57 protein-coding genes and 1 tRNA gene (1 of these 58 cut by a window edge) are annotated in these 54,586 nt (G+C 62.0%); 29 read left to right on the forward strand and 29 right to left on the reverse strand.

The window, feature by feature from the left end:
• Positions 1–134 precede the first annotated feature (134 nt).
• The 3 genes from J2045_RS19940 to J2045_RS19950 form a co-directional block, all read right to left on the reverse strand.
• On the reverse strand, positions 135–1,160 hold the full coding sequence (locus tag J2045_RS19940) for a GlxA family transcriptional regulator (protein WP_307376258.1): 1,026 nt from the start codon (positions 1,158–1,160) through the stop codon (positions 135–137).
• Positions 1,161–1,481: 321 nt separating this feature from the next.
• Entirely contained in the window at positions 1,482–1,709 is a 228-nt protein-coding gene (locus J2045_RS19945) for a hypothetical protein (RefSeq protein WP_307376262.1), read from the reverse strand.
• Between the two features lie 80 nt (positions 1,710–1,789).
• Positions 1,790–2,002 (reverse strand): hypothetical protein, encoded by a 213-nt coding sequence (locus tag J2045_RS19950; RefSeq protein WP_307376265.1) that lies wholly within the window; start codon positions 2,000–2,002, stop codon positions 1,790–1,792.
• A gap of 110 nt (positions 2,003–2,112) precedes the next feature.
• Here J2045_RS19950 and J2045_RS19955 point away from each other — a divergent pair, with 110 nt between their 5' ends.
• Together J2045_RS19955 and J2045_RS19960 are read left to right on the forward strand one after the other, a co-directional pair.
• Positions 2,113–3,009 carry a LysR family transcriptional regulator gene (locus J2045_RS19955; protein ID WP_307376267.1) on the forward strand — a complete coding sequence of 299 codons (897 nt, stop codon included), beginning with the start codon at positions 2,113–2,115 and terminating at the stop codon, positions 3,007–3,009.
• Positions 3,010–3,107: 98 nt separating this feature from the next.
• Positions 3,108–3,542, forward strand: coding sequence for an acyl-CoA thioesterase (locus tag J2045_RS19960; RefSeq protein WP_307376269.1), 435 nt, complete (start codon positions 3,108–3,110; stop codon positions 3,540–3,542).
• Between the two features lie 3 nt (positions 3,543–3,545).
• On the opposite strand, the gene J2045_RS19965 is transcribed toward J2045_RS19960, so the two are convergent.
• Positions 3,546–4,175, reverse strand: coding sequence for a histidine phosphatase family protein (locus J2045_RS19965; protein ID WP_307376272.1), 630 nt, complete (start codon positions 4,173–4,175; stop codon positions 3,546–3,548).
• A gap of 45 nt (positions 4,176–4,220) precedes the next feature.
• Positions 4,221–4,946 (reverse strand): pyridoxamine 5'-phosphate oxidase family protein, encoded by a 726-nt coding sequence (locus J2045_RS19970; protein WP_307376275.1) that lies wholly within the window; start codon positions 4,944–4,946, stop codon positions 4,221–4,223.
• Positions 4,947–5,010: 64 nt separating this feature from the next.
• On the opposite strand from J2045_RS19970, the gene pdxR reads away from it, so the two are divergent.
• Positions 5,011–6,414 carry a MocR-like pyridoxine biosynthesis transcription factor PdxR gene (gene pdxR, locus J2045_RS19975; protein WP_307376277.1) on the forward strand — a complete coding sequence of 468 codons (1,404 nt, stop codon included), beginning with the start codon at positions 5,011–5,013 and terminating at the stop codon, positions 6,412–6,414.
• 278 nt (positions 6,415–6,692) lie between these two features.
• Here the strand turns inward: pdxR and J2045_RS19980 are convergent, their stop codons facing one another.
• Entirely contained in the window at positions 6,693–7,301 is a 609-nt protein-coding gene (locus J2045_RS19980) for a TetR/AcrR family transcriptional regulator (protein WP_307376280.1), read from the reverse strand.
• 99 nt (positions 7,302–7,400) lie between these two features.
• On the opposite strand from J2045_RS19980, the gene J2045_RS19985 reads away from it, so the two are divergent.
• The 3 genes from J2045_RS19985 to J2045_RS19995 all read left to right on the forward strand — a co-directional run bounded on the left by J2045_RS19985 (position 7,401) and on the right by J2045_RS19995 (position 10,428).
• A complete protein-coding gene (locus J2045_RS19985) occupies positions 7,401–7,997 on the forward strand; it encodes an NAD(P)H-dependent oxidoreductase (protein ID WP_307376283.1) in 597 nt (198 codons plus the stop codon).
• A gap of 126 nt (positions 7,998–8,123) precedes the next feature.
• Positions 8,124–8,915, forward strand: a complete 792-nt coding sequence (locus J2045_RS19990) for a helix-turn-helix domain-containing protein (RefSeq protein ID WP_307376285.1) — start codon at positions 8,124–8,126, stop codon at positions 8,913–8,915.
• The gene (locus tag J2045_RS19995) at positions 8,890–10,428 is read left to right on the forward strand and encodes a GNAT family N-acetyltransferase (RefSeq protein WP_307376287.1); all 1,539 of its coding nucleotides are present in this window, start codon (positions 8,890–8,892) and stop codon (positions 10,426–10,428) included. Before J2045_RS19990 ends, J2045_RS19995 begins: the two co-directional genes overlap by 26 nt.
• Positions 10,429–10,484: 56 nt before the next feature.
• Here the strand turns inward: J2045_RS19995 and J2045_RS20000 are convergent, their stop codons facing one another.
• The 9 genes from J2045_RS20000 to J2045_RS20040 all read right to left on the reverse strand — a co-directional run bounded on the left by J2045_RS20000 (position 10,485) and on the right by J2045_RS20040 (position 17,761).
• Positions 10,485–12,518 carry an ASKHA domain-containing protein gene (locus J2045_RS20000; RefSeq protein WP_307376290.1) on the reverse strand — a complete coding sequence of 678 codons (2,034 nt, stop codon included), beginning with the start codon at positions 12,516–12,518 and terminating at the stop codon, positions 10,485–10,487.
• Between the two features lie 60 nt (positions 12,519–12,578).
• On the reverse strand, positions 12,579–12,839 hold the full coding sequence (locus tag J2045_RS20005; RefSeq protein ID WP_307376292.1) for a BrnA antitoxin family protein: 261 nt from the start codon (positions 12,837–12,839) through the stop codon (positions 12,579–12,581).
• Positions 12,826–13,113 (reverse strand): BrnT family toxin, encoded by a 288-nt coding sequence (locus tag J2045_RS20010; RefSeq protein ID WP_307376294.1) that lies wholly within the window; start codon positions 13,111–13,113, stop codon positions 12,826–12,828. The genes J2045_RS20005 and J2045_RS20010 overlap by 14 nt, the downstream gene beginning before the upstream one ends.
• 54 nt (positions 13,114–13,167) lie before the next feature.
• The gene (locus J2045_RS20015) at positions 13,168–14,142 is read right to left on the reverse strand and encodes a methyltetrahydrofolate cobalamin methyltransferase (RefSeq protein WP_307376297.1); all 975 of its coding nucleotides are present in this window, start codon (positions 14,140–14,142) and stop codon (positions 13,168–13,170) included.
• A gap of 78 nt (positions 14,143–14,220) precedes the next feature.
• A complete protein-coding gene (locus J2045_RS20020) occupies positions 14,221–15,318 on the reverse strand; it encodes a methylenetetrahydrofolate reductase (protein WP_307376299.1) in 1,098 nt (365 codons plus the stop codon).
• 4 nt (positions 15,319–15,322) lie between these two features.
• Complete coding sequence (locus J2045_RS20025) at positions 15,323–15,922, reverse strand: methylenetetrahydrofolate reductase C-terminal domain-containing protein (protein WP_307376302.1); 600 nt, start codon at positions 15,920–15,922, stop codon at positions 15,323–15,325.
• Positions 15,915–16,217: a virulence factor gene (locus J2045_RS20030; RefSeq protein ID WP_307376304.1), complete on the reverse strand. Its 303-nt coding sequence runs from the start codon at positions 16,215–16,217 to the stop codon at positions 15,915–15,917. The genes J2045_RS20025 and J2045_RS20030 overlap by 8 nt, the downstream gene beginning before the upstream one ends.
• 108 nt (positions 16,218–16,325) lie before the next feature.
• Positions 16,326–17,069 (reverse strand): formyl transferase, encoded by a 744-nt coding sequence (locus J2045_RS20035; protein WP_307376306.1) that lies wholly within the window; start codon positions 17,067–17,069, stop codon positions 16,326–16,328.
• Positions 17,070–17,113: 44 nt separating this feature from the next.
• Positions 17,114–17,761, reverse strand: coding sequence for an exopolysaccharide biosynthesis protein (locus J2045_RS20040; protein ID WP_307376308.1), 648 nt, complete (start codon positions 17,759–17,761; stop codon positions 17,114–17,116).
• 170 nt (positions 17,762–17,931) lie between these two features.
• On the opposite strand from J2045_RS20040, the gene J2045_RS20045 reads away from it, so the two are divergent.
• From J2045_RS20045 to J2045_RS20055, 3 genes are all read left to right on the forward strand, one after another.
• Positions 17,932–18,252 carry a type II toxin-antitoxin system RelE/ParE family toxin gene (locus J2045_RS20045; RefSeq protein ID WP_307376311.1) on the forward strand — a complete coding sequence of 107 codons (321 nt, stop codon included), beginning with the start codon at positions 17,932–17,934 and terminating at the stop codon, positions 18,250–18,252.
• The gene (locus J2045_RS20050; protein WP_307376312.1) at positions 18,249–18,548 is read left to right on the forward strand and encodes a helix-turn-helix domain-containing protein; all 300 of its coding nucleotides are present in this window, start codon (positions 18,249–18,251) and stop codon (positions 18,546–18,548) included. The genes J2045_RS20045 and J2045_RS20050 overlap by 4 nt, the downstream gene beginning before the upstream one ends.
• Before the next feature lie 71 nt (positions 18,549–18,619).
• Positions 18,620–18,787: an entericidin domain-containing protein gene (locus J2045_RS20055; RefSeq protein ID WP_370873180.1), complete on the forward strand. Its 168-nt coding sequence runs from the start codon at positions 18,620–18,622 to the stop codon at positions 18,785–18,787.
• 28 nt (positions 18,788–18,815) lie between these two features.
• Here J2045_RS20055 and J2045_RS20060 read toward each other — a convergent pair whose 3' ends face one another.
• Positions 18,816–19,442, reverse strand: coding sequence for a DUF1638 domain-containing protein (locus J2045_RS20060; protein ID WP_307376314.1), 627 nt, complete (start codon positions 19,440–19,442; stop codon positions 18,816–18,818).
• Positions 19,443–19,480: 38 nt separating this feature from the next.
• Here J2045_RS20060 and J2045_RS20065 point away from each other — a divergent pair, with 38 nt between their 5' ends.
• Together J2045_RS20065 and J2045_RS20070 are read left to right on the forward strand one after the other, a co-directional pair.
• Positions 19,481–19,642: an entericidin domain-containing protein gene (locus J2045_RS20065; protein ID WP_307376316.1), complete on the forward strand. Its 162-nt coding sequence runs from the start codon at positions 19,481–19,483 to the stop codon at positions 19,640–19,642.
• A gap of 49 nt (positions 19,643–19,691) precedes the next feature.
• Positions 19,692–19,826 (forward strand): hypothetical protein, encoded by a 135-nt coding sequence (locus tag J2045_RS20070; protein WP_307376319.1) that lies wholly within the window; start codon positions 19,692–19,694, stop codon positions 19,824–19,826.
• A 25-nt stretch (positions 19,827–19,851) separates the two neighbouring features.
• Here the strand turns inward: J2045_RS20070 and J2045_RS20075 are convergent, their stop codons facing one another.
• Positions 19,852–20,553, reverse strand: a complete 702-nt coding sequence (locus J2045_RS20075; protein WP_166604008.1) for a cobalamin B12-binding domain-containing protein — start codon at positions 20,551–20,553, stop codon at positions 19,852–19,854.
• Between the two features lie 270 nt (positions 20,554–20,823).
• On the opposite strand from J2045_RS20075, the gene J2045_RS20080 reads away from it, so the two are divergent.
• The 3 genes from J2045_RS20080 to J2045_RS20090 all read left to right on the forward strand — a co-directional run bounded on the left by J2045_RS20080 (position 20,824) and on the right by J2045_RS20090 (position 24,033).
• On the forward strand, positions 20,824–22,389 hold the full coding sequence (locus J2045_RS20080) for a trimethylamine methyltransferase family protein (protein ID WP_307376324.1): 1,566 nt from the start codon (positions 20,824–20,826) through the stop codon (positions 22,387–22,389).
• Between the two features lie 98 nt (positions 22,390–22,487).
• Entirely contained in the window at positions 22,488–23,189 is a 702-nt protein-coding gene (locus J2045_RS20085; protein WP_166604006.1) for a 4Fe-4S dicluster domain-containing protein, read from the forward strand.
• 100 nt (positions 23,190–23,289) lie between these two features.
• On the forward strand, positions 23,290–24,033 hold the full coding sequence (locus J2045_RS20090; protein WP_307376328.1) for a phosphodiester glycosidase family protein: 744 nt from the start codon (positions 23,290–23,292) through the stop codon (positions 24,031–24,033).
• Positions 24,034–24,041: 8 nt separating this feature from the next.
• On the opposite strand, the gene J2045_RS20095 is transcribed toward J2045_RS20090, so the two are convergent.
• From J2045_RS20095 to J2045_RS20115, 5 genes are all read right to left on the reverse strand, one after another.
• A complete protein-coding gene (locus J2045_RS20095; RefSeq protein ID WP_307376331.1) occupies positions 24,042–24,383 on the reverse strand; it encodes a hypothetical protein in 342 nt (113 codons plus the stop codon).
• Between the two features lie 118 nt (positions 24,384–24,501).
• A complete protein-coding gene (locus J2045_RS20100) occupies positions 24,502–25,707 on the reverse strand; it encodes an ABC transporter permease (protein WP_307376334.1) in 1,206 nt (401 codons plus the stop codon).
• On the reverse strand, positions 25,697–26,413 hold the full coding sequence (locus J2045_RS20105; protein WP_307376336.1) for an ABC transporter ATP-binding protein: 717 nt from the start codon (positions 26,411–26,413) through the stop codon (positions 25,697–25,699). Before J2045_RS20105 ends, J2045_RS20100 begins: the two co-directional genes overlap by 11 nt.
• An 8-nt stretch (positions 26,414–26,421) precedes the next feature.
• Positions 26,422–27,648 (reverse strand): efflux RND transporter periplasmic adaptor subunit, encoded by a 1,227-nt coding sequence (locus J2045_RS20110; RefSeq protein WP_307376472.1) that lies wholly within the window; start codon positions 27,646–27,648, stop codon positions 26,422–26,424.
• A 429-nt stretch (positions 27,649–28,077) separates the two neighbouring features.
• Positions 28,078–28,153, reverse strand: a tRNA-Lys gene (locus J2045_RS20115).
• Positions 28,154–28,338: 185 nt separating this feature from the next.
• On the opposite strand from J2045_RS20115, the gene J2045_RS20120 reads away from it, so the two are divergent.
• Positions 28,339–29,085 (forward strand): cytochrome c biogenesis CcdA family protein, encoded by a 747-nt coding sequence (locus J2045_RS20120; protein WP_307376338.1) that lies wholly within the window; start codon positions 28,339–28,341, stop codon positions 29,083–29,085.
• Positions 29,086–29,127: 42 nt separating this feature from the next.
• Entirely contained in the window at positions 29,128–30,090 is a 963-nt protein-coding gene (locus tag J2045_RS20125; protein WP_307376340.1) for an AEC family transporter, read from the forward strand.
• Here the strand turns inward: J2045_RS20125 and J2045_RS20130 are convergent.
• On the reverse strand, positions 30,067–31,269 hold the full coding sequence (locus J2045_RS20130; RefSeq protein ID WP_307376343.1) for a UbiH/UbiF family hydroxylase: 1,203 nt from the start codon (positions 31,267–31,269) through the stop codon (positions 30,067–30,069). The genes J2045_RS20125 and J2045_RS20130 overlap by 24 nt on opposite strands.
• 190 nt (positions 31,270–31,459) lie before the next feature.
• On the opposite strand from J2045_RS20130, the gene pcsA reads away from it, so the two are divergent.
• The 9 genes from pcsA (at position 31,460) to J2045_RS20175 (ending at position 42,149) form a co-directional block, all read left to right on the forward strand.
• On the forward strand, positions 31,460–32,188 hold the full coding sequence (pcsA, locus tag J2045_RS20135; RefSeq protein WP_307376346.1) for a phosphatidylcholine synthase: 729 nt from the start codon (positions 31,460–31,462) through the stop codon (positions 32,186–32,188).
• Between the two features lie 123 nt (positions 32,189–32,311).
• Entirely contained in the window at positions 32,312–33,901 is a 1,590-nt protein-coding gene (locus tag J2045_RS20140; protein ID WP_307376349.1) for an ABC transporter ATP-binding protein, read from the forward strand.
• Positions 33,891–34,982 carry an ABC transporter permease gene (locus J2045_RS20145; RefSeq protein WP_307376352.1) on the forward strand — a complete coding sequence of 364 codons (1,092 nt, stop codon included), beginning with the start codon at positions 33,891–33,893 and terminating at the stop codon, positions 34,980–34,982. Before J2045_RS20140 ends, J2045_RS20145 begins: the two co-directional genes overlap by 11 nt.
• Complete coding sequence (locus J2045_RS20150) at positions 34,979–35,899, forward strand: ABC transporter permease (RefSeq protein WP_307376354.1); 921 nt, start codon at positions 34,979–34,981, stop codon at positions 35,897–35,899. The genes J2045_RS20145 and J2045_RS20150 overlap by 4 nt, the downstream gene beginning before the upstream one ends.
• A gap of 40 nt (positions 35,900–35,939) precedes the next feature.
• Positions 35,940–37,013 (forward strand): BMP family ABC transporter substrate-binding protein, encoded by a 1,074-nt coding sequence (locus J2045_RS20155; RefSeq protein ID WP_166599241.1) that lies wholly within the window; start codon positions 35,940–35,942, stop codon positions 37,011–37,013.
• 149 nt (positions 37,014–37,162) lie between these two features.
• On the forward strand, positions 37,163–37,918 hold the full coding sequence (locus tag J2045_RS20160) for a FadR/GntR family transcriptional regulator (protein ID WP_307376357.1): 756 nt from the start codon (positions 37,163–37,165) through the stop codon (positions 37,916–37,918).
• 74 nt (positions 37,919–37,992) lie between these two features.
• The gene (gene glmU / locus J2045_RS20165) at positions 37,993–39,363 is read left to right on the forward strand and encodes a bifunctional UDP-N-acetylglucosamine diphosphorylase/glucosamine-1-phosphate N-acetyltransferase GlmU (RefSeq protein ID WP_307376361.1); all 1,371 of its coding nucleotides are present in this window, start codon (positions 37,993–37,995) and stop codon (positions 39,361–39,363) included.
• A 128-nt stretch (positions 39,364–39,491) separates the two neighbouring features.
• On the forward strand, positions 39,492–41,318 hold the full coding sequence (gene glmS, locus J2045_RS20170; RefSeq protein WP_307376363.1) for a glutamine--fructose-6-phosphate transaminase (isomerizing): 1,827 nt from the start codon (positions 39,492–39,494) through the stop codon (positions 41,316–41,318).
• A 102-nt stretch (positions 41,319–41,420) separates the two neighbouring features.
• Positions 41,421–42,149 carry a DUF502 domain-containing protein gene (locus tag J2045_RS20175; RefSeq protein WP_307376365.1) on the forward strand — a complete coding sequence of 243 codons (729 nt, stop codon included), beginning with the start codon at positions 41,421–41,423 and terminating at the stop codon, positions 42,147–42,149.
• A gap of 12 nt (positions 42,150–42,161) precedes the next feature.
• On the opposite strand, the gene recG is transcribed toward J2045_RS20175, so the two are convergent.
• Positions 42,162–44,267, reverse strand: a complete 2,106-nt coding sequence (gene recG, locus J2045_RS20180) for an ATP-dependent DNA helicase RecG (protein ID WP_307376367.1) — start codon at positions 44,265–44,267, stop codon at positions 42,162–42,164.
• Positions 44,268–44,363: 96 nt separating this feature from the next.
• Here recG and J2045_RS20185 point away from each other — a divergent pair, with 96 nt between their 5' ends.
• The 3 genes from J2045_RS20185 to J2045_RS20195 all read left to right on the forward strand — a co-directional run bounded on the left by J2045_RS20185 (position 44,364) and on the right by J2045_RS20195 (position 49,082).
• Positions 44,364–44,678: an FAD assembly factor SdhE gene (locus J2045_RS20185; RefSeq protein WP_166599247.1), complete on the forward strand. Its 315-nt coding sequence runs from the start codon at positions 44,364–44,366 to the stop codon at positions 44,676–44,678.
• Between the two features lie 5 nt (positions 44,679–44,683).
• Complete coding sequence (mfd, locus tag J2045_RS20190) at positions 44,684–48,187, forward strand: transcription-repair coupling factor (RefSeq protein ID WP_307376369.1); 3,504 nt, start codon at positions 44,684–44,686, stop codon at positions 48,185–48,187.
• 181 nt (positions 48,188–48,368) lie between these two features.
• Positions 48,369–49,082 (forward strand): DNA helicase, encoded by a 714-nt coding sequence (locus J2045_RS20195; protein WP_307376371.1) that lies wholly within the window; start codon positions 48,369–48,371, stop codon positions 49,080–49,082.
• A gap of 10 nt (positions 49,083–49,092) precedes the next feature.
• Here the strand turns inward: J2045_RS20195 and J2045_RS20200 are convergent, their stop codons facing one another.
• The 3 genes from J2045_RS20200 to J2045_RS20210 form a co-directional block, all read right to left on the reverse strand.
• Positions 49,093–50,043 carry a DMT family transporter gene (locus J2045_RS20200; RefSeq protein ID WP_307376373.1) on the reverse strand — a complete coding sequence of 317 codons (951 nt, stop codon included), beginning with the start codon at positions 50,041–50,043 and terminating at the stop codon, positions 49,093–49,095.
• Positions 50,044–50,100: 57 nt separating this feature from the next.
• Entirely contained in the window at positions 50,101–50,772 is a 672-nt protein-coding gene (locus J2045_RS20205; RefSeq protein WP_307376375.1) for a DsbA family oxidoreductase, read from the reverse strand.
• 97 nt (positions 50,773–50,869) lie between these two features.
• On the reverse strand, positions 50,870–52,684 hold the full coding sequence (locus tag J2045_RS20210; protein WP_370873181.1) for an extracellular solute-binding protein: 1,815 nt from the start codon (positions 52,682–52,684) through the stop codon (positions 50,870–50,872).
• A gap of 263 nt (positions 52,685–52,947) precedes the next feature.
• Here J2045_RS20210 and J2045_RS20215 point away from each other — a divergent pair, with 263 nt between their 5' ends.
• Positions 52,948–53,571, forward strand: coding sequence for an invasion associated locus B family protein (locus J2045_RS20215; protein WP_307376379.1), 624 nt, complete (start codon positions 52,948–52,950; stop codon positions 53,569–53,571).
• 78 nt (positions 53,572–53,649) lie between these two features.
• On the opposite strand, the gene hspQ is transcribed toward J2045_RS20215, so the two are convergent.
• On the reverse strand, positions 53,650–53,979 hold the full coding sequence (gene hspQ / locus J2045_RS20220; RefSeq protein WP_307376381.1) for a heat shock protein HspQ: 330 nt from the start codon (positions 53,977–53,979) through the stop codon (positions 53,650–53,652).
• A gap of 87 nt (positions 53,980–54,066) precedes the next feature.
• On the reverse strand, positions 54,067–54,586 hold the 3' portion of the coding sequence (locus J2045_RS20225; RefSeq protein ID WP_307376383.1) for a DMT family transporter. The gene runs 401 nt beyond the window's last position; 520 of the gene's 921 nt are visible here — the last part of the coding sequence; its start codon lies beyond the right edge, outside the window — the gene reads right to left on this strand; it ends in the stop codon at positions 54,067–54,069.

Below are 54,586 nucleotides of genomic sequence, written 5' to 3' on the forward strand. Positions count from 1 at the left end.
GGGCTTAGTGTCCCAAAGAGGCTTCGGTCTCCCATCCGCCACCGCAAAAGGCATTACAGCCTCCAATGCGGATTTTGGGAAGTTACAAAGAGGGAGATCGGACCCCGCTATTGGCTCCGGGTATAGCCGATGGCTTAGACCACAACCCCAGTCCGATTGCTCGACATAGTGAGCTTCCGTTCTGCGCGCTCCTGTTGGGGGGAGCGGTTGTAGAGTTCGCGGTAACACTTGGAGAAGTGCGAGGCGGAGACGAAGCCGCAGGCGACGGCGACTTCGACGACGGGCATGGAGGACTGGACCAGCAGGTGGCGGGCGCGGTCGAGGCGGATTTCGAGATAGTAGCGGGCAGGCGAGCGGCCCATTTCCTGTCTGAACAGCCGCTCGATCTGGCGGCGAGAGAGGCCGGCGTCGTCGGCGATTTCCAAGAGCGACAGCGGCTCTGCGAGATTGGCTTCCATCAGCTCGATGATCTGCAGCACCTTGGAATTCTGCACGCCGAGGCGGGCCCTGAGCGGCAGGCGCTGACGGTCGTTGGCGGAGCGGACGCGGTCGGTCAGGTGCTGTTCGCAGACGCGGTTGACGAGGCCCTCGCCAAAATCCTGGCCGATCAGGTTCAGCATCATGTCGAGCGAGGCTGTGCCGCCGGCGCAGGTGTAGAGATTGCCGTCGACTTCGTAGAGGTCGGCATAGACTTCCGCCTGGGGGAAGGTTTCGGAAAAGCCGGGCAGGTTTTCCCAGTGGATGGCGCAGCGCTTGCCATTCAACAGGCCGGCCTGGGCCAGCACATGGGCGCCCGTACAGAGCGAGCCGACCGCGACATTCCGGTTATAGGCTTCGCGCAGCCAGGCATTGACCGACTTGTTGTTGAACTCCTCGACATAGATGCCGGAACAGACGATCGCCATGTTCGGGCGATTTTCGCCGCCGAGATAACGGCGCTCGTCGGCGAGCGAACCGTTGACCTCGATGCCGATGCCGGAGGAGGAATAGACCTTCTGGCCATCGACGGAGGCCAGGCGCCATTCGTAAGCCGAATAACCCAGCATGCGGTTGGCAATGCGCAGCGTCTCGATGGCGCCGGCAAAGGGCAGAAGGGTGAAATGCGGGACGAGGAAGAAGACGATGGTTCGCTTCTTGGTCTGCGGCTGTATCTTGCTCATGATGGTGCCCTGATGTCCTTGCTGCCGTTCCCTTGTTTTGCCAGCATGCTCCGCCTGAATTGAGCGGCGCGATGGTCGTTTTACGACATTGTCATCAAATCGCGCGCCGCGAAAGCATTCGCGATCGCTAAAGCGCGACATTTTTCGGCATTTTTCAGGCTGCGACGCCGTGAAACGGGCAGGGACGGGCGGCGGGCTTACAGGTGGTTGAAATGTTTCGGCTTCGGGCAATGGGAGCGACGGGCGAGGGCAGGGCGGCTTTCGCCCGTTTGCGACGCGGCGGGGCGGCCGCGTCGCAGGAAGGCCGGTCGGCCAGCGGGCTTAGCGGCTGATGTCGCCGGCAGGCCAGCCGAGATCCTTGCGCAGATCGAAGGGCAGGGCATCGAGGGCGGCCTGATCGAGCCGGCGGCGGCGGCGGGCGGCGATGGCGCAGGCAAAACCCTCAAGGCTGTTTGCGAGGCGGCCGACCGCAGCCTTCACCATCACGCCCGGCGTCGGGGCGGCGGTGGCTGTGCGGGAAAGCGGGGAAACGCTGCAAACCATGGTCATGGTCGTTATCCTTTTGGTTTCGATGGCCCTGTCTTCATCCGTTGGTTGGGGCCTGCTGTGTTGTCTCGCATTCGTTCTCATCAATCAAACGAATGTTTCTGATGCTTATCATTCTGAAAAATGATCGATTGGTGGTGGCGGGTGAGGCCGAGATCATCGCGCAGTGCCGAGGGTAGCGGCGCGAGCAGCTGGCGTGTCACTTCGCGGGTGGCATGGCGGCGGGATCTTGCCAGCAGCATTGCAAGACTGTGGCGCAGGGTATGGCCCAGCGTGTGGAAGGGCTTGGCTGGCATGGGGCATTCCTCCTTTCGCGGTGTGTGAGGAGAAGGATGCGCCTGGATTGACATTCAATCAAACGCAATAGTATCGTCTTCAAGTTCAATTTTGTTGAAGGTCAATCGCCATGACACTCATGCTGCGCCAGCCGCTTCCGCTTCTCGACAATGATGTTCTCAGGACCTTCGTGGCGATTGCCGAAACCGGCAGCTTCACCACCGCCGCCGACCGGGTGTATCGCACGCCGTCTGCGGTCTCGATGCAGATCAAGAAGCTCGAGGAGCAGCTGAATGTGACGCTGTTTCTCCGCGATGCGCGCTCGGTGACGCTGACGGAAAGCGGCGAGGTGTTGTTGCCCTATGCAAGGCGGATGCTGGCGCTCTCGAACGAGGCGGTGGGGCGCTTCCGCATGCCTGAGATGAAGGGGGTCGTCAGGCTCGGCGCGCCCGACGATATCGGCGAGCGTTTCATGCCGACGATCCTGCGCCGCTTTGCCGAGCTCTATCCGCTGATCATGGTGGACCTGACGGTCGACACATCGGGCGCGCTTCGGCGGCGGCTGGCCGAGCAGCGGCTGGATCTGACGCTGGTCAATTGCGCGCCGGGCCAGGTGGTGCATGAGGGCGAGGTGATCCACCAGGAGCAGCTGGTCTGGGCGGGTGCCAAATGCGGCACGGCGCATCTGCGCGATCCCTTGCCCGTGTCGATCTGGGAGGATGGCTGCTGCTGGCGGGCGGATGCGCTGGCGCGGCTCGACAAGGAGAAACGGCCCTACCGGATCGCCTATCTCTCGGCGCATACGATGGCGCAGCGGGCGGCGGTGATTGCGGATCTCGCGGTGGCGCCGCTTCCGCGCAGCTACCTGACCGACGACATGACGGCGCTGGGCTCCAAGCACGGACTGCCGGAGCTCGGGTCCTTCGAGGTCAGGCTTTTGACCGGCAAGGAGACGAGTGAGACGATCCAGGCGGTGGCGGACAGCGTGCGTTATGCGTTTTCGGAGATGATCGGGATGGCGGCGTAAGCGGGTACCCTTGGTAAGTGATTGGCGATTTCTCAAATTAGGGAAATGCCGAATTGAGCGTTGGCCAATCGGTCGTCGGCAGTGGGATTTGAGTGCGGATGAATGATGAGACGAAGGGGCTGCGGCTCGAGGATTTTGCAGGCCAGGCTTACGATAAGCTGCGCTATGGCGATACGGACCGGCAGGGGCATGTCAACAATGCGGTCTTTGCGACCTTCATGGAAACCGGGCGTGTGGAGCTGATCTACAATCCGCAAGATCCGCTGCTGGACGAGGGCTTCTCCTTCGTGCTCGCCAAGCTCGACATCGACTATATCGCGGAGGTGCTCTGGCCTGGCACGGTCGAGATCGGCACGCGGGTGGTGCGTGTCGGGCGGTCGTCGGTGACCATGCAACAGGCAGTGTTCCAGAAGGGCAAGCTGTGTGCGTCGGCGGAGACGGTTGTGGTGCATTTCGACGAGGCCACGCGCAAGTCGCAGGCGTTTTCGGAGGCCCAGCGGGCAAAGCTCGAGGGGTGGATTTCGGCGGGGTGACCGTTAGCGCAGGTCCGCGAGGTGGCTCGTGCCCCCAAGCGTGACCACGGTGCGGCTTTTCCAGAAAGCGTGTTCGGCCAGATGGGTGATGCTGCCGGAGGTGACGGGAAAATTGACCCGCCCGAGGCTTTCGATGGGCATGCCGATCCACCAGGCGAGGACGAAGGTGAGCGAGAAGCCGTGGGTGATGACGATGTGGCAGTCGGCCCGTTCGGCAATGATCTCATCCATGGCGCGGTAGATGCGGGTTGCGGTCTGGCGTCGCGTTTCGGCGCCCTCGATGCCGCCGGTATCATCAAGGCCGCCCTCGTCGGGTACGGGCAGGCGACGGGCGGTGAGCCACGCTTGTGGCTGGCCTTCGGCGACACCGCAGCTCATTTCACGCAGGTCGGAGGTCAGGCGGGGCGCAAGCGAGAGATGCCGGCCGATGATCTCGGCGGTCTCATGGCAGCGCAGCAGGTCGGACGATGTGAGGCTCGGGGTCGTGTCGGCGCAAAGGGCGGCGAGGCGGACGGCGATCGCTTGGGCCTGGCGGCGGCCGCGATCGGTGAGCGGTGTATCGTACCAACCGCCAACGCGGCCTTCGAGATGATGGACCGATTGCGGATGGGTGACGACGTAGAGGGTCTGCATGCGGGGCCTCGCTGCTCTCGGCGGCCCCGCAATCGGAGGCCTTGATCAGCCTTGCTTTTCATAGAGCGCCTGGCTTTCCGTCAAGACCTCGTCCAACTGGCGGCCTTCGGCAAAATGGGCGAGGTGATCGGGATAGGCCACACCTTCCGGCACCTTGGGGCAGATTTCGGGGGCGCGAAGCCTTGTCTCGACCGGGATGACGCCGGCCCAGACACGGGCGTCCACGTCGGCGGGATCGTCGGAGACGCCGCCTGAGCGGATCTTGGCCGAGGCCTCCTCGATGCGCATGCCGATGACCATGGTGCCCTTGGCTTCCTGGGGGTCGTTTTCGCGCAACATGTCGGTGCGGCCGGGATAGAAGCGGTCGACGACGGCCTTGAGGGCCTCCGCCTTCTCCTCCGGGTCGTCGATGATGTGGGCGGTGCCGAAGCACATGGCGGAGCGGTAATTGGCGGAGTGGTGGAAGCCGGAGCGGGCGAGCACCAGGCCGTCGAGATGGGCGACGGTGAGGCAGACGGGGATACCGGCCTTCTGACTCTTCAGCATGCGGCTGGCCGACGAGCCGTGCCAGAACAGCCAGTCGCCGTCGCGCCAGTGGATGGTCGGCGTGCAATAGGGCTGGCCGTCGATGACATAGGCGACGTGACAGAGGAGGGCCGCATCGAGCACGGCATAGACGGCGTCGCGGTCGTAAGCCGCGCGCTCATGCAGGCGCTTTGCCCGGTTGCGCGGGGTGACGGGGAAGGATTGCGGGTCGGGTCTGTCGTTCATGCTTGCCTCCTGACGGCTGATGCGGCAGGGATAATCGGATCAATTGGTCCAAAGAAGATCCACCATGATGCAAAAACTGCGAACCAATTCCGACTGGTCTGCCAGTACGCCCATGCTGCCGGCCAAGGGCCCAAGGCGGCTGGCGCTCTATCGGGCGCTGCGCGGGCTGATCGAGAGCGGCCAGATGAAACCTGGCGACAAGCTGCCGACGACGCGCGACATTGCCGGACGCTTCGGCATTTCGCGCGGGGCGGCGGTTGCGGCCTATGAGATGCTGGTGGCGGACGGGTTTGCCGAGGCGCGGGTGGGAGCGGGGACCTATGTGGCCGAGGCCGTGCCGCTGTTGCCGCTACTAGTGCCCGAGCCGCAGGTGATCGAGGCCGAGGAGGCAAAGCCGCCGCTTCCCGGGGCTCTCGGCTGCTCGACGGCGGACGAGACGACGCTCCGGATTTTTCGCATGCTGATGAACCGGCATCTGACGCAGCCATCGGCGCGGCATTTTCATTACAACGACCCGGCGGGCAGTCTGGCGCTCAGGGTCGAGGTTGCCGCGTACCTTAAGGCGGCGCGCGGGGTGACTTGCGAGCCGGATCAGGTGATCATGACGGCGGGCACGCAGCAGGGGCTGGATCTGGCGGTCAGGGCGCTTCTGAAACCCGGCGACCCCGTCTGGATCGAGGACCCGTGTTATGCCGCCGCCCGCGAACTGTTCGAGGGCACGGGGCTTTGCGTGACGCCGGTGCCCGTCGATGGCGAAGGGATCGATGTGGCCGCGGGGATTGCCGCGCGGCCGGATGCGAAGGCGGTCTATGTGACGCCGTCGCATCAATATCCGCTGGGGGTGACGCTTTCGATGGCCAGGCGGCTGGCGCTCATCGACTGGGCGCGGGCTACGGGCGCCTATATCATCGAGGATGATTACGACAGCGAGTTCCGCTTTGCCGGGCCGCCCTTGAGCGCGCTGCAGGGCATCGATGGCTCGGGCCATGTGATCTATGTCGGCACGTTTTCCAAGACGCTGCTGCCGGGCTTTCGCTTCGGCTATCTCGTGGTGCCCCGGGCCTTGCGTGAGCGGGTGCTGACCATTCGCCGGCTAACGGATCGCTTTCCCTCGACGCTTGCCGAGGATGCGCTGACCGAATTCCTGCGCGACGGGCATTTTTCGGCGCATATCAAGCGGGCGCGCAAGCGGGTGAAGGCGGCGCGGGATGCGCTGGTGGAGGCGCTGCGCTCAGACCGGCTGACGGTGAGCGTGCCGGAGCAGGGCCTGCATCTGGTGGCGGAGCTTGACGGCGCGGAAGACGATGGGGCGCTGGCGCGTGAAGCGCGGGCCGTCGGCTTCGGCGTGAAAGCGCTGTCGCCGCTCTATCACGGAAAGACGAGGCGGCGCGGGCTGGTGGTGGGATTCTCGGGGTTCGAGCCGGATGTGCTGGCGGCGGCGGCGCGGCGGTTTGTGGCGGGGCTTTGAGGCGGTGTCGGCCAGGGTCGCTCTTCTCCCCAGCGGGGAGAAGGTGGCCCGCAGGGCCGGATGAGGGGGGCGCGAAGCGCTGAAGCTGTGCCGTGTAGCCCCCTCATCGCCTCGCATACGCTCGGCACTTCTCCCCGCTGGGGAGAAGAGGGAGCCCGGAACCGCCACCGGTGCCCCCCACACCCAATCGCTCCCTTGTGGGAGAGAAGCCCGTCCTTCGACCGACTGCTGCTGCCGGGTTTTGCTTTTCAATGCATCGGGGGAAAGGCGCTGTCCCTTTAGGCTCCGGCTTTGTGTCGGGCACCGGCGACCCATGTGGCGAGAAAGGCGTTCAGCATGGCATGGGCAGAGTGTTGATCCGGCAGCCAGCCGGACATGCGGAAGACCACGGCTTCATGAAAGAGTGCCTGCGCGCCACGACTGAGCATCAGGGCCTCCTCGGTTGAGATGTCCGGTAGCCGGCTGAGGAAAAGGTCGGCGACCTGGGCCTCCAGATCGCGACAGATGACCAGGAAAGCCTCGGTATAGGTGCCGGCCGTCAGCCCCGACTGGCTCAGATAGAGGCGCGCGAAATCCGGCTCGCGACCGAAATAGGCAAGCCAGGGATCGAACAGGCGCTTGAGTTTCTCTTCAAGCGTCAGATCGTCATCCTGGGTCAGGCTTTCGCGCCCCCGCCTTGCCAGCGCCTCGATTTCGGCAAGGCCAAGGGCTGCCAGCAAATTCGCTTTGTCGCCGAAATGGGCAAAGACGCTAGACTTCGCCACTTTGGCAGCTACGGCGATCTGGTCGATGCTGGTCGGCTCAAAGCCCTGGCGGGCGAAGAGGTCTCGCGCGGCGGCGAGGATCTGATCGCGGGTCTGGCGGCTGCGTTGCTGGCTGAGCTTCATCGACGATTCCTTTTCCAGCAGCCTAGCGCGGCAAATTACTTGACCGTGGTCATTTTATAAAGCATATCCTGACCACGGTCACAAAATAAGGAGCCTGCGATGTCCTTCCTGTCCAAGACGGCCCAACCGTCGCGCCTGCTTGTGCTGAACGGCAATCCGGCCCGCGACACGCTGTGCGGAGCGATGGCCGAAAGGATCGCTGATGTGGCGCGCAAGCGGGGCCAGACCGTGCGGCTGGTGCATCTCGAAGATCTCGATTTCGACGCCAATCTGCGCCAGGGCTATCGCGCCCGGATGGACTGGGAGCCGGATCTGGCCGCACTGGCCGACAGCCTCACCTGGTGCGACCGGCTGGTGATCGTGCATCCGCTCTGGTGGGGTTCGGCCCCGGGCAAGCTGAAAGGTCTGTTCGACCGGCTGCTGATGCCGGGCTTCGGCTTTGAGTATGTCGAGGGCAAGGCGTTCCCGAAGCCGCTGCTGGCAGGCCGCAAGGCGCGCGTGGTCATGACGTCGGACACGCCGACCTTTTTCCTCAAATGGGTCTATGGCAATGGCTGGGTGAAGGTGCTGCGGCGGCAGATTCTTGGCTTTTGCGGCTTCAAGGATTTGAAGGTGAAGTATTTCGGCCCGGTACGTGGGGCCAAGCCCGAGGCGCTTGCGAAGATGGTGGAGGATGCGGCGGGGATTTTGGGGTGAGTTCCACGCTTAAACCCCGGTAGCGCCACGGTACCCGGACACGAAATTGACCATTCCGTCTAACGATTATTCCTTGTAGGGAATGCTGGTCTGAGTTACTAGATTCTACAACATGGAGTAGCAGAAATGGGAAGGCTGACGGGAAAAGTGATTGAGGCTTCGGCCGCTACCGAAATGCGTCAGGGCCACGCTGCTGGTATCGATCTGCGCCGTCTCCGTCTTCTGTCTGGCCTGACACAGGCCGAAATGGCCGCTCGTATGAATGTTCAGCAAGCCGCTATCTCGAAACTGGAGAAAGGTGGGGAGGTGTATCTTTCTACCGTGCAGCGGTACGTTGAAGCTCTGGGTGCATCGTTGCGTGTCGATGCCGTATTTCCGGCGGACGCCCGCATCGTTCTTCGGATACGTGAGGGGTTTGAACTTGAGTATGGTCACGACGACCAACTTGTTTTTCCGATTTTGGCAGATGAGCCTTTTCGTGCCCAGCGGGACGTAGTGCTTTCTATACGACCGCAATACTCTGAGAAGATTTTGGATGGACAGAAAACGGTTGAACTGCGCCGGAGGTTTCCGGTTTCGGCGCCCAGTGGAACAGTGGCCTACATTTATTCGACATCGCCGGTTCGCGCTATTGTAGGCATTGCTGAAATCCGGGACGTTCTTAAACTCCCGGTTAAGCAAATTTGGTCTGAATTCGAAGATGCCGCATCAATCGAGCGAGGCGACTTCGACAACTATTTTCAGGGAGTGGATTTTGGCTTCGTGCTGATGTTCGAAGACGTGAAGCCTTTTTCCAGGCCTGTGCCCCTTTCAGAACTTCGCGAAAAGTATGGTTTCGAACCACCGCAGTCATTTTTATACGCGAGCCGCGATCTGCGAAAGGCCCTGAGAGATGAGGCAACAGTCGTATCTCATTGATACGAACATTCTAATCGGCTTGGAGGACTATCGCGCGGTAGAGTCTGCCTACGCTAAATTTTCAAGCCTTGCAGCCGCGCATAAAATCACGATTTTTGTTCACGAAGCCGCTCGCGATGACATTGCCCGAGATCGGAATTCGGAACGACGGCGCATCTCGCTCAGCAAGATCTCCAAATACCGGATCTTTGAGAAGCAACGTGGCTTGAGTCAAACGGAGCTCGAGGCTGATTTTGGTCCATTGAAGCGGCCCAATGATTTGGTAGACGCGACTCTCCTTCATGCTTTGAGGAGTGACGCTGTGGATTTTCTTGTCACTCAGGATAAGGGCCTCCATGAGCGTGCATTAAGGTACTCTGCTGAGCTTGGCCGGCGCGTCTTGTTCGTTGGGGATGCCGTCGACCTTCTCACGCAGACATATGAGCCAAAGCAAGTTCCAATTCGCCATGTGGCTGAAGTCGAAGCGCATACAATCAACCACAAAGACAGATTTTTCGACAGTTTAAGGGAAGGCTATCCGGAATTCGACGATTGGTGGCGTGAAAAATGCGTGCGCCAACACCGCCCATGCTGGGTTGTCTACGATGACGACGAACTGGCCGGCTTGATAGTCCGAAAGGACGAGTCTGCTATGGATACCGATGCCGCCACGAAAGCTGACAAGATCCTCAAAATCTGCACTTTCAAAGTGGCGCCCGACAAGCGCGGCGTCAAACTTGGTGAGTTGCTTCTAAAACAAGTTCTTTGGTACGCCCAACGTAATGGGTACAAGCTAGCGTACCTTACCACTTATAGCGACCAGGTGGCATTGATAAACCTTCTAGAATTCTACGGCTTTTACAAAGCTGGAAGTAAACCCGACGGTGAACTGATATATGAGCGTTCATTCTCGTCCACCAAGCTAGTTGACGATCCTAGCGTTACCGTTTTCGAGGCCGCTCGAAAAAATTATCCGCGCTTTCTTGTGACTGATAAAGTCCGTGGTTTTGGAATTCCGATAAAGGAGGACTACCACGATACGTTGTATCCTGACTTGTGGAAGCCGATGCAGCGAGACTTATTCCTCGGCGCTTCGCGGGCCGACCGTCCGTCGCGGCCGGGCAATACGATTCGCAAAGTGTACCTCTGCAGAGCGCCATCTAATCTGGGCGATTCTGGCTCGCTACTTTTCTTTTATAAAGGAGCATCTAAAGAAAAACCTTCGCAGGCCATAACGACCCTTGGCATTCTTGAAAGCGTAACCCTCGCCAACTCAACAAGGGAACTGATGCAACTCACTGGCGGTCGATCTGTTTACAGTGAACTACAGCTGCAAGAGTGGGGTGCAACGAATGAGCGGCCTGTAAAAGTTATAAACTACTTATTAGTTGCGTACTTGGAACCTCCGGTTACCCTAAAAGAGCTGAGAGAGTTGGGCGTAGTAAACGACAATCCGCAACAATCTATCTACGAGATTCGATCTGATATTCTCAGGCGGCTCCTTGAGCGCTGCAATCTGGAGTTTAAAGTTTAGAAAATCACAAACGGCGCTGATTGAATTTTCCAGGATTCAGCACCTATCTCTCAGCCCTACTCCCGCGACCTCCGCCGTCTCCGCCCGCCGCCGTCTCCATCGCCCTCCGCCAGAACCTTCCGCTCCGGCAGCGTCACGACGCTCGCCAGCTTCGGGAAGGGATCGACCTTGTTCGGCAGCGCCATGGCGTCGATGAAGAGTTGCTGGAAATGCGGCTCCAGCGCCGTTTCGATCTTTTCGATGCGCGTGACGGTGTCCTCGATTTCGCGGCGATGGTCACGGTTGAGGAGGGCCATCAGGGCGCCGGTGCCGGCGGCGTTGCCGACGGCTTTGACTTCCGAGAGTTCACAATCGGGGATCAGGCCGAGCACCATCGCGTATTTCGGATCGATGAAGGAGCCGAAGGCGCCGGCGAAGCGGATGGTGTCGACGGTTTCGACTTCGAGCTTTTCCATCAGCAGCTTGATGCCGGCGTAAAGGGCTGCTTTCGCGAGCTGGATGGCGCGCACGTCGTTCTGCGTCACCGTGATCTTCTGGGCGCCGTCATGCAGCAGGTAGGAGAAGGTGCGGCCGTTTTCGAGGATGCGGGGGCTTTTGGCGGCCATCGCGCCATCGACCACGCCATCGGCGGAGATGACGCCGGAGAGATACATTTCGGCGACGACTTCGATGATCGCCGAGCCGCAGATGCCGGTGATGCCGGTCTTTTCGGCGGCCTCAGTGAAACCGTCCTCATCCGACCACTGCTCGACGCCGATGACCTTGAAACGGGGTTCCAGCGTTTCAGGGTCGATGCGGACGCGTTCGATGGCGCCGGGGGCGGCGCGCTGGCCGCAGGAGATTTCAGCGCCTTCGAAGGCGGGACCTGTCGGCGAGGAGGCGGCAACGGTGCGCTCGCGGTTACCAAGCACGATCTCGGCATTGGTGCCGACATCGACCATCAGCATCATCTTGTCCTGGCGGTGCGGGCCTTCCGACAGCGTCGCGCCGGCGGCGTCAGCACCGACATGGCCGGCGATGCAGGGGAGCAGATAGGTGCGGGCGCCGGGGTTGAGCGATAGTTCGATGTCCAGTGCCTTGCAGGAGATCGCGCCGGATACGGCCAGCGCAAAGGGCGCCTGGCCAAGCTCGGTCGGGTCGATGCCGAGGAAGAGGTGGTGCATGATCGGGTTGGCGACGAAGACAGCATCCAGAATGTCCGTGCGGGCGACGCCGCCGGAGGCGCAGACCTGGTCGACGAGCTCGGACACGGCCTGGCGGACGGCCTTGGTCATGGCTTCGCGGCCATCGGGGTTCATCATCACATAGGAGACGCGGCTCATCAGATCCTCGCCGAAGCGGATCTGCGGGTTGGACGCGCCGGAGGAGGCGACGATGCGGCCAGACAAGAGCGAGACGAGATGCATGGCAATCGTCGTCGAGCCGATGTCGCAGGCGATGCCATAGGCCTCGTTGTGCAGGCCGGGCCAGAGCGCAATCACCGTCGGGCGCGAGGTAACGCTGTCGCGGTGGATGGCGGCGGTGACGGTGAAGTTTTCCTTGCGCAGGATCTTCTGCGCCTGGGCTAAGAGATAGGGCTCGATCTGCAGATCGGTGTAACCCCAGTCCCTTTCCAGCATGACCTTCATGCGGTCGAGATCACCCAGCGGCTTGTGCATGTCGGGTTCGTCGACCTCGACATAGCAGAGATGGACGGCTGGGTTGCGCTCGATGACGCGGTCGGAGGCTGCCTTGCGCACGACCTGGGCATTGACCACGGCATCCTGCGGCACGTCGACGACGAGGTCGCCCTGGATGGTGGCCGAACAGGAGAGACGGCGGCCTTGCGGGATGGTGCGGACTTCGGCGTAGCGCTTTTCCTTGGGGCCGACGGGCGAGATGTGGTCGTTGGACGAGGTGATGCCGTGTTTGGCGAACTGGCCTTCCTGGACCTCGATCTGGCAGCGCCCGCAGGTGGCGCGGCCGCCACAGACGCTCTCGACATAGACGCCGAGCGTGCGGGCCGCCTCCAGCACGGAGGTGCCGACGGGGAAATGGCCACGCTTGCCGGAGGGCATGAAGAGGACGAGGGGATCTGCGGTCTCGGTCATCAGGGTCTTTCGGTAAGTGGGGGTGATCCCCGGTGTCATGCTGGTCCGGCCTTGGCCGTTTTACTTGGCGACCGTCTTTTCCAAGGCCTCTCGGATCAGGCGGGTGTACGGAATACCCCTTTCCTGTGCCTTGGCCTTGATCGCCGAAAGCAGGGCTTCCGGCAGTCTCATGTTCAGTTGTGCCGACTTCTTCTCGAACTCGAACTGGACCGGCTTGAAGCCGGACAGGTCGTATTCGGAAAGGTCTGCAGTGTCGACGAAGGCCTCAGCCTCCTCGTCAGAATGCAGGACCGGCATCTGCTTGCCCTTACCGTTGCTCATAGCGCCTGATCTCCCGTTCGTGCATGTAACGCGCGCTGATGGGTCGGATGAGAATTCCGAGCTCGGTCTCGCGCAAGGTGAAGACGACGAAGACGTACCGGCCTTCCGCAGTGGTTCCGATCGCACGCTTTCGGTCTTCGCCGACCGTGGGGTCGGGGTAGACGGAAGGCGTCCTCATGAACACCTGCTCGATTTCCGGCATTGTCAGGCCATGCCTGGCACATTTTGGCCAGTTGCCGCTGTCCCAATCAAAGCCGGAAATCGATCGCTTCATCTCTCCATACTACACGTTTGTATAGGCAAATGTAAAACGGAAGGGTGTATGCTGTTACTCCGTCGCAGCACCGCCACCGACACGCGCGGCACGGCCGCCGCGGCGACCGCCGCCGGTTGAGGCAGAGGCCGGGGCTGCGGCGGGGGCTGCATGGGCGCCGCCTTCGGCGGGCTTGTAGTCGCGGTAGGTCTTGATCCAGTTGTAGCAATTCTCGTCGGTGCCGTTCAGCACGTTGGCAGCGCGGACGGCTTCCATTTCCTGCGGGCGGCAGGGGTTCATGATGGCGGAGGTCATGCCGGCGCCGATGACCATCGGGATGAAGCCGGCATTGATGCCATGGCGATGGGGCAGGCCGAAGGAGATGTTGGAGAGGCCGCAGGTGGTGTTGACCTTCAGCTCTTCGCGCAGCCGCCGGATGAGGGCGAAGACCTGGAGGCCTGCCGAGCCGATGGCGCCGATCGGCATGACCAGCGGGTCGACGACGATGTCATGCGGCTTGATGCCGTAATCCATAGCGCGCTCGACGATCTTCTTGGCGACGGCGAAGCGGACGTCCGGATCCTGGGAGATGCCGGTTTCGTCGTTGGAGATGGCGACCACGGGTACATTGTATTTGGCGCAGAGTGGCAGGATGGCTTCGAGCTTCTCTTCCTCGCCGGTGACGGAATTGACCAGCGGGCGGCCCTTGGCGACCTTCAGTGCTGCCTCGATGGCGGCGGTGACTGATGAGTCGATCGCGAGCGGCACGTCGACCAGGCCCTGGACGATTTCCATGGTCTGGACGAGCAGGCCGGGCTCGGTTTCGTTCGGGTTGACGGAGGTCACGCCGGCATTGATGTCGAGCATGGTGGCGCCGGCGGCGACCTGTTCCAGCGCATCCTTGATGACGGTCTCGAAATTGCCGGCCTGCATTTCGGCGGCGAGCTTCTTGCGACCCGTCGGGTTGATGCGCTCGCCGATGACGCAGAAGGGCTGGTCGAAACCGATGATGATTTCCTTGGTGGCGGATGCGACGATGGTGCGGGTCATTTCAGTCCTCCGGTCGATGCCGGCTCTCGCACGGCGGGAATGGGATGTGCCGGCAATTGCCGGGAAAAAGCAATGCGGTCAGTGGGTTTGCGAATGGGCCGCGCGGCCGGCCATTTCCTGCTGGTCCTGGACGGGATCGGCGCCGATTTCGCGCATGCGCTGGGCGGCGATGTCATCGGCGCGGGCATGTTCGCGCTTCCAGGGCTGGCGGCCTTTCAGGATGCCGGATTCGTGGACGATCTCGGCGACATATTCCTCCTGGCGATAGGCCATGACATGCACGCCGGAGACGCCCTCGATCTCCTTCACCTCGTTGATGATGTCGATGCAGAGCTGCTTGCCTTCCTTCTTCTGGTCGGCAGCGCCTTCGAGGCGGGCGATCACATGGTCTGGAATGTGGATGCCGGGCACGTTGGAGCGGATCCACTTGGCGGTCTTGGCCGAGGCAAGCGGGCCGACGCCGACCAGAATGTAGCATTTCTCGTGGAAGCCCAGGTCGCGGACCTTCGCCATGTAATCGCGGAACATCGGCACGTCGAAGCAGTACTGGCTCTGGACGAACTGGGCGCCGGCCTCGATCTTTTTGCCCAGGCGATAGGGGCGGAAGTCGTAAGGCGGGGCGAAGGGGTTGATGGCCGCGCCGAGGAAGACCTTCGGCGGCGTGGTCAGCTTGCGGCCGGAGAGGAATTTCGATTCGTCGCGCATGGTGCGCACGGTTTCCAAGAGCGACATGCAGTCGAGGTCGAAAACGGGCTTGGCGCCCGGCTGGTCGCCGGCCTGTACGCCGTCGCCGGTGAGGCACATGATGTTGGCAACGCCCATTGCGGCAGCACCGAGCACGTCGCCCTGGATGGCGATGCGGTTCTTGTCGCGGCAGGCGATCTGCATGATCGGGGCATAGCCCATGCGGGTGAGGAGCGCGCAGATGCCGACGGAGGACATATGGCAGTTGGCGCCTGATGCGTCGACCGCGTTGATTCCGTCCACCCAGCCGTCGAAGACCTTGGCGCGCTCATAGACGTCTTCCGGGTCAGCGCTGTCGGGCGGGTTGAGTTCAGCGGTGACGGCGAACTCGCCGCGGCGCAGAACGCGTTCCAGGCGGCCGAGCGAGGAGTGGCCGGGCAGGGGATCGAGCGGCAGGTGGACGCCAAGCGGATTTTCGTCGATCTGGGCCATGCTCTCAGACTTCCTTTGCCGTCTGTTTTTCCCGCTCGGCGGCGGCTTCTGCCGTGACGCGCAGCCAGGAGGATGTTTCGCGCAGCGACTGGTTGACCGGCTTCTGCACCTTCAGGATCGCGTCGCCGGCGACCATGTTGCGCGAGCCGTTCCAGGCCTGGACCCAGACGCAGGGCATGTCGGGCTCGACTTCACAATTGCCATTGGCGCGCACGCCACCGCAGGGGCCATTGCGCAGCTGCTTGGGACAGTTCATCGGGCAGGACATGCCGGTCGAAGACAGCACGCACTGGCCGCACATGCGACAGTCGAAGAGAAGACCCTTCACATTGCGCTCGACGAAGGTGACCGGGGTTTCGACGCGGTTATATCCGAGCTTCTTCCAGACCGGATGGAGGAAGAGGAAGGCATTGGCGAAATTGCGGTAGAACCATTCGAGGAAGCGCGAATTGCGCACGGCCCAGAGGCGGATGGTGTAGGAGCGACGGGCGCGGCGGTTGGGCGAAACGCCCGCCGGTGTGAAGGCCCCGGTCTTTGCCTTGGCGGCCGGGGCAGCATTGCCTTTTTTCGGCGGGCCGGGATCGACGAGTACGGGCTCAGCCATTGTCGCGGCCTCCGGCATGGACGAGGGCAACGAGGCGGGCCTTGTCGTAAGCGGCCTCGATCTCGGCCGCAGCGGCATCGGCTTCCGCTTCCAGGTCGTCACCAACAGGCAGCGGATCGGCCTTGCGCCAGTCGGCGAGATAGGCGTCGGTTTCGGCAGCGCCGGAGCGCATGGCGGCCATGTCGATGGCCTCGGTGAAGCGCAGCGACAGCTCGCGCTTGGCGGACTTGCGTCCCTGCTTGACGATTACCTGGGCCGGAATATCGCGCCAGTAAACGACGATCTTGTCTGCCATGCCACTCTCTCCCTTTGAGGCCAGAATGCACGGGGGGCATTCGCCGGACTGCGCTTTTCACGACGTCGCTTGTCGCCAAAAACGACGCTGCCATGAGTCCCGGTGTTTTTACCAGATCCGGCGTGTCAGGCCGCACCAGATCCATGACCAGAGCGTCGGAGGGAAGCGCAGGGCCGAGGGGCCTTGCGGCGTCTGCGGAGCAAGGCGACCGGCAAGGGCGTCTTCGAGGGATCGTCTGGTGATGTCGAGGGAGGCGATGGTCAGCAGCAGAGGGTAGGTGGAGATGAAATCGGCTGATGCAGGCCGGGTGCGAACCTCGTAAAGCGTGCCGCCGGTGTCTGTGCCGGCATCAACGAGGTGAAGGGTGGCGCCGAAATTCTCAGCATCGTTTTCCCGAAGCGACCAGTAGCCGCCCATCTGGCCGCGATAGTTGGGATTGATGCCAGCATGCAGGTTGATGACCGGGCAGGGCATGCCCGCAAGTTGCTTCCCCGACATGAGGCGGGTGGAGACGAGCAGGATGGCGCCGGGGCCGATCTGCTCCATCAGGTCCATCGTCTCCGCTGCATTGATCGAGGTGACCGGGTGGATCGGGATGGTGTCCGGAAGGACACGATCAAAGCCGTGCCGGCTCAACAATTCTTCGACGCGGCGGTCGGCGAGTCGGCGCAGAAGGCGGGCTGCTACCATGGTGCCGAGCTGGCCAAGTGCGGCGACCCAGCCCAGCTTTCTGGCGCGGCGGCGGGTGATCTCGTCCTTGCCCTCGGCATTTTCCAGGATGACGTGAACATCCATGTCTGACTTCGCGAGGTGCTGGACGACTATGGTCGGATTGAGGCCGCCGGCGGTCATGACAACCACCGGGCGGCGGGACGTGTCCGTAACGGGTTGAGACATCAGACGACGAGCGAGACGACGGCGACTGCGGTGTAGACGACGAAGCCCGCGATCATCAGCGACAGGATGCCGATGACACAGCCGGCGAGCACGCCGAGGCCATCACGCTGGGAATGCGCAAATCCGAGGACGGCAAGCGCAAAGGCCGGCGGCCAGTTGCCGAGCGGGATTGGCAGGAAGACGACGATCGCAAGGATCAGGGCCAAGACACCGATGACCCGTTCGGCGAAGCGGCTTTCAAACAGCCAGAAGCGGGGGATGACCAGCTTTTCGGCCCAGCGCATCCAGGGAACAAGGCGCTTGACGATCGCCTCGAAAGTCTGCGGCTCGACGCCGTAATCACTGACAACGCGCGGAAAGAAAACGCGGCCGCCGGGCGACATGGCCATCTGCCAGGCGACGAAGATCAGCGGCAGGCCGAGGATGAAGGTGCTGCCAGGCGGCAGGGGCACGAGATTGGGAAGCGCAAAGACCAGGAGGAAGGCGCCAAAGGAGCGGTCCTGCAGGGCGATCGCGATGTCGCGGATCGTCACCTTGCGCTCCGTTGTGCGGGCCAGACGGACCAGAAGGTCCGAAAGGTTTTCGGGATGATTGTGTTCACGCGCGGTGACGAGACCCGCCACCCATGTTTCCGCCCTGTCGGTCATGCCTGATTCTCTTGGTTTTTGTTGACCTAGCCCCATGTTTGCACGGGGATATTACAGGGGGATTAAAAGCCGGCTGGGTCGCAGTTCACGCTTTCGGGAATGGTGAAGGGAGGGTGAAGGGAGGGTGAAGAATGGGTGGATCAATATACCAGATGTGATATAAATTCCTCATGTGGTCGGTCGAGACGCTGGGGAAAATCGTCGACGATGAAATTGCGCGCTGGCCGCCTGATCTGCGCGCCCGATTGGTGCGGGTTTCAGCCTTGATCGAGGAAGTGGGTCTTGAACAATTGCCGGGCGGAACGATCAAACATGTCGAGGGCAGGCTCTGGGAGTTGAGGCTTTCAGCCAAGAGCGGCATTTCCCGAGCCATCTATGTCACCGCATCGGGTAAGCGCGTCGTCATTGTGCATGCCTATGTGAAGAAGACCGAGAAGATGCCTAAGAGGCATTTGGAATTGGCCCGCCAACGGGCGAGGGACGTGATATGACGAAGATCAGAGATCTGCACGAGGCCTGGCTTGAAAAGCCGGATTATCGCGAGGCCTACGATGCTCTTGAAGATGAGTTTTCCCTCATTCGTGCCGTAGTCGAGGCGCGCCTTCAGGCGGGACTGACCCAGGCCGAGCTCGCTGAGCGCATGCAAACTTCGCAGAGTGCTGTGGCGCGTCTCGAAAGTGGACGTGTGAAACCCTCCGCCTCGACGCTGGAGAAGCTGGCCAAGGCGACAGGCACGCGCCTGAAGATTTCCTTTGAGCCGGTGCTTGATACCATCCCATCACCTTAAGCCTCTGCCTTGATTTCTCCGCAAGCGCTTGTCACCTAGGTCGTCTTGTTTTGATCAGACGGGGAATCAGGATGACTGTCATTTTTCAACGCGCAACAGCCGTCATGGCTGTGCTGGTCGCGGTGACGCTTAGCCTTTCCTCCTGCGGAAACACGATCCGCGGGATTGGCAATGATCTCGGCAATGCTGTGGATGCGACCCAGGATGCGGGGCGCAGCGTCGCCAATTCGGTGCGTTGAGACGCAAGGTCACTTGGTGTGAAAAGCGTCAGGCGGCCGGCTGCGTGACGCGTGCTGCCGCAACCAGCTCCGGCTGGAGATCGCCGTAGCCGGTGAAGCGGTATTCGTAATCCAGCTTCAGATAGTCCGCCGCCCATTTGGCCTTGGCCTGGAGTTCGGCGTCCTCGGTCTGAGCGAGGTAGACGATCTTCGTGTAATTGCCGAAGACCATATCTCGCAGTTCGGGATGGCGATCGAGCTTCAGGGGTTCGATGACGAAGGCCTCGAACTGGCGGGTGATCAGGTCTGTCAGGTAGAAGGCGGTGAACTCCATCTCGCATTCGGCGAGGAATTTTTCCGTGCCGGTGAAGAAGGCATAACAGTGCGGGCCCGAGAGCCGCTCAATGCCTTCCTCGCGACAGATCTTGTCAATCTCGCCCTGCGTGCCGCATTCGGCATAGCCGATGAAGATGTTCTCATGGCCTGAGGCCCGGGCTTCCGCGATCTTTTCTCGCAAGGCAGGTGCGATGCGCTCTGGCCAGACATGCCAGATGGCGGGCAGACATTCCAAGGTCAGATGGTCGAGGCCGTTCCGCGCCTTGACCGCCAGGATTTCGCGCGCGATCGCACCGCAGGCGATCACGTGAACCTTTTCCGATTTGATGCGTTGTTCCATCGCATTCCACTCGTCACTCAGACAGAAGGTAGACCCATATGATGGCGAAAAAACTGACAGCCAGCGCAGCCCTTGTTCTCACCGTCTTCGCACTGTCGTCCTGCGGCAACACGATCCGTGGCGTCGGTCAGGATGCCGCCAATACCGTCGATGCCACGCAGAATGCTGCAAACAACGTCGACGCTGCGGCCTCGCGCTAATCCCGACGCGGGGCAATGCTCTGAGCGCAGATATAACAGGAGAGCGAGCATGAGGCTCACAACGATTGCCAAGGCCAGTGCCATCTACATGATGGCGGCCATCCTGTATGCTGGCGGGCATGTCGCCTGGCAGTCCATGGCGACGGCTCCTCAGAGCGAGGTCTACGCAAAAGCCGGCCCATGAAGGGCCGGCTTCGCCGTTTTCAGGCTCAGGCGCGGGCGCCCATGCTGTTGTGCTTGCGGCTGATGAATTCCTTGGCCGTTTCCACGGCAACGGCGGCATCGCGACAATAGGCATCCGCACCGACGGCCTTGCCGAATTCCTCGTTGAGCGGTGCGCCGCCGACGAGCACGACAAAATCGTCGCGAATGCCCTTTTCCTTCATCGTGTCGATGACGACCTTCATATAGGGCATGGTTGTTGTCAGCAGCGCCGACATGCCGAGAATGTCGGGCTTTTCGCGTTCCAGAGCTTCCAGGTAGTTCTCGACCGGATTGTTGATGCCGAGGTCGATGACGTCGAAGCCAGCGCCTTCCATCATCATGCCGACCAGGTTCTTGCCGATGTCGTGGATATCGCCCTTGACGGTGCCGATCACCATCTTGCCCTGCTTCGGGGCGCCGGTGGCGGCGAGCAGAGGGCGCAGGATCGTCATGCCGGCCTTCATCGCATTGGCGGAGAGCAGGACTTCCGGCACAAAAAGAATGCCGTCGCGGAAGTCGATGCCGACGATGCGCATGCCTTCGACGAGCGCCTGGGTCAGGACGTCATAGGGGGCCCAGCCACGGTCAAGAAGGATCCGCGTCGCTTCCTCGATCTCCTCCTTCAGGCCGTCATAGAGGTCATCATGCATCTGCTGCACGAGCTCTTCGTCTGAGAGTTCGGAAAGAATGATGTCGTCTTCGGCCATGGTGGTGCTTCCCGCTTCTTTTTCAACGCGATTCCGGTCGCGCCGGGCATGAGACTGCCCGATCGAAAGTTAAACCTCAAGTTCGTGAAAAACTCTTTTCGATTACGACGCAGCAAACGTGAAAAGCGACGGTGTCAGACAAGTCGGCAAAAAGCCGATGTCTGTGAGACACAAGCGGTTGGCGCATAAAGGATGGTTTCACATGCGGATTGGAATAGCATAATGGAGGAGAGAAGCAGCGTGGACGAGCGCTCGAGCGAGGAAACAGACATGGATGAGATCATCGAAGAACCGGGCGCAGGCCGTCGTTCACGCGGCGAAGGACGCGGGGCTGCGGCCCGCAGGGCATCGCGAAGCGGCGGCGGCGCCGGTCCGGCCATGCCTTACATCACCCGCAAGATCCAGACCTATGAGGTTCTGGACGAAGAAGGGCTGCAGCTGATCGAGCGCAATGCCGATATCGTTCTGGAAGAAATCGGCATCGAATTCCGCGACGACGCAGAGGCGCTGGAACTCTGGAGACAGGCCGGCGCCGATGTGCGGGGCGAGCGGGTGCATTTTCCGAAGGGGCTTTGCCGCGAACTCCTGAAGTCCGCCCCTTCCGAGTTCACCTGGCATGCGCGCAACCCGGAGCGCAGCGTTCGGATCGGTGGCAATGCCACGGTCTTTGCCCCGGTCTATGGCTCGCCCTTCGTGCGCGATCTGGAAGGCAATCGCCGCTATGCGACGCTTGAGGACTTCCGCAATTTCGTGAAGCTCGCCTATATGGCGCCGTCGATGCATTCGTCGGGCGGCACGGTCTGCGAGCCTGTTGATATTCCGGTGAACAAGCGTCACCTCGACATGGTCTACAGCCATATCAAATATTCCGACAAGCCGTTCATGGGCTCGGTCACGGCACCGGAGCGCGCGGAAGATTCGGTTGCCATGGCAAAGCTCGTCTTCGGTGACGAGTTCGTCGAAAACAACTGCGTCATGCTCAACCTGATCAACGCCAACTCGCCGATGGTCTTCGACGAGACCATGCTGGGTGCGGCGAAGGTCTATGCCCGCCACAATCAGGCTTCGGTGATTTCGCCGTTCATCCTGTCGGGCGCCATGAGCCCGGTGACCGTGGCCGGCACGCTGACCCAGATCCTCGCCGAAGTTCTGGCGGGTGCCTCGTTCACGCAGCTCATCCGTCCGGGTGCGCCGGTGCTGTTCGGTACCTTCGCGGCCTCGATTTCGATGCAGTCGGGGGCGCCGACGTTTGGTACGCCGGAGCCGGCACTCGTCTCCTATGGTGCAGCACAGCTCGCGCGGCGCATGGGTCTGCCGTTCCGTACCGGCGGTTCGCTCTGTGCGTCGAAGGTTCCGGATGCGCAGGCAGCACATGAAAGCGCCAATACACTCAACATGACGCTGCTTGCCGGTGCGAACTTCGTGCTGCATGCGGCCGGCTGGCTCGAAGGGGGGCTTGCCGCCTGCTACGAGAAATTCATGATCGACCAGGATCAGCTCGGCATGATGCAGAAGATGGCGCAGGGCGTCGATCTGACGGAAGACGGCCAGGCGATGGATGCAATCCGCGAAGTGGGTCCGGGCGCGCATTATCTCGGCTGCGCCCATACCCAGGCGAACTTCCAGACGGCTTTCTATCGTTCGGCGCTCGCCGACAACAACTCCTTCGAACAGTGGGAGATCGAGGGTCGCAAGCGCATCGAAGACCGGGCCAACGTGCTCTGCCGTTCGTGGCTGGACGCTTATGAAGCCCCGGCACTCGATCCTGCCATCGACGAGGCGCTGCTTGCCTATGTTGCGAGCCGCAAGAATTCGATGCCCGACGCCTTCACCTGAAAGGGTCCCGTTGCCAGGGAGCAAGGCGGAGCCAACCAGGTTGCCGACATGATCCAGAAGGAGGTCTGGCGACCGCATTACAAGATCGAGGGGCCGCGATGAGCGGCCCTTCAGACGTTTTGGGCAGGCTTGATGCGGCGCTTGCGGCATCCGGTCTGTCATGCCGTGGGGTGGTGCGGTTCGACGGGCATGATAGGGCGCCGTCTCTGGCCGATGGCCGGCCGGCATCCGCTGTCGTACTTATCGGCGTTGTGGGCGGTGCCATGTGGCCGGTGTTCGACGCCTGGCGCGCGACGCAGGTGGACGGGGGCGGATCTGATCCGCTCGATCGCTGGTCGAAGATCGTCATCGACGGCGTGGCCAAGGAGATCGGGGCGGCCGCCTGCTATCCGTCAGAGGCGCCTTACCAACCATTTCAGAGATGGGCGATGAAGGCCGAGGGGCTCAAGCCATCGCCGCTTGGGATCCTCATCCATCCGCGTTTTGGGCTCTGGCACAGCTATCGGGGGGCGCTTTTGTTTCGAGACTGGGACGACGAGATCGCAGCGCCTGTAGCGTTCACTCATCCCTGCGATCGCTGTCTGGAGAAACCCTGCCTGTCCTCCTGTCCCGTCGATGCCATCAAGCCGAGCGGCTTTGATGTCGTCGGCTGTCGCCAGCATCTGGCGGGTCCTGTGGGGCAAAGGGGCTGCATGATTTCAGGGTGTCTGGCACGCAATGCCTGTCCGGTCGGGACCGAATACCGCTATCCGCCCGAACAGCTCCGGTTTCATATGCAGGCACTGAAACTGCCACCTTGAGCGACGCAGGTGATTTCGGGGATATCGGGTTTGCGGCCTTCACAATGTCCGGAATCATCGCCAAGAACGGGTTCACTCAAGGACCCGTGGATTTCCCTGCATGCGCAAGAGCCTTTCTCTCCTCGGTTTTCTGACCGGTCTGCTGCTGCCCTCGCTTGCATTTGCGGCTTGCGAGCAGATGCGCGAGGGGGCCGCGACCTATCTTGCCTGTCGCTTTGATCCTGCGCGGGAGGATGTGCGCCTGCATCTCGCCGGACCGGATGGTGCGGCCTATGGCGGGTTTGCCGGGCTGCGGCGGCAGCTCTGGGCGGAGCGGCGGGTGCTCACATTTGCGATGAATACCGGCATGTATCACGACGACCTCTCGCCGGTCGGTTACTTCGCCGAATATGGCAAGGTGCTGAAACCGGCGGTGACCGGCGGCGGCTGGGGGAATTTTCACCTGCTGCCGAACGGTGTCTTCGTGATGAAGGACGGCAAGGCTTCCGTTCAGGAGACCAAAGCCTTCGTCGCCAGTGGCGTGGTGCCGGATTTCGGCACGCAGTCCGGCCCGATGCTGGTCATCGACGGCAAGCTGCATCCGAAGTTTCTCGCCGACAGCGACAGCTTCAAGATCCGCAATGGTGTCGGTGTCGACGACCGCGGGCAGGTGCATATGGTCGTCTCACGGGCGCCGGTGCGCTTCTACGACTTTGCGGTGTTTTTCCGCGACCGCCTTGACGTCGCCAACGCGCTCTATCTCGATGGGACGATATCGAGCGTGTTCATTGCCGAGGAGAAGCGGATGGACCGGCTGTTTCCCATGGGGCCGATCCTTTCGGTCAGCATGCCCATCCCGCAGTAAGACCGAGGTCAGACGGCCGCCTTCGGATAGGCGCGTTCCAGGCCACCGGAGCGGGTGAGGCCGGTGCGGAAGGACGCGAAGGCCGGATGCTGGCTGGAGCGGGCGGCTTCCATCAGGCGGATCTGGAGACGGGGCGGGGCATTGTCGCCGATCCATTCGCCTGCGCGCTCAAGCTTCAGCGAATTGAGAAAGCGGGCTTCCGAGGCAATCTCAAGATAGACATAGAGGCCCTCGAGCAGGGCATCGTCCTGGGCCGGGTTCTCGAAGATCAGCTTCAGGAAGGCCTGATCCGGCTCCTGCAGGGAGGCGATCTTGGCAGCGACGGTGTCGCGATCCGGAAAAGCGGACATGGGTTTACTCCCTCACATGGTCAAGGCTCTCGGACAGGGGCGCGCCCCTGTCCATTAGGATGAGCTACACCACAATAAGTTTGCCCGAGGCTTGCTGCGATGATGCGAGGGAGAGGCGTCATTCGTGGCGGAGCGCGTCGATGGGGTTCATCTGGGCCGCCCGGCGAGCCGGGAAATAGCCGAAGATCATGCCGATCGCCGCCGAGAAGGCGAAGGCCAGAAGGATGATCGAGGGGCTTGCGACGAAGGGCACCGACATCAAGGTGACAGCCGTATAGGCGATCGCCAGGCCGAGCGCGATGCCGACCACGCCGCCGAAGACGGAGAGCGTCACGGCTTCGACGAGGAACTGCATCAGCACCTGACGCTCGACCGCCCCGATCGCCAGCCGGATGCCGATCTCGCGGGTGCGCTCGGTGACCGAGACCAGCATGATGTTCATGATGCCGATGCCGCCGACAAGCAGCGAGACGGCGGCGACTGCGCCCAGCAGGCCGGTCATCAGGGTGGTGGTGCCGGTGAGGGTCGCTGCCATCTGGGTCATGTCGTTGACGGAAAAGTCGTCGTCACGGCCGGGCACGATCTTGCGGCGTTCGCGCAGCAGACGCTCGACATCGGCCTGAACCTTTGCGGTGGACACGCCGTCTTCGGCCGATAGCATGATGCTGGAGACATCCGTCGAGCCGCCGATGCGGCGTTGGAATACCTTGAGGGGCATCATGACGACATCGTCCTGGTCGCTGCCCATGCCGCTCTGGCCCTTCTTCGCGAGAATGCCGATCACCTGGCAGGCAACATTGCCGACGCGGATCGTCTGTTCGATGGCGGGCGTCGAGCCGAAGAGCTTGGAGCGGACGGTTTCGCCGACGAGGCAGACGGCCTGGCCGCCCCGCTCTTCCGACGCCAGGAAGGTGCGGCCGGAGGCCAGTTCCCAGTTTTGGGCGATCAGATAATCGTCTCCGGAGCCGATGATCGAGGTCTGGCGGCTCTGGCCGCTGAAGATGACGGTCTGGCTGGACTGGTTGATGGCGGCCACGGCGCGCAGGCCGGGGATCTGCTCGCGGATCGCCTCGATGTCCCGGATGGTGAACTTCTTGGCGTCGGTGGCGGCACGGCCCGGTCCGAACTGGCCGGGACGGACGAAGAGCAGATTGGTGCCGAGCTTGGAGATTTCGCTGGTGACCTGGGCGGTCGTGCCGTTGCCGATCGTCACCATGGCGATGACGGCGGCCACGCCGATCACGACGCCGAGCACGGTGAGGAAGGAGCGTAGAAGGTTGCGGCGGATGGCGCGCAGCGCCAGTTTCAGGGTTTCACCGAACATGGGCGCGTGCCTCCTCGATCCCGCTGTCGGATTGGATTTGGCCATCGACAAAACGCAGGGTCCGCTTCGCATAGGCGGCGATATCGTCTTCGTGGGTGACCATAATCACCGTGATGCCGTGATCGCGGTTGAGGCCGGTGATGAGTTCCATGATCTCCCGGCTGGTCTTGGTGTCGAGATTGCCGGTTGGTTCATCGGCGAGCAGCACGGCGGGGCTGGTGACGATCGCGCGGGCAATCGCGACGCGCTGTTGCTGGCCGCCGGAAAGTTCCTGAGTGGTGTGGTTTTCGCGTCCGCTAAGGCCGACCTGCGACAGCGCCTTCAGCGCCCGGGCCCGCCGTTCACGCCCGTCCATGCCGCGATAGACCAGCGGCAGTTCGACATTTTCGACCGCCGAGGTGCGGGCGAGCAGGTTGAAGCCCTGGAAGACGAAGCCCAGCATGTGGCGGCGCAGCAGCGTATATTGCGCGCGGTCGAAGCCTGATGTGTCGATACCTTGAAAGAAATACTGACCTGATGTCGGCACATCGAGGCAGCCGAGGATGTTCATGGCGGTCGATTTGCCGGAGCCGGACGGGCCCATGATCGCGACGAATTCGTTGCGCTCGATCGACAGGTCAACCCGGTCGAGGGCACGGATGGTTGCCTCGCCGCGTCCATAGATGCGGGAGATCTGGCGAAATTCGAGGAGCGGGGAGGAGGCCATGGCGCGCCTTAGCCGTTGCGGACGGCCTGGTCGGTGATGACCTGGTCGCCCTCCTTGACGTCGCCTTTGACGACAACCGTGTTCTGGCCGTCGGAGGCGCCGATCTCGATGTTGACGGCGACAGGTACGCCGTTGCGCAGCAGCCAGATGGTGCGCTCGTTGCCCTCAGGTTCGGGCGCACTTTGCGGCGCTTCACGGGGCGGGCGGAAAAGGCTGAAGACGCCGCTGCCGCCGCCGGTGGTCCCCGTCCCGGTGGTCGCCGGCGGGGAATAGCGCAGCGCGGCATTGGGGATCAGCAGGCCGTTCTTCACCGACTGGACAACGATATCGGCCGTCGCGGTCATGCCCTGGCGCAGCAGAAGATCGTCATTGGATACGGAGAGAATGCCCTTGTAGGTGACGACGTCGCTGACGGTTTCGGCAGCGTAGCGGATCGAGGTGATCTCGGCGGGGAAACGCTGGTCGGGGAAGGCATCGACCGTGAAGGTGGCGGCCTGGCCGACGGCGACCTGGCCGACATCGGCCTCGTCGATCGAGACCTGCAGCTCCATCTGGCGCAGATCTCCGGCTAGGGTGAAGAGCGTCGGGGCTTCGAGCGAGGCTGCGACCGTGGCGCCGGTGTCGACATTGCGCGAGAGAACGATGCCGTCGATCGGCGAGACGATCGTTGCCTTGGATACCGAGAGCTTTGCCTGTTCGAGGGCGGCTTCCGCTGAGATGACATCGGCTTCGGCGCTCTGGCGCGCGGCGGACGCCGCCTGGTAGGTATACTCGGCGGTGTCGAGATCCTGCTGGGTGGAGACGCGGCTGGAGACGAGCGTGGTCTGACGGTCGAGCTTGGACTTGGCCGATTGTTCGTCGGCGCGGGCCTTGGAGACCGAGGCGCGGGCGGAAGCGAGGGCCGCCTCCTTGGCTTTCAGGTCGGCGTTCAGCTTGTCGGTGTCGAGGCGCGCCAGTACGTCGCCCTTCTTCACCTCACTGTTGAAGTCGGCAAGCACCTCGCGAACCGTGCCCGACTGTTCCGAGGAAACGTCGACCTGAACGGTCGGCTCCACGGAACCGGTTGCCGTGACGACCACGGTCAGGTCGCCGGGCTTCAACTCGGCGGTGGTATAGCTGACAGTGGTTCCGCCCGCCGACCAGAGATAGGCGCCGTAGCCAAGCCCAAGGATTGCAAGCAGACCGAGGAAACGCAGGCCCCAGCGGGCCTTCGGACGCGCGGCGCTGGCCAGCATCGCCTTCAGCTCTTCCGTCTCGGACGAGGTCTTGGGGTTCGGGTTGTCGCTCACGTCTGCTCCGTCTCAATCATTCTGCTTCACCGGACCTTGGACCAGGCCGGCGCCAAGCCCCTTGATCGGTATCAAGGGCATCAGCTTCCATGGCTATGCAGATAGACTTTCGGCGAGGAAAGGACAGTGAAAGATTGGTAAGGTTGGTGTTTGTGCGACCCGAGGAACGAAGGAACGGCGTCTGCTCGCCGCTTTACACGTGCGGGGCGCAGGGATCGGCAGGGCGTATCACGCAAGACAGGCAAGCTGTTCTTCAGCCGCACCGACCTCGAATGGATAATGGCCAGAAAGCTTTGGGAAACCGTTCACCACGCGTTTCACCCGTGTCTTGGGTCGGTGATGTTGCCCATGTCGCCGGTATGAACATCTTGAGAGTGGTGAGAGCGCAGGGATTCGAACCCTGGACCTACTGATTAAAAGTCAGTTGCTCTACCGGCTGAGCTACGCTCTCCCGTGCGGTTTTTGCGCCGCCCCAAGAAGTGCGCGGAACATATGCAGGCGCCCCCGACCGGTCAACCGCAAAAATGCAGTTTTGCCAGCAAAATGCAGCCTAGTTGTCGCAGCGTACGCAAAGGTGATTGGCAAGCGGGCAGCGCGCGGATTAGGAAGGGCGCCGTTCGGGTCCCGGAGTCTGTCGTGTCGATTGCCGATATTTCCTTTTTCAGTGCGCTTCTGGCGGGGGCCTTGTCCTTTCTGTCTCCCTGCGTACTGCCGCTCGTGCCGCCCTATCTCTGCTACATGGCCGGGATTTCGGTCGACCAGTTCCGTGACGGTCAGTCCACCCAGAACGCCGCAGCCCGGCGCACGGTGCTGCTGACGTCGCTGGTCTTCACCCTCGGTTTCGCCACCGTATTCGTCTCCCTCGGTGCCGGCGCCTCGACGATCGGCGGGCTTCTGAGGCAGCACATGGACCTGCTGGCCAAGCTCGGCGGCGTCATCATCATCATCATGGGCCTGAATTTCCTCGGCCTCTTCCGGCTGGGCATCCTGTCGTCGGAATACCGATTCGCCAGTGGCGGCAAACCGGCAACGCTGTCCGGCGCCTATGTCATGGGCCTTGCCTTTGCCTTCGGCTGGACACCCTGCATCGGCCCCGTGCTCGGCGCCATCCTGGGCGTTGCCGCCTCCAAGGAAACCGTGGGCGATGGCGCGCTGCTGCTTGCCATCTATTCGCTGGGGTTGGCGGTGCCCTTCTGGATTGCAGCCGGGTTCTCCGGGGCGTTCATGCGCTTTCTCACCCGTTTCCGCCGCCATCTCGGGCTGGTGGAGAAGGCAATGGGCGGTCTCCTGGTGTTGACGGGCCTCGCCTTCATCTTCGGTTACGTCTCTGACATGGCGATCTGGTTCCAGCAGACCTTTCCAATCCTGTCGCAAATCGGCTAAGTCCGGAACGGGCGCGCGGGGGCGTCCGTATGGAGACTGCCGATGGCCGAGATTGTCGCGCTGGTACTGCCGTTTTTTGGCCTGATCCTCATCGGATATGTCTCGGGCCGGCTCGGTGATCATTCGGCCCAGGCGCTCGGCTGGCTGAATTTCTTCGTGATCTACGTTTCGCTACCGGCACTGTTCTTCAAGCTTGTCTCCCGCACCCCGATCGAACAGCTGACCCGCATCGACTTCATCGCGGCCTGCCTAGCCGCAACCTACAGCATTTTCGTGCTTGTCTTCATCATCAGCCGTCTTGTTCGCGGCAACAGCATTGCCGAGTCGACCGTCCAGTCGCTGGCGGGCTGCTATGGCAATATCGGCTACATGGGGCCGGGTCTTGCCCTGCTTGCCTTCGGCGAAAAGGCTGCTGTTCCAGTGGCGCTGGTCTTCTGCTTCGAAAACGCCGCCCACTTCATCGCCGCACCGGCACTGATGGCCTTTGCCGGTGGTGACAAGCGCCCGCCCTTGCAGCTCGCGCTCGACGTCGGCCGCAAGATCCTGACGCATCCCTTCATCATCGCAACGCTGATCGGCTTTCTGGCCGCCGCCTCGTCCTTCGAGCCGCCAATCGCCCTGCAGCGCCTCATCGACTATCTCGCTCAGGCGGCAGCGCCCTGCGCCCTGTTTGCCATGGGGGTGACGTTGGCGCTGCGCCCACTCAGGCGCATTCCGGTCGAGATCGGTTACATCGTACCGATCAAGCTCGTCCTGCATCCGATCCTGGTCTATGTCGTCCTGAGCTTCGTCGGCAAGTTCGATCCGCTTTGGGTCTACACGGCAATCCTGCTCGCCTCGCTGCCGACGGCAACCAATGTCTTCGTCATCGGCCAGCAATACGGGGTCTGGCAGGAGCGGGCTTCAGCCACGATCCTGATCACCACGGTCATCTCGGTGTTTTCGGTCTCGGCACTTCTCTTTGCGGTCAAGAGTGGCGTCTTACCGCCCGACCTTTTTCCGTAACAGCTGCGGCAGGCTCTTCAAGCCACGACCGGGCGCAACCCCCTCCTGCATGACAAGGTTGCGCAAGGGGCCGACGCTCGCGAGGACCTGCAATCCGGCCGCCCGGACCATCTGAACCGGAAGCAGCCCTGAGAGCAGGGACCTGTTCAACAGATCGACGCTCGCCGTTCGGCTCGCAATGTCGAGCCGACGCTTCCGGTCGAACCGGTCGCCACTGTCGGCAGCGATGGGTGCCGGACCGCGATCGATGAGGATTTCCTCCAGGGCCGCGATGTCGCGCAGGCTGAGATTGAGGCCCTGGGCGCCAATCGGCGGGAAGGCATGACCTGCCTCGCCGACAAAGGCGGCTCGTCCCTTGCCATAATGAACGGCGGTCATGCCAGACAGTGGCCAGGCCTGCACGCCTTCCTCCACGGACACCTTTCCGAGCATCGACTGCATGCGGCCCTCGACCTCCGCCGACAACTGATCAGCGGTCAGCGAGGTCAGGCGATCCGCCTCCTGCGGCGTCACCACCCAGACGAGGCTCGAGCGCAAGCCAGGCAAGGGCACCTGGGTGAAGGGCCCCGATTCGGTGTGAAACTCCGTGGAGATGTTCTGGTGGGGGAGCGTGTGGACGAAATTCATCACCACGGCCGTCTGCGGGTAGGACCAGGTCTTCACCCCGACGCCGGCGCTCTCGCGGGTCCTCGATCGCCGTCCGTCCGCGCCGATGACGAAATCGACCGAGACCGTCTCGCCGTCGAGACCAAGGGTGACGGCCTCGGCGCCGACATCGATCGTCTGAGCCGTCGACGTTTTCCGGCTGATCAGCGGTTCCGACGCCACGGCTTTGGAGAGCACGGCAAGCAGGGCGGCATTCGGAATGTTGTAGCCGAAGGCGTCAAGCCCGATTTCGGCGCTGCGGAACGCGACCGTTGGCGCCCGCAACAGGCGTCTGGTGCCGTCGATGATCTGCATCACCGCGAGCGGGGCGGTCTGCGTCTCCAGGTGCTGCCACAGACCGAGCCGCTGCATCATCGCCAGCGACTGGTCCATCAGGGCCGTGGTGCGTCGATCGGATCCATCCGGCTCCGGGCCGACCAGAACGACGCGGCGACCGCCGCGTGCCATGGCGATGGCGGCGATCTGACCGGCCGGTCCGGCGCCGATGACGGCAATGTCGTGGTCGTGCTGCATCCTGAGGGTCCCGGGTTGGCGTGACATAACCTCTATCTAGATCGCCGGTGCGCCAAAATCCATGGGCCGAAATGGCGCAGCCACCGGCAATCGCTGCGCCGAAATCGGGGCATAGTCCGGCACTTGTGTTGCAAACCGCGTCATTTCGTCCGATACCGTTTCTCCCGATTGCGGTCGACCTGGAGCCAGGATGAAGATCTTCAACTACAAGCGTGTGCCATACGCCGAAATCCGCGCTTTTTCGGTGCATATTCTCACCGCTTCAGGTTCTTTCCTGGCTTTTCTCGGGGTTGTTGCGGCCGCCGAAATGCGCTTCGTCGATATGTTCTGGTGGCTGGGACTTGCCCTGCTCGTCGATGGTATCGACGGCCCGATTGCCCGCAAGGTTCGCGTCAAGGAAGTCCTGCCGAACTGGTCCGGCGATACGCTCGACAACATCATCGATTATGTCACCTATGTGCTTCTGCCGGCCTTTGCGCTCTATCAGAGCGGCATGATCGGGGAGCCGTGGTCCTTCGTCGCTGCCGGCCTGATCGTGGTGTCGAGCGCCATCTACTATGCCGACATGGGGATGAAAACGGACGAGTATTTCTTCTCCGGCTTCCCCGTTGTCTGGAACATGCTGATCTTCACGCTGTTTGTCATCGATGCCAGCGCCACCACGGCTCTGGTGGTCGTGCTGGCCTCGGTGTTCCTGACTTTTCTGCCGATCCATTTCCTTCATCCGGTCCGCGTCAAGCGCCTGCGTCCGCTCAATCTCGCCGTTTTCCTCCTCTGGTGCGGGTTTGGCGGCTATGCGCTGCTGCTTCATTTCAATTCGCCGACCTGGGTCGTGATCGGCATGATCGTCAGCGGTCTCTATCTCTACGTGATCGGGGGCGTGCTGCAGTTCTTCCCGGCTCTCGGTCGTCGCGACTGACCGAGTTTCGAACGCGTCTGGGCAAAACCAAAAAAAACTTTTGCCTATATATTGTGCGCTGCCGCAAACCGGTTATGAATTGAGCGATGGACTAGGCGCAAGACCTGGCCGGGACGCATGGCAATGCAAGGGGGACCTGTGCCGCATCAATCGCCCGAGGGTGACAAGCCGCTTCTGACCGTGCGGGGGCTGACGAAGCTATTCGGCAGTTTCAAGGCCTGCGATGGCATCGACCTCGATATCGGCCATGGCGAGATTCATGCGCTTCTCGGCGAAAACGGCGCCGGAAAGTCAACACTCGTCAAGATGCTCTTCGGCATCCTTGCGCCGTCCGCCGGCACGATCGGCTGGGAAGGCCAGAACCGCGTCATCCCCAATCCAGCCGCTGCCCGCCGACTCGGCATCGGCATGGTTTTCCAGCATTTTTCCCTCTTCGAAGCGCTCACGGTCGCCGAAAACATCGCGCTGTCGCTCGACGAGAAGATCTCGATCTCCGATCTCTCGAAAAAGGCAGCGGAACTTTCGGTCGCCTATGGATTGCCGCTTGATCCCAACGCCCATGTGGCCGATCTCTCGGTTGGCGAGCGCCAGCGCATCGAGATCGTCCGGGCGCTATTGCAAAACCCGAAGCTCATCATTCTCGACGAACCGACCTCGGTGCTGACGCCGCAGGAGGCGGACAGGCTCTTCGAAACACTCTTCAAGCTCAAGGCTGAAGGCCGTTCCGTTCTCTATATCAGCCACCGCCTCGAAGAAGTGCAGCGCATCTGTGATCGCGCCACCGTGCTCCGCCACGGCAAGATGACCGGCGCCTGCGATCCACGCCAGGAAACGCCGGCTTCTCTCGCCCGGATGATGGTGGGTGCGGACGTCGCCTGCGTCGAAAAGGTGGAGCCGCCGGCAGACGGTGCGGTGCAGTTGCAGGTCACGGACCTCTCCGTCAGCCCGCGGACGCCCTTCGCCATGCCGCTCAAGAACCTCTCGATGACTGTGAAGGCAGGGGAGATCCTGGCGATTGCAGGGGTGGCCGGCAACGGCCAGAGCGAACTCTTCGATGCGCTCTCCGGCGAATATCCGGTTCAAAACCCCGATTCGGTTCAGCTGCGCGGCAAGTCCGTCGGGCGCCTCGGGATCAACGAGCGCCGGTTGCTCGGCGCGGGCTTCGTGCCTGAGGAACGGCACGGCCACGCGGCGATCCCGGCCATGAGCCTGTCGGAAAACCTTTTCTTGTCGCGCAATGCCTCCGACCGCACCGCCTATCTCACTGGCGGCAAGATCGGCTTGATCCGCCATGGCCTCGTTCAGCAGGCTGCCCGCCGGATCTCCGAGATGATGGATGTGCGCAAGAGCGGTGATGATCCAGCTGCCGGCTCGCTTTCGGGCGGCAACCTGCAGAAGTTCATCGTTGGCCGCGAGCTCGATCGGCAACCGTCGGTGCTCGTTGTCAACCAGCCCACCTGGGGCGTCGACGCAGGGGCCGCGAGCCGCATCCGTCAGGCCCTTGTCGACCTCGCCAAGAGTGGCTCTGCCGTCGTCGTCATCAGCCAGGATCTGGACGAGATTTTCGAGGTCGCGACGTCGATTGCAGCGATCTCCGAAGGCAAGCTGTCCGACGCCTATCCCGCCTCGACCATGACCCGCGAACGCATCGGCATCCTCATGGGTGGCGTTCACGGTCTGCAGACTGCCCCGGAGGCGGCCCATGCGCATTGAACTTGAACGCCGCTCCCGCCAGTCGAACCTCTTTGCCATCGTCTCGCCGCTACTTGCTCTGGCACTGACCGTCTTCTTCGGCGGCATCATGTTCGCGATGCTCGGCAAGGATCCGGTTTCGGCCCTCTACAGCTTCTTTATCGAGCCACTGCTCGAGGTCTGGTCGCTGCATGAACTCGCGGTAAAGGCGGCTCCGCTGATCCTCATCGGCGTCGGGCTTTCCGTCTGTTACCGCTCGAACAACTGGAATATCGGCGCCGAAGGTCAGTTCATCGCCGGTGCGATCGTCGGCTCCATCCTGCCGATCACCTTTTATGAGTGGACCTCGCCGCTGCTCCTGCCGATGATGCTTGTCATGGGCGCGATCGGTGGCGCCGCCTATGCCGCGATCCCGGCGCTGCTCAAGACCCGTTTCAATACCAACGAGATTCTCACCAGCCTGATGCTGGTCTATATCGCGCAGCTTCTGCTCGACTGGCTGACGCGCGGCATCTGGAAGGATCCGGCGGGTTACAACTTCCCGCAGTCACGCTCCTTCGTACCCGAGGCGGTACTGCCCGAGATCCTCGATTCGGGCCGTGCTCATCTCGGCATCGTCTTTGCACTGGTCGCGGCCGTCGCCGTCTGGTTCATGATGCGCTACACGCTCAAGGGCTTCCAGGTGGTGGTGCTCGGCCAGTCCGAGCGGGCAGGGCGCTTCGCCGGCTTCTCGTCTCGCAAGATGGTCTGGTTCTCGATGATGTTCTCCGGCGCGCTTGCAGGGCTCGCCGGCATTGCCGAAGTTTCCGGTTCTATCGGCCACATGCAGCCGACGATCTCGCCGGGTTACGGCTTCACGGCGATCATCGTCGCTTTTCTCGGCCGTCTCAATCCGCTCGGTATCATCGCCTCCGGCTTCGTGCTGGCGCTGACCTATCTCGGCGGGGAGGGCGCGCAGCTGTCGATTGGCGTGTCCGACAAGGTGACGCGCGTCTTCCAGGGGCTGCTGCTGTTCTTCGTGCTCTCTTGCGATACGCTCATCCTCTACAAGGTGCGCCTCGTCTTCGACCGTGCCCGCAATGCGTCCACGAAGGGTGCGTGACGATGTTTGAAGCCATCCTTCTGACCATTATTACCGCCTCGACCCCGCTGGTGATTGCCGCCATGGGCGAACTGGTTACCGAGCGCTCCGGCGTGCTGAACCTCGGCGTCGAGGGCATGATGATCATCGGCGCGGTCTGTGCCTTCATAGCCACCAATATGACGGGTTCGCCCTATGTCGGCGTTCTCGCTGGCATCGCGACGGGCGCGATCTTCTCGCTGCTGTTCGGCTTCCTGACGCTGACGCTGGTCGCCAACCAGGTCGCGACGGGTCTCGCGCTGACCATCCTCGGTCTTGGTGTATCCGGCATGGTCGGTGAAAGCGTCGTGGGTGTTCCCGGCGTCAAGATGCAGCCGATCGTCATCCCGCTGCTTTCCGATATTCCGGTGATCGGGCCGATCCTGTTTGCCCAGGATCTCTTCTTCTATCTGTCGATCGCGCTGGTTGCCGGGGTGAACTGGTATCTGTTCAAGAGCCGTTCGGGTCTCAAACTTCGCGCCATCGGTGACAGCCATGGCTCGGCACATACGCTCGGGCTGCCCGTCATTCGCACCCGTTATCTTGCCGTGATGTTCGGCGGCGCCTGTGCCGGTCTCGCCGGCGCGCAGCTGTCGCTCGTCTACACGCCGCAATGGGTGGAGAACATGTCGGCCGGCCGAGGCTGGATCGCGCTCGCCCTCGTCGTCTTCGCCGCATGGCGGCCCTGGCGGGTTCTCGCCGGCGGTTATCTCTTCGGCGCGGTCACCATCGGCCAGCTGCACGCCCAGGCGCTCGGCATCGGCCTTCCCTCGCAATTTCTGTCCGCGCTACCCTATGCGGCAACCATTGTCGTGCTGATCATAATCTCCCATAATCGCCGTACGACGCTGATCAACACGCCGGCCTGCCTTGGCAAGCCGTTCGTGCCGGATAGATAATCAAAACAAAAGCTTCAACCTAACCAGACAGGGGTAATCCATGAAGAACATCCTCCTCGCGCTCGCCGCTTCGGCAGCGGCAATCGTCAGCGTCGCGGCACCTGCCGCCGCCCAGGACAAGACGAAGGCGTGCTTCGTCCATGTCGGTTCGAAGACCGATGGCGGCTGGACCCAGGCCCACGACATCGGCCGCCAGCAGCTCCAGGCCCATTTCGGCGACAAGATCGAAACGCCTTACCTCGAAAACGTGCCGGAGGGCCCGGATGCCGAGCGCGCCATCGAGCGTATGGCCCGTTCCGGCTGCGCCATCATCTTCACCACCTCCTTCGGCTTCATGGATGCGACCCTGAAGGTTGCTGAGAAGTTCCCGGACGTGAAGTTCGAACATGCGACCGGCTACAAGACCGCAGCCAATGTCGCCACCTACAATTCGCGCTTCTATGAAGGCCGCTTCATCAACGGTCAGATCGCCGGCAAGATGTCGAAGACCGGCGTCGCCGGCTACATCGCATCCTTCCCGATCCCGGAAGTCGTCGCCGGCATCAACGCCTTCCTGCATGGCGCCCGCACGGTGAACCCCGAGTTCAAGCTGAAGGTCATCTGGGTCAACACCTGGTTCGACCCGGGCAAGGAAGCCGATGCCGCCAAGGCCCTCTTCGATCAGGGCGTCGACGTTCTGACTCAGCACACCGACACGACCGCTCCGATGCAGGTTGCTGAGGAGCGCGGCCTGAAGGCTTTCGGTCAGGCCTCCGACATGATCGCAGCCGGCCCGAAGGCGCAGCTGAGCGCCATCGTCGATACCTGGGCGCCCTATTACATCAAGCGCACCCAGGCCGTGATCGATGGCACCTGGACTTCGGCGCAGACCTTCGAGGGCCTCAAGGACGGCATCATGTCCATGGCGCCCTACACCAACATGCCTGATGACGTGAAGGCCATGGCGATGGACACCGAAGCCAAGATCAAGTCCGGCGAGCTGAAGCCCTTTACCGGCCCGCTCAACAAGCAGGATGGCACGGCTTGGCTGAAGGAAGGTGAGTCGGCTGACGACGGCACCATCCTCGGCATGAACTTCTACATCGAAGGTGTAGACGACAAGCTTCCGCAGTAATCTGCGAAGATCTATGCAACCTGAAGGGGCGCACATTGCGCCCTTTCTTTTTGAGATCACCTAAAAATACGGAAACACTCAGATACCGACTTCACCAAGATTGGTCTTTCGTATAATAGCCCGCGATACAGTCTGAAATGCGAGGCGGCATGCGTAAGGAAGAAGTTCGCGATCTGAGCGTTGTTACGCATCTTCGCACAAGTCACGCAAAGGTCGTCGAACAGCTTGGACTTGCGATTGTCGGTGGCGACTTCGACATCGGCGAGACGCTTCCCGGCGATGTCGATCTCGAACAGCGTTTCGATGTATCGCGATCCGTCCTTCGCGAAGCCATGAAGACCCTGGCCGCCAAGGGGCTGGTCATTGCAAAGTCCCGCGTCGGGACCCGGGTCACGGAGCGTTGTCATTGGGATATGCTTGATGAAGACGTGCTGCGCTGGCATTTCGAAAGCGGCGTTACCCGCGAGTTCATCGACCAACTCTACGACATCCGCCTGGTCCTTGAGCCCGCCACCGCCGCATTCGCGGCGGCGAGCGCCACTGCCGAAGACTGTGCCGAACTGCGCGGCTATGCCATGCTGCTGGGGTCCCCGGATCTCAGCTGGCGGGATCAGGCCGTAGCCGATCTGCGTTTCCACATCTATCTGACCCTGGTCGGTGGCAATCTGTTCATGGACAGCATGGTGGGGTTCATCAAGGCCGCCCTCGACGGCGCCTTCACGCTCACGTACCAGCAGACAGGCGGTGGGCCCCGCGGCGATGGCATCGTCAACGCGCATCTCGCTATCGTTGCAGCGATCGAGCAGGGCGATCAGAACGGCGCGCGTATTGCGATGGAAACCGTCATCCAGCGCGGCCGCGCGGCCGCGCTTGCGGCGATCGAAGGATCATCTCGTCCCGGCTGATGCGTCTGTTTCCGCTTGCGGCTCCTCTCTGTGGAGGCTAGTGAGATTCGCCTTCCTCATGCCCGGAGCCGTCCATGACCCGCACCTGTCTTGCTGTCGTTCTTGCCGCCGGTGACAGCACCCGCATGAAATCCTCGATGTCCAAGGTCCTGCATCCCGTCGGCGGTCGCCCGATGATCGCGCATGTCATGGCCTCGATTGCCGCATCCGGCGTATCGGATGTCGCGCTGGTGCTCGGTCGCGATGCCGAGAAGGTTGCGGCTGCCGCCGGGGTAGATGGCATATCCGTGGAAAGCGTCCTGCAGACCGAGCGCCTCGGCACGGGCCATGCCGTGCTGATGGCCCGTGCGGCAATCGCCCGGGGTTATGACGAGATTCTTGTCGCTTATGGCGACGTTCCCCTGATTACTGCTGCCCCCCTGAAGGCTGCCCGCGAGGCTCTGTCGGGTGGAGCGGACGTCGTCGTTATCGGTTTCCACACGGCAACGCCGACCGGCTACGGTCGGCTGCTGGTCGAAAATGGCGAACTGGTCGCCATCCGCGAGGAAAAAGATGCGACAGAGGCCGAACGCGCCGTTACCTGGTGCAACAGCGGTCTGATGGCCATCAATGGCAAGAAGGCCCTGGACCTGCTCACCCGCATCGGAAACAGCAACGCCAAGGGCGAATACTACCTGACAGACGTCGTCGAGATCGCCCGTTCGCTCGGGGGCAAGGCGGTTGCCGTCGATGCACCGGAAAGCGAACTGACCGGGTGCAACAACCGCGCCGAGCTGGCGATGATCGAGCGTCTGTGGCAGGAGCGCCGTCGCCTTGAACTGATGATCTCCGGCGTGACCATGATTGCACCTGAAACCGTCTTCCTCAGCCACGACACCGTCATCGGGCAGGACGCCCTGATCGAGCCGAATGTCGTCTTCGGCCCCGGTGTGACGGTCGAAGGTGGTGCCGTGATCCATGCCTTCTCGCATCTCGAAGGTGCGCATGTCTCGGCTGGAGCGACCGTTGGACCATTTGCCCGTCTGCGGCCGGGCGCCAACCTCGCCGAAGGCGCAAAGGTCGGCAATTTCTGCGAGGTGAAGAAGGCCGAGATCGGCAAGGGCGCCAAGGTCAACCATCTGACCTATATCGGCGATGCCTTCGTCGGTGCCGAGACCAATATCGGTGCCGGCACTATCACCTGCAATTATGATGGCGTGAACAAGCACGAAACCCGGATCGGGGCAGGGGCCTTCATCGGCTCCAATTCATCCCTCGTCGCGCCCGTCTCGATTGGCGATGGCGCCCTCATCGCCTCCGGCAGCGTCATCACCGAGGATGTGCCAGCCGACACGCTCGCCTTCGGTCGTGCCCGCCAGGAGATGAAGCCAGGCCGCGCTGCTGTCATCCGCGAGCGCAATCTGGCAATCAAGGCCGCCAAGAAGGCGCAGAAGTCAGCGGGTTAGCCGGCTTCACGAGACGTTATGCTGCGTTGCATTACGAGACGAAACGCAATTTGACCTCACGCACAATTGCCTATTGCGGCGGAACCGCTAGGAACAGTCCGCGTGGTTGATACGAAACGGAGAATTTCATGTGCGGCATCGTCGGCATTGTCGGTAACAAGCCCGTGGCGGAGCGTCTCGTCGACGCCTTGAAGCGGCTCGAATACCGCGGCTATGATTCCGCCGGTGTCGCCACCATCAACGACGGCAAACTCGACCGCCGCCGCGCCGAAGGCAAGCTCTTCAATCTCGAGACCAAGCTCGCCGGTGATCCGCTGCCCGGCAATATCGGGATTGCCCACACACGCTGGGCAACGCATGGCGTGCCGAACGAGACCAATGCGCATCCGCATTTCGTCGATGGCGTTGCCGTCGTCCACAACGGCATCATCGAGAATTTCTCGGAGATCAAGGAAGAGCTCGCTGCCGAAGGCGCCGTCTTCACCACCCAGACCGACACCGAAGTCGTAGCCCAGCTCTTGGCCAAGTATCGCCGCCAGGGCCTCGGTCGTCGCGAGGCAATGCACGAGATGCTGCGCCATGTGACCGGCGCCTATGCGCTCGCCGTCATCTTCAGCGACGATCCCTCGACCATCATGGCGGCCCGCTCCGGCCCGCCGCTCGCGATCGGCTTCGGCGATGGCGAGATGTTCTTGGGCTCGGACGCGATTGCGCTGTCGCCCTTCACCAACCGCATCGCCTATCTCCATGATGGCGACTGGGCTGTCATCGGCAAGCAGGGCGCCCATATCTTCGACATCGACGGCAATCCGGTCGATCGCCCGGTGCAGATCTCCTCGGCCAGCGCCTACATGATCGACAAGGGCAACCATCGCCACTTTATGGAAAAGGAGATCTACGAACAGCCGGAAGTGATCTCACACGCGCTGTCGCATTATGTCGACTTCGCCAATCATACTGTTCGGGACGCGGCAAACGAGATCGATTTCGCCAACCTCCGTGGCCTCGCCATCTCCGCCTGCGGCACCGCCTATCTGGCTGGCCTCGTCGGCAAATACTGGTTCGAGCGCTATGCCCGCCTGCCGGTCGAGATCGATGTCGCCTCGGAATTCCGCTATCGCGAAATGCCGCTGTCGAAGGATCAGGCAGCGCTCTTCATCTCGCAGTCCGGTGAAACAGCCGACACGCTCGCCTCGCTGCGCTACTGCCGCGACAATGGGCTGAAAATCGGCGCGGTGGTGAACGTCAGGGAATCGACGATTGCCCGCGAATCGGACGCCGTTTTCCCCATCCTCGCCGGCCCGGAAATCGGTGTGGCCTCGACAAAGGCCTTCACTTGCCAGCTGACCGTCCTCGCCTCACTCGCGGTCGCTGCCGGTCGCGCCCGCGGCACGCTTGACGAGACGGAACAGAAGCAACTCGTGAAGAGCCTCGCCGAGATGCCGCGCATCATGAGCCAGGTCCTGAACGCAGTGCAGCCGCAGATCGAGGCCCTGTCGCGCGATCTCTCCAAGTTCAAGGACGTGCTCTATCTCGGCCGTGGCACCAGCTATCCGCTGGCGCTCGAAGGCGCGCTGAAGCTCAAGGAAATCTCCTATATCCACGCCGAAGGTTATGCCGCCGGCGAGCTGAAGCATGGCCCGATTGCCCTGATCGACGAAAACATGCCCGTCATCGTCATTGCCCCCTTCGACCGCTTCTTCGAGAAGACCGTGTCGAACATGCAGGAAGTGGCCGCCCGCGGCGGCAAGATCATCTTCATCACCGACGACAAGGGGGCAGCCGCCTCCAAGCTCCCGACCATGGCCACCATCGTTCTGCCCGTGGTCGCCGAGATCGTCTCGCCGATGATCTATTCGATCCCGATTCAGCTGCTCGCCTATCACACGGCCGTCTTCATGGGCACCGACGTCGACCAGCCGCGCAACCTCGCGAAATCTGTCACGGTGGAGTGATCAAGGTTCGGGGCGGGCGACCGCCCCAATTCTTGCTCTTGCGCCGTCGGTGCCGCTCCGGCATTGTCCGCAGCGTTACGGCACTGCACAATGACGGTGGGCATGACCGAAGGTTCTGACAGAATTTCGATGGCCACCCGGCTCAGGAACAACTTCCTCACGGGCCTGATCATCTGTGCGCCGATGGCGATCACCATCTATCTGACCTGGACCTTCATTCGCTGGGCCGACAGTTGGGTAAAGCCTTACCTTCCGGATCGATACAATCCCGAAGCCTATCTGAAATTCGCCGTGCCCGGCACAGGTCTGCTGATCGCCGTTGTCTTCATCACGCTTGTCGGTTTCCTCGGGCGCAATCTCATCGGCCGCTCGATCGTCTCCTACAGCGAAAACATCCTGAACCGGATGCCGCTGGTCCGGACCGTCTACAAGAGCACCAAGCAGATCTTCGAGACGGTGCTGAAGGAGCAGGGCAATTCCTTCAAGAAAGTCGGCCTGATCGAGTTCCCCCGCGCCGGAACCTGGGCACTGGTCTTCATCTCGACGGATGCCAAGGGCGAGATTGCAGCGAGGCTCAACCAGGACGGCGAGGCAATGGTCGCCGTATTCCTCGCGCCGACGCCTGTGCCTACCGCCGGCTTCCTGATGTTCGTGCCGCGCAGCAAGCTGATGCTGCTCGATATGAGCCCGGAAGAGGGCGTGAAGCTGCTGATCTCGGCGGGCCTGGTGACGCCGGACTACAAGCCGACGGTCGCGGACGCCATGGAGGCCTTCCAGGCTCTCGGGGCGGATGACCCGGTCGAGCCACCCAAGCGCGCCGGCCGCTCCTGAACCTCGCCCCACTCACCCCGCATGCAGGAAGCGGATCGCCTCGTCGCGGCGATGCAGGTAAAGCAGCGTCCTGACAGCCTGACCTCGCTCCGAGGTTAGCTCCGGATCTCGCTCCAGCAGATAGGCCGCGTCCTTGCGGGCGATCTCCAGCAGATCGCCATGATGCTCCAGGCTCGCGATCTTGAAGCCCGGCGTGCCCGATTGCCGGGTGCCGAGCAATTCGCCTTCGCCACGCAGCTTCAGATCCTCTTCGGCGATCAGGAAGCCATCCTCCGAATCGCGCAGGATCGACAGCCGCGCCTTGGCCGTTTCCCCGAGCGGTCCCTTGTAGAGCAGGATGCAGCTTGAGGCCTCATCGCCACGCCCGACGCGACCGCGCAGCTGATGCAGCTGGGCAAGTCCGAAACGCTCGGCATGTTCGATCACCATGATCGTCGCATCGGGCACATCGACGCCGACTTCGACAACGGTGGTGGCGACCAGCAGCCGCGTCTCGCCGTTCTTGAAGGCGAGCATGGCGGCATCCTTCTCCGGCCCTGCCATACGCCCATGCACGAGCCCGATCGGCGCCTTGATGAACTGCGCCAGCACCGACTGCCGCTCCTCGGCCGACATCAGCTCGCTTTCTTCCGTCTCCTCGACGAGCGGGCATATCCAGTAGGCCTTCTTGCCCTCCGCGATCGCGGCCCTCAGCCGTTCGATGACATCGGGCACACGCTCTGTCGGCACGGTCACCGTCTGGATCGGCTTGCGGCCCGCCGGTTTCTCGGTGAGTTTGGAAACATCCATGTCGCCGAAGGCGGCCAGCACCAGCGTGCGCGGGATCGGCGTTGCCGTCATCACCAGCATATGTGGCGAGATGCCCTTGGAGGTCAGGCGCAGGCGCTGGTGCACGCCGAAGCGATGCTGTTCGTCGACCACGGCGAGTGTGAGGTTCCGGTAGACAACGGCATCCTGGAACAGCGCATGCGTGCCGATGACGATTTGCGCTTCGCCGGATGCGATCCGCTCCAGGATGGCTTCACGCTCCTTGCCCTTGGTGCGCCCGGTCAGGACCTCAATCTTCAGAGCGGCCGGCGCGCCGAGCTTGGCAAGTGTGGCATGGTGCTGCCGCGCCAGGATCTCCGTCGGCGCCATCAGCACTGCCTGTCCGTCGGCCTCGACGGCTGCTGCCATGGCAAACAGTGCCACCAGCGTCTTGCCCGCGCCGACATCGCCCTGGACCAGCCGCAGCATGCGCTGATCGGAGGCCATATCCTTGAGGATATCGTCGATCGCCGCCACCTGGCTGTTGGTCGGTGTGAAGGGCAGGGCAGCGCGGATCTTGCCGCTGAGTTCGCCCGTGGGCTTGATGGGTGTGCCCGGCACGCGTCTCAGCTTCTGCCTCACCAAGGCAAGTGACACCTGACCGGCGAGAAACTCATCATAGGCGAGCCTGCGTCGCGCCGGCGCCTGCGGGTCGATATCCTTCTCGTCGCGCGGATTGTGCAGTGCCACGAGGCTCTCGCGCACGCTGGCAAAGCCCTGTTTCGTCGCGAGCGGCGCATCCGCCCATTCCGGCATTTCAGGCATGCGCTCGACCGCAGCCTCCACCGCCTTGCGCAGCACCTTGGGTCCGAGCCCCGCCGTCAGCGGATAGACCGGCTCGACCAGCGGCAGGTTTTCCGCCTCGCTCGCCTTCACCATCAGGTCCGGATGCACCATCGAGGCGCGACCGTTGAACCAGTCGACCTTGCCCGAAACCATGACGACTTCGTCGACGGGCAATGCCTTTTCCAGCCAGTTGCCCTTGACGCGGAAGAAGGTGAGCGCCAGTTCCCCCGTCTCGTCATGCAGCATCACGCGGTAGGGCAGGTTGCTCTTGCCCTTTGGGGGCGGCAGATGTCGGTCGACGCGGCCGGTAATCGTCACCAGCGAGCCCTGGTTCGCATAGGCGATGCCCGGCTGATGCCGTCGGTCGATCAGCCTGTGTGGCGCGAGGAAGAGCAGGTCAACCACCCGCGCGTCCTCGGCATCCTCGCGCCCGAGCAGCGTGGCGAGAAGCTGGGCGAGCTTGGGGCCCACTCCGCTGAGCGAGGCCACGGAGGCGAAGAGGGGATCGAGCAGGTGAGGGCGCATGATGATGGCAAAATGCCTCGTTAATTGCCCCTTTGGCAAGCTGACATTTGCCGGTCGCTGCTCTATAGAGGCCCCAAGAATTGGAAGGATGCCGATATGACTGGACTGGTGAAAAGCAGTGCCGACCTCGATCCGCGCCGCCGGCGCATCCTGTTCCGCTGCTGGCATCGCGGTATCCGCGAAATGGACCTTATGCTCGGCCAGTTCTGCGAGGCTGAGATCGAAGGCCTGACCGAGGCCGAACTCGACGAGCTCGAGGTGATCATGGCCGAGGAGGACAATGACCTCGTCCGTTACATCACCGGCGCCGAGCCTGTTCCCGCCCGTCTCCAGACACCTCTCTTCGAACGCATTGCCGCCCTCAGGCCGGATTTCTCGCCGGTCACGGGCGAAGAACACGCTGCAAAGTAACGGATATGTCCCTGATCGATGTGAAGCGGATTGTCGGCGCACAATCCGCCCTGACGCTCTCCCATGTGCCCGACGGCATGGATGCCTTCATCCTCGCCGAACTCGCACGTGAGGGCCGGCCCGTCGCCTATGTCGTCTCCGACGGACAGCGGCTGCAGAACATCGAACAGACGCTGAGCTTCGCCGCTCCCGATATCCCGGTCTTGAGCCTGCCGGCCTGGGACTGCCTGCCTTACGATCGCGTTTCGCCATCAGCGGACGTCTCTGCCCGCCGCCTCTCGGCACTGTCGGGCCTGATTGCGCTGTATCTCAATCCGCATCCAGCGATCGTGCTGGTGACGGTCAATGCCATGCTGCAGAAGGTGGCCCCGGCCGATGTGATCGACAGCCTCGGCTTTTCGGCCAAGCCCGGCAATCAGGTGCGCATGGACGACATTGCCGCACGCCTGGAGCGCAACGGTTTCGACCGTGTCGCCACCGTGCGCGAGGTTGGCGAATTCGCCGTGCGCGGCGGCATTCTCGATGTTTTCGTGCCCGGTGCGGAAGAGCCCGTCCGTCTCGATTTCTTCGGTGACACACTCGAAAGCATCCGCTCCTTCGATCCGGCAAGCCAGCGGACGATCGCGCAGGTCCGTTCGCTTGATCTCAACCCGATGAGCGAGGTGACGCTGACGCCGGAGAGCATCAGCCGGTTCCGCAAGAACTATCTGTCGCTGTTCGGCGCAGCGACCCGCGATGATGCGCTCTATGCCGCCGTTTCCGAGGGACGGCGCTATGCCGGCATGGAGCATTGGCTCCCGATGTTTTACGACAAGCTGGAAACCACTTTCGACTATTTACGCGGCTTCCGTATGGTCACCGACCATACCGTACGTGAGGCAGCCGAAGAACGCGCCAAGCTGATCCGCGACTACTATGAGGCACGTCTCAACAGCGCCACACCCGGCAAGGGCCATCTCGCCCAGGGAACGCCCTACAAGCCGGTGCCCCCAGAGCGGCTCTATCTCGGCGCCAGCGAATTCGGAAAGGCGCTCGACGCCTTCGATCCGATCCGCATTACACCCTTTGCCGAAGCCGGCGGTGAAAGCCGTCTGGTCATCGAGGTCGATGCCCGCCCGACGCCGCGCTGGGCAAAAGCCGCCAACGAGGCTAGTGAAGAGGGCAACCGCGCCAACGTCTTCGGCCAGGCGGTCACCTATATCGCCGACAAGCGCGCCGCCGGATCCAAGGTTGTCGTGTCCGGCTGGTCCGAGGGCTCGCTCGACCGCCTTCTGCAGGTGCTGAACGAACACGGTCTGGAGCGGCTGGTGCCCGTCGCCGCGCTGAAAGACGTCGACAAGCTCAAGAAGGGCGAGGCCGGCACCGCCGTCCTTAGCCTCGAAGGCGGCTTCGAGACAAACAATCTCGTCATCATCGGCGAACAGGACATTCTCGGCGACCGCATGGTCCGCCGCTCCAAGCGCCGCAAGCGGGCCGCCGATTTCATTTCGGAAGTCGCCGGCATCGACGAAGGCTCGATCGTCGTTCATGCCGAGCACGGCATCGGCCGTTTTGTCGGTCTGCGCACCATTGAGGCGGCCGGTGCCCCGCATGCCTGCCTTGAGCTGCGTTATGCTGACGATGCCAAGCTCTTCCTGCCGGTCGAAAACATCGATCTGCTCTCCCGCTATGGCGGCGAGGCGACCGAGGTGCAGCTCGACAAGCTGGGCGGTGGCGCCTGGCAGATGCGCAAGGCCAAGCTTAAGAAGCGGTTGCTCGATATGGCCGGTGCGTTGATCCGCATCGCCGCCGAACGCATGACCCGCTCTGCACCCGTTCTGACGACGCAGGAAGGCCTTTACGACGAATTCGCCGCCCGTTTCCCCTATGACGAGACGGAAGATCAGGAAACCGCGATCGAATCTGTCCGTTCCGATCTCGGCGCTGGTCGTCCCATGGACCGGCTCGTGTGTGGCGACGTTGGTTTCGGCAAGACGGAAGTGGCGCTCCGCGCCGCCTTCATCGCCGCAATGAACGGCATCCAGGTGGCCGTCGTCGTGCCGACAACGCTCTTGGCACGCCAGCATTTCAAGACCTTCTCCGAACGCTTCCGGGGTCTGCCGATCCGCGTCCAGCAGGCCTCGCGCCTCGTCGGCACCAAGGAGCTGAACCTCGTCAAGAAGGAAGTGGCAGACGGCAAGACGGATATCGTCGTCGGCACCCATGCGCTGCTCGGCTCAGGTGTCAATTTCGCCAATCTGGGCCTGCTGATTATCGACGAGGAGCAGCATTTTGGCGTCAAGCACAAGGAGCGCCTGAAGGAGCTAAAGTCGGATGTCCACGTCCTGACCCTTTCGGCAACGCCCATCCCGCGCACCTTGCAGCTCGCCATGACCGGCGTGCGCGAACTCTCGCTGATCACCACGCCACCCGTCGACCGCATGGCGGTGCGCACCTTCATCTCGCCCTTCGATCCCTTGGTTATCCGCGAGACCCTGATGCGCGAGCATTATCGTGGCGGCCAGAGCTTCTATGTCTGCCCGCGCTTGGCCGATCTCGCGGATGTGAAAAGCTTCCTCGACGAGAACGTGCCGGAACTGAAGGTGGCAATCGCCCATGGCCAGATGGCCGCAAGCGAGCTCGAAGACATCATGAACGCCTTCTATGAAGGCCGCTACGACGTGCTGCTCTCGACGACCATCGTCGAATCCGGCCTCGATGTTCCCACGGCCAACACGCTGATCGTCCACCGCGCCGACATGTTCGGTCTCGCCCAGCTCTACCAGATCCGAGGCCGTGTCGGCCGCTCCAAGGTCCGCGCCTTTGCGCTGCTCACGCTGCCGGTCAACAAGGTGCTGACCGCAGGTGCGGAACGCCGCCTGAAGGTCCTGCAATCGCTCGACACGCTCGGCGCCGGCTTCCAGCTTGCCAGCCACGATCTGGATATCCGTGGCGCCGGCAACCTGCTCGGCGAAGAACAGTCCGGCCACATCAAGGAAGTCGGCTTCGAACTCTACCAGCAGATGCTGGAAGAGGCGGTCGCCGAGGTGAAGGGTGTGGACGAAGTGGTCGATACCGGCTGGTCGCCGCAGATCCAGGTCGGCACCTCGGTCATGATCCCGGAAAACTACGTGCCGGATCTGCATCTGCGCATGGCGCTCTATCGCCGCCTCGGCGAACTCGACGATCTCAGAGAGATCGACGGCTTCGGCGCCGAACTGATCGACCGCTTCGGCCCGCTGCCGGTCGAGGTCCAGCATCTCCTGAAGGTCGTCTACATCAAGGCGCTCTGCCGGGTCGCGAATGTCGAGAAGCTGGAAGCCGGCCCCAAGGGCGTCGTCGTCCAGTTCCGCGGCAAGCAATTCCCCAATCCCGCAGCACTGGTTGGCTACATCGCCAAGCAGGGCACGATGGCGAAGATCAGGCCGGATCACTCGGTGTTCCTGACCCGCGACCTGCCGACGCCGGAAAAACGGCTGGCAGGCGCGGCTGTGGTCATGACGCAGCTGGCGGAACTGGCGAAGGGCTGATCTGTCGGCCCTTCCTGTTTTTCGGCGAATCTGTTTAATTTAGCGGTGAGCACGGCCCGTGCCTCCCCCCTCCATTCGGGAAAGCATTTTTCATGCTGGGCGTTGATTGACATCCGAACCGAAGATTCGGGCGCGGCATGAGGAGGGGTTGCGATTTCTGCCCGTCATCAGAGGTAACACGATGACGCAATTCACTCCGTTATTTTATTTGAAGCGCAAGGCACGTCTCATCAGCCGACGGCAGGGCATTCCGCTGGCGGCAGCACTTAACGAGGTCGCCCGCGAACAGGGTTTTCCCAGTTGGAGCCTGCTTGCAGAAAGACGCAGTGCTGCAACATCCAACCGGATGGACTATCGGGATTTGCAAGCTGGTGAACTGGTGCTGGTTGCTGCGCGACCAGGGGAGGGCAAGACGCTGCTTACTCTGCAGATCCTCATAGACGCCATGCGCAAAGGTCAGCACGGCCTGTTTTTTACCTTGGCCTATACCGAACGCGAAGTCCTTGAGCGCATGCATCGGCTTCATGCGACGCCGTCAAAATTCGACGGGCTATTCCAGCTTCATGATTCTGATCGCATCGATGCCGATTACATCATCGCCTCGATGAACGGCATGCCGCGCGGGACTGTAGCGGTGATCGATTACCTTCAGATGCTCAACGAGCGACGGGAAACTCCGGATCTTGAGCATCAGGTTCGTCAGTTGCGCGCCAACGCGAAGGCGAATGGGTTCGTGATGATCTTCATCTCCCAGGTCGATCGACGCTTTGATGCGGAGCAGGGAGGCCTGCCCGGCCATACCCATATCCGTCTTCCCAACCCGCTTGATCTCTCACTGTTCGATCGTTTCATCTTCTTGAACGGTGGAGTGATCGGCGAGGCCGAAGCAGCCTGACAGCGAGTAGTCAGGTACTCTCCCGGCGCGCTTCGCCATCCTCCGGCTTGATCGCCAGCGCCGCGTCCGTCTTGCCGGCCACCGGCGGCGGAAGCGGCGTGTCGCGCTTGCGTTCGCGGATCAGCGTCAAAAGCCCCGACCCGACGATCAGCGCGATCCCGATGCCCATCGGCCAATCGACCTTGTCGCCGAAGACGAGATAACCGAGCAGAATTGCCCAGAGCATCTGGCTGTACTGGATCGGCCCGACGATGGCGGCCGGTGCGTAGAAGGAGGCAAGCATCATGAAAATATTGCCGACCGCCGCCAGGATTCCGAAGGCGGCGAGCAGACCCATGTCATAGGCCCCAGGCATCTGAAAATCTGGCAGAGACAGCGCCCCGCACAGGATGACATTGCCCAGCAGGCCGGCACCGAAGAGGGAAATGTTTTTCTCCTGCGGCCCGATTGCCCGGTAGATCACAATCGACACACCGCCTGCAAAGCCCGAAATCAGGGCGGCCAGATGCCCGATTTCCAGCTCGCGGAAACCGGGGCGCAGAACCATTAGCACGCCGAGGAAGCCGATGACCACGGCGGCCCAGCGCTTCATGCCGACCTGCTCCTTGAGGAAGATCACCGACATGATCGTGGCAAAGGACGGCAACAGGAAGATCAGGCAGAAGGCTTCTGCCATCGACAGCCGGGTAAAGGCGATGATGCTGCCAACCGTGCCGACCGTGGCGCAGACGAAGCGCAGCCACCACAATGGCCAGTTGGTGCTGCGCACCAGGTCCGTGTACCGATCGCCGCGCTTCATCAGGAAGGGGATCGCGAGGAAACCATACAGGCTGCCGATGAAACCCGCCTCGAAGGCTGGCACGCGCCCTTCAACCAGCTTTACGGCAGCATCGCTGAAGGAATAGGCGGCAAAGCAGATGAAGGCGAGCAGAATGCCCTTGAAGGTGGTGTCAGCGGACAAGATGACGATCCCGGGGAGGAGGTTGCCTCACCGGGATACGGGTGTTCGTCAAAACCGTCAATTCAGATTGCGGAGGGCCTCGGCCTTCGCCTTGGCAATTTCGCGAAGCGCATTCGCCAGTTCCGCCGGCGGCTGGGCGCCGCTGACCGCATATTGCTGGTCGAAGATGAAGAAGGGAACGCCGTTGACGCCCATCTGCTTGGCCGCTTCGACCTCCGACAGCACGTGGCTCACGTCGGAATCCCCTGCGAGCAACGATTCGATCACCGGCCGGGACAGACCCGCTTCGGTTGCGATGTCGAGGAGCACTGAAGCGTCGCCGATATTGCGGCCCTGCTCGAAATTGGCCTTGAACAGCATGTCCACGACGCGGGTCTGTACCTCGCGGCTCTCCTGTCCGGCCCAGTGGATCAGGCGGTGGGCGTCGAGCGTGTTCGGGCCGACCTTGATGGCATCGAAGTCGAAGGCGATTCCGACCTCGGCACCGAGCGCCTTCAGATGGGCATGGGCCCGGTCCATGCTATCCTTGCCGCCAAGCTTCTTGGCCAGTTCAACCTGCTGGTCAACGCCTTCAGGCGGATAATCGGGGTTCAGCTGGTAGGGACGCCAGTTGATGTCAACGCTCACTTCGTCCTGCACCTCGGCGATCGCAAGCTCCAGCCGCGCCTTGCCGAGATAACACCAGGGGCAGACCACGTCGGATACGAGGTCGATGGTGATGCGGTCCATTTTACAGTCCTTTCTGGCCGTGTGATGGGTCGTCCTTAAAGCAAAGCGGGCCGGAGACAAGCTCCAGCCCGGAAACACAGCGTCAAACGCTTGGGGCTTACTGCACCCGCGCGTCGAACCAGGTCGGGCGCTGATAGCCGTAGAGCGGGGCAGTCTCTGGGCGACCGATATGCTTCCAGCGCGCCACCCACTGCTCGCCGATATGATAGAGCGGCACCACATAGTGACCGGCGACCAGAAGCCGGTCATAGGCACGGACGGCAGCCTGGAAATCGGCGGGATCACGGGCCTGCAAGAGCGCCTCGATCATGCGATCAATATCCGGATCGGCAACACCGGCATAGTTGAAGCTGCCCTGGGCATCCCTGGATTCAGAACCCCAGCGATTGACCTGCTCGGCACCAGGCGAGAGCGACGAGGTGTAGGACATGATGACCATGTCATAGTCGAAGCTGTTGGAACGCGCCTGGTACTGGGCGTCATCGACCGTCCGGATCGCCATGTCGATCCCGATCAGCTTCAGGCTGCGCTGGAAGGCGATCGCCATCTTCTCCTGGCCCTCGTTCTTACTCATGACCTCGAAGGAAAGCGGTTTGCCGGAGGCATCGACCATCTTTCCGCCCTCGATCTTGTAGCCGGCCTCGCCGAACAGTTTCACCGCCTTGGCCAGTGCCTTGCGGTCGCCGCCCGAGCCGTCGGTCGCCGACTGGGTATAGGTCCCCGCCAGGATCTCCGGTGAGAGCCTGTCCTTGGCGGCCCCGAGAAGCGCCAGTTCCTTTTCATCCGCCGCGTTGCCGAAGGCGCCGAGCATGGAATTCTGCCAGTAGCTCTGCGTGCGGGTAAAGGCATTGCCGAAGAGCGTCTTGTTCATCGATTCGAAATCGAAGGCGGTGCTGATCGCCTCGCGCAGCTTCACATCGGCAAAGATCGGACGACGGGTGTTGAAGACGAAGCCCAGCATGCCGGAGGGAAGGCCCGGCTTGAAGGCCTCCTTCACCACATCGCCATTCTTCACGGCCGGGAAGTCATAGGCGCGCTCCCAATGATTGGCGTCACCATCGGGATAGATGTCGATATCACCCTTCTTGAAGGCTTCGAACAGCGTCGCTTCCTGCAGGAAATAGGTGACGCTGATCTCGTCGTAATTGTCGAAGCCGACCTTCGAGGGAATGTCCTTGCCCCAATAGTCGGGATCGCGTGCCCAGGTGACCTTCTCGCCGGGCTTCAGCTCCTTGATCTTGTAGGGACCCGATCCGACCGGGATGGCGAGCCCGCCCTGGTCGAAGGTCGCAGGATCAATCGCATGCTGCGGCAGGATCGGGGTCGACAAAGCGAAGATCAGCGGCGTCTCTCTGTTGGCCTTCTCGTTGAAGGTGAACTTGATGCCGTGATCGCCGACCTTCTCCATCTTGGCGACCGCATTCAGCCGGCCGTTGAAGGGCGGGCGGCCCTTGTCTCGCAGCAGTTCGAAGGTGAACATCACATCTTCGGGAGTGACCGGTTTGCCATCATGCCATCTGGCCTTTGGATTGATGTTGAACTGCACATAGGTACGGTCCGCATCCCATTCGACGCTTTCGGCCAGCAGGCCGTAGAGCGAGAAGGGCTCGTCTGCCGAGCGCGTCATCAGCGGCTCATAGAGCAGATTGCCGAATTCCGGATCCCAGACGCCGCGTGCCGTGGTGCGCATGCCCTTGAGCACAAATGGGTTCAACGCATCGTAAGTGCCGACCACGCCGTAATTGACCTTGCCGCCCTTTTTCACGTCCGGCATCACGTATGGGAAATGCGTATAGTCGGCAGAGAGCGCCGGCTCACCATGCATGGCGATGCCGTGTAGGGGATGCGCCTGTGCGACGGTGGCAAAAGGCAGCAGCAAAAGACTGAACAACAGACGGCGCAAGGTTGTGATCCTCCCCGGAATAGAATCTCGAATGTGCCGGGACGCTAGCACAATCACCATAAAACCAACACAAGCGGGTGGGATTTAGGCTGGGTGAGTCGATCCAGTGTCAAAGAAATGCTGGATATTCCGGTCGCCACACTGTAACAGGTGAGCCGGATCGCGAGGTCATGTATTTGCCTCATTTGAACGACAGGTGAGGGCAGACAAGACCGGCGAATGACGCGGCACCAAAGTCCGCGCGACAGGGGTTTTCAGGAGACGGAATACGTATGATGTTCAAACTTAGCAACGCAACGCGGACGGCTGTGTCTGCACTCGCACTGTCCTTCGCCGCCACCGCCATGCCGGTTGTCGCCCAGGCGCAGGAAGCGGCCCCGTCCAAGTGGTTCAAGACCTGCTCCAAGCAGGAAGAATCCGACGTCTGCGTGGTCCAGAACCAGCTCGTGGCGGCCAATGGCCAGCTGATCACCGCCGTTGGCCTGATCACGGTCGAAGGCAAGGTCAACCGCAAGCTGCTGCAGGTCACGGTTCCCTCGGCGCGCCTCATCCCGCCAGGCGTCCTGATGCAGATCGACGGCGCCAAGGGCACCAAGCTCGACTACGCCGTTTGCCTTCCCGACCGCTGCACGGCCGAAATCCCGCTGACGGATGCGATCATCGACAGCCTGAAGAAGGGTGGCGAGGTTGTGTTCACCTCGATCAACTTCCGCCGCGCGCCGAACCCGATCAAGATCCCGCTGAGCGGCTTCACTGGGGCGTTTGACGGCGAAGCGATGTCGCAGTCGCAGGCTGAAGAGCGCCAGCGCCTGCTGCAGGAAGCCATGCAGAAGAAGCAGGAAGAGCGCAACAAGGCGATCACCGACGCCCAGAACGCTGCCAAGCAGGGCAACTGATCCGCTTTACAGGATTGAAATGCAAGAAGCCCGCGTCATCAGACGCGGGCTTCTGTGCGTTCGGGTTCGGCCTATCTTTCAGTGGGCGAAGTTCATCTTCGGCTTGTAGCGCCCGACCTGCTCCATCTCAAAGATCTGCTGGATCTGCGGATTGCGCAGTGGCTCCTTGCTCTGGTCGCGTTCCAGGTTCTGCTCGGAGACATAGGCCACATATTCCGTCTCGGAATTTTCCGCGAGCAGATGGTAGAAGGGCTGGTCTTTGTGCGGGCGCACTTCGGCCGGGATCGAATTCCACCACTCCTCGGAATTCGCAAATTCCGGGTCAACATCGAAGATGACGCCACGGAACGGAAAGACCTTGTGCCGTACGACGTCCCCGATACCAAATTTAGCGCTTCGTTGTTTCATGGCTTGACTTCCTTTCCCTGACATATTTGGGAAGAAACCCCGTTAAAATCAAGGGATGGTGTGTGATCGCGCGGCCGGATGCCACACCTAGGCCGGCTTGCGGCCCGGGGCGGTTGCGAGAATCAGGCCACCTGTTACGAGCACGATGCCGACGGCGTGGTACGACTCGAAATGCTCACCGAGAAAGACGACAGCCATGACGATCGACATCGGCGGCATCAGGTAGAGGGTCATTCCGGCGATCCCGGGCCCAAAGACCTGCACCGCGTGCTGGAAGCAGTAGAAGGCTGCGAGTGAGGCGAAGAGGATGATCCCGGCGAGCTTGGCGAATTCCATCGCGGTGTCGGGCAGGGGGCCTCCCGATGCCATCTCCATCAATCCCGGCGGGATGAGGACGATCGCGCCGGACAGCGCGAGAAGGGCAAACAGCGCAAGCGGCGGCATCTCGCGCACCGAAGGACGTCGCAGCAACAGGGAATAGGCGGCAAAGGCGATGGCCGCCACCAGGATCGCAAGGTCACCTCTATTGAAAGTGAGCTCCAGCAGCGCCTCGGGATGTCCCTTCAGGACGATCGCGACGACGCCGGCAAAAGCAATGATCATGCCC

The sequence above is a fragment of the Peteryoungia aggregata LMG 23059 genome, from assembly GCF_030814435.1.
GTDB classification, from domain to species: Bacteria; Pseudomonadota; Alphaproteobacteria; order Rhizobiales; family Rhizobiaceae; genus Allorhizobium; species Allorhizobium aggregatum.

What these genes read in the sequence shown, in the direction of transcription:
- J2045_RS20040 (WP_307376308.1), bottom strand. Translation starts at nt 17,761, where the DNA reads ATGACCGACAGGGCGGAAACATGGGTGGCGGGTCTCGTCACCGCGCGT.
- J2045_RS20205 (WP_307376375.1), bottom strand. Translation starts at nt 50,772, where the DNA reads ATGGACCGCATCACCATCGACCTCGTATCCGACGTGGTCTGCCCCTGG.
- J2045_RS20215 (WP_307376379.1), top strand. Translation starts at nt 52,948, where the DNA reads ATGATGTTCAAACTTAGCAACGCAACGCGGACGGCTGTGTCTGCACTC.
- J2045_RS20195 (WP_307376371.1), top strand. Translation starts at nt 48,369, where the DNA reads ATGACGCAATTCACTCCGTTATTTTATTTGAAGCGCAAGGCACGTCTC.
- J2045_RS20155 (WP_166599241.1), top strand. Translation starts at nt 35,940, where the DNA reads ATGAAGAACATCCTCCTCGCGCTCGCCGCTTCGGCAGCGGCAATCGTC.
- J2045_RS20110 (WP_307376472.1), bottom strand. Translation starts at nt 27,648, where the DNA reads ATGCTGGCCAGCGCCGCGCGTCCGAAGGCCCGCTGGGGCCTGCGTTTC.
- pdxR (WP_307376277.1), top strand. Translation starts at nt 5,011, where the DNA reads ATGATGCAAAAACTGCGAACCAATTCCGACTGGTCTGCCAGTACGCCC.
- J2045_RS20130 (WP_307376343.1), bottom strand. Translation starts at nt 31,269, where the DNA reads ATGCAGCACGACCACGACATTGCCGTCATCGGCGCCGGACCGGCCGGT.
- J2045_RS20015 (WP_307376297.1), bottom strand. Translation starts at nt 14,142, where the DNA reads ATGACCCGCACCATCGTCGCATCCGCCACCAAGGAAATCATCATCGGT.
- mfd (WP_307376369.1), top strand. Translation starts at nt 44,684, where the DNA reads ATGTCCCTGATCGATGTGAAGCGGATTGTCGGCGCACAATCCGCCCTG.
- J2045_RS20100 (WP_307376334.1), bottom strand. Translation starts at nt 25,707, where the DNA reads ATGTTCGGTGAAACCCTGAAACTGGCGCTGCGCGCCATCCGCCGCAAC.
- J2045_RS20125 (WP_307376340.1), top strand. Translation starts at nt 29,128, where the DNA reads ATGGCCGAGATTGTCGCGCTGGTACTGCCGTTTTTTGGCCTGATCCTC.
- J2045_RS20045 (WP_307376311.1), top strand. Translation starts at nt 17,932, where the DNA reads ATGTGGTCGGTCGAGACGCTGGGGAAAATCGTCGACGATGAAATTGCG.
- J2045_RS20065 (WP_307376316.1), top strand. Translation starts at nt 19,481, where the DNA reads ATGATGGCGAAAAAACTGACAGCCAGCGCAGCCCTTGTTCTCACCGTC.
- glmS (WP_307376363.1), top strand. Translation starts at nt 39,492, where the DNA reads ATGTGCGGCATCGTCGGCATTGTCGGTAACAAGCCCGTGGCGGAGCGT.
- J2045_RS20140 (WP_307376349.1), top strand. Translation starts at nt 32,312, where the DNA reads ATGCAAGGGGGACCTGTGCCGCATCAATCGCCCGAGGGTGACAAGCCG.
- J2045_RS20070 (WP_307376319.1), top strand. Translation starts at nt 19,692, where the DNA reads ATGAGGCTCACAACGATTGCCAAGGCCAGTGCCATCTACATGATGGCG.
- J2045_RS20175 (WP_307376365.1), top strand. Translation starts at nt 41,421, where the DNA reads ATGACCGAAGGTTCTGACAGAATTTCGATGGCCACCCGGCTCAGGAAC.
- J2045_RS19960 (WP_307376269.1), top strand. Translation starts at nt 3,108, where the DNA reads ATGAATGATGAGACGAAGGGGCTGCGGCTCGAGGATTTTGCAGGCCAG.
- J2045_RS20075 (WP_166604008.1), bottom strand. Translation starts at nt 20,553, where the DNA reads ATGGCCGAAGACGACATCATTCTTTCCGAACTCTCAGACGAAGAGCTC.
- J2045_RS20010 (WP_307376294.1), bottom strand. Translation starts at nt 13,113, where the DNA reads ATGAAGCGATCGATTTCCGGCTTTGATTGGGACAGCGGCAACTGGCCA.
- J2045_RS19945 (WP_307376262.1), bottom strand. Translation starts at nt 1,709, where the DNA reads ATGACCATGGTTTGCAGCGTTTCCCCGCTTTCCCGCACAGCCACCGCC.
- J2045_RS20085 (WP_166604006.1), top strand. Translation starts at nt 22,488, where the DNA reads ATGAGCGGCCCTTCAGACGTTTTGGGCAGGCTTGATGCGGCGCTTGCG.
- J2045_RS20025 (WP_307376302.1), bottom strand. Translation starts at nt 15,922, where the DNA reads ATGGCTGAGCCCGTACTCGTCGATCCCGGCCCGCCGAAAAAAGGCAAT.
- pcsA (WP_307376346.1), top strand. Translation starts at nt 31,460, where the DNA reads ATGAAGATCTTCAACTACAAGCGTGTGCCATACGCCGAAATCCGCGCT.
- J2045_RS19985 (WP_307376283.1), top strand. Translation starts at nt 7,401, where the DNA reads ATGTCCTTCCTGTCCAAGACGGCCCAACCGTCGCGCCTGCTTGTGCTG.
- J2045_RS19940 (WP_307376258.1), bottom strand. Translation starts at nt 1,160, where the DNA reads ATGAGCAAGATACAGCCGCAGACCAAGAAGCGAACCATCGTCTTCTTC.
- J2045_RS20145 (WP_307376352.1), top strand. Translation starts at nt 33,891, where the DNA reads ATGCGCATTGAACTTGAACGCCGCTCCCGCCAGTCGAACCTCTTTGCC.
- J2045_RS20090 (WP_307376328.1), top strand. Translation starts at nt 23,290, where the DNA reads ATGCGCAAGAGCCTTTCTCTCCTCGGTTTTCTGACCGGTCTGCTGCTG.
- J2045_RS20000 (WP_307376290.1), bottom strand. Translation starts at nt 12,518, where the DNA reads ATGACCGAGACCGCAGATCCCCTCGTCCTCTTCATGCCCTCCGGCAAG.
- J2045_RS19995 (WP_307376287.1), top strand. Translation starts at nt 8,890, where the DNA reads ATGAGGCAACAGTCGTATCTCATTGATACGAACATTCTAATCGGCTTG.
- J2045_RS19980 (WP_307376280.1), bottom strand. Translation starts at nt 7,301, where the DNA reads ATGAAGCTCAGCCAGCAACGCAGCCGCCAGACCCGCGATCAGATCCTC.
- J2045_RS20055 (WP_370873180.1), top strand. Translation starts at nt 18,620, where the DNA reads ATGACTGTCATTTTTCAACGCGCAACAGCCGTCATGGCTGTGCTGGTC.
- J2045_RS20185 (WP_166599247.1), top strand. Translation starts at nt 44,364, where the DNA reads ATGACTGGACTGGTGAAAAGCAGTGCCGACCTCGATCCGCGCCGCCGG.
- J2045_RS20080 (WP_307376324.1), top strand. Translation starts at nt 20,824, where the DNA reads ATGGATGAGATCATCGAAGAACCGGGCGCAGGCCGTCGTTCACGCGGC.
- J2045_RS20035 (WP_307376306.1), bottom strand. Translation starts at nt 17,069, where the DNA reads ATGACCGCCGGCGGCCTCAATCCGACCATAGTCGTCCAGCACCTCGCG.
- J2045_RS20020 (WP_307376299.1), bottom strand. Translation starts at nt 15,318, where the DNA reads ATGGCCCAGATCGACGAAAATCCGCTTGGCGTCCACCTGCCGCTCGAT.
- recG (WP_307376367.1), bottom strand. Translation starts at nt 44,267, where the DNA reads ATGCGCCCTCACCTGCTCGATCCCCTCTTCGCCTCCGTGGCCTCGCTC.
- hspQ (WP_307376381.1), bottom strand. Translation starts at nt 53,979, where the DNA reads ATGAAACAACGAAGCGCTAAATTTGGTATCGGGGACGTCGTACGGCAC.
- J2045_RS20050 (WP_307376312.1), top strand. Translation starts at nt 18,249, where the DNA reads ATGACGAAGATCAGAGATCTGCACGAGGCCTGGCTTGAAAAGCCGGAT.
- glmU (WP_307376361.1), top strand. Translation starts at nt 37,993, where the DNA reads ATGACCCGCACCTGTCTTGCTGTCGTTCTTGCCGCCGGTGACAGCACC.
- J2045_RS19950 (WP_307376265.1), bottom strand. Translation starts at nt 2,002, where the DNA reads ATGCCAGCCAAGCCCTTCCACACGCTGGGCCATACCCTGCGCCACAGT.
- J2045_RS20005 (WP_307376292.1), bottom strand. Translation starts at nt 12,839, where the DNA reads ATGAGCAACGGTAAGGGCAAGCAGATGCCGGTCCTGCATTCTGACGAG.
- J2045_RS19990 (WP_307376285.1), top strand. Translation starts at nt 8,124, where the DNA reads ATGGGAAGGCTGACGGGAAAAGTGATTGAGGCTTCGGCCGCTACCGAA.
- J2045_RS20105 (WP_307376336.1), bottom strand. Translation starts at nt 26,413, where the DNA reads ATGGCCTCCTCCCCGCTCCTCGAATTTCGCCAGATCTCCCGCATCTAT.
- J2045_RS20095 (WP_307376331.1), bottom strand. Translation starts at nt 24,383, where the DNA reads ATGTCCGCTTTTCCGGATCGCGACACCGTCGCTGCCAAGATCGCCTCC.
- J2045_RS19965 (WP_307376272.1), bottom strand. Translation starts at nt 4,175, where the DNA reads ATGCAGACCCTCTACGTCGTCACCCATCCGCAATCGGTCCATCATCTC.
- J2045_RS19955 (WP_307376267.1), top strand. Translation starts at nt 2,113, where the DNA reads ATGACACTCATGCTGCGCCAGCCGCTTCCGCTTCTCGACAATGATGTT.
- J2045_RS19970 (WP_307376275.1), bottom strand. Translation starts at nt 4,946, where the DNA reads ATGAACGACAGACCCGACCCGCAATCCTTCCCCGTCACCCCGCGCAAC.
- J2045_RS20030 (WP_307376304.1), bottom strand. Translation starts at nt 16,217, where the DNA reads ATGGCAGACAAGATCGTCGTTTACTGGCGCGATATTCCGGCCCAGGTA.
- J2045_RS20160 (WP_307376357.1), top strand. Translation starts at nt 37,163, where the DNA reads ATGCGTAAGGAAGAAGTTCGCGATCTGAGCGTTGTTACGCATCTTCGC.
- J2045_RS20060 (WP_307376314.1), bottom strand. Translation starts at nt 19,442, where the DNA reads ATGGAACAACGCATCAAATCGGAAAAGGTTCACGTGATCGCCTGCGGT.